Annotated in this window: 53 protein-coding genes, 1 other RNA gene and 1 pseudogene (2 of these 55 cut by a window edge); 18 read left to right on the top strand and 37 right to left on the bottom strand. The window is 59.1% G+C overall.

Going from position 1 to position 57,119, the window contains the following annotated elements; genetic code table 11:
• Both KGB23_RS00265 and KGB23_RS00270 read left to right on the top strand, forming a co-directional pair.
• Nucleotides 1-145, top strand: partial view of a DUF6436 domain-containing protein gene (locus tag KGB23_RS00265; protein ID WP_223429480.1) — the 3' end only. The gene continues 437 nt to the left of window position 1, outside the view; 145 of the gene's 582 nt are visible here — the last part of the coding sequence; the start codon falls outside the window, past its left edge; its stop codon occupies nt 143-145.
• 108 nt (nt 146-253) lie between these two features.
• A complete protein-coding gene (locus KGB23_RS00270) occupies nt 254-2,665 on the top strand; it encodes a penicillin acylase family protein (RefSeq protein WP_223429481.1) in 2,412 nt (803 codons plus the stop codon).
• A gap of 136 nt (nt 2,666-2,801) precedes the next feature.
• On the opposite strand, the gene KGB23_RS00275 is transcribed toward KGB23_RS00270, so the two are convergent.
• Nucleotides 2,802-3,767, bottom strand: a complete 966-nt coding sequence (locus KGB23_RS00275) for a GlxA family transcriptional regulator (RefSeq protein WP_223429482.1) — start codon at nt 3,765-3,767, stop codon at nt 2,802-2,804.
• Between the two features lie 337 nt (nt 3,768-4,104).
• On the opposite strand from KGB23_RS00275, the gene KGB23_RS00280 reads away from it, so the two are divergent.
• Nucleotides 4,105-4,746: an HD domain-containing protein gene (locus KGB23_RS00280; RefSeq protein WP_046045159.1), complete on the top strand. Its 642-nt coding sequence runs from the start codon at nt 4,105-4,107 to the stop codon at nt 4,744-4,746.
• A gap of 140 nt (nt 4,747-4,886) precedes the next feature.
• Here the strand turns inward: KGB23_RS00280 and KGB23_RS00285 are convergent, their stop codons facing one another.
• From KGB23_RS00285 to KGB23_RS00320, 8 genes are all read right to left on the bottom strand, one after another.
• Entirely contained in the window at nt 4,887-5,780 is an 894-nt protein-coding gene (locus KGB23_RS00285; RefSeq protein WP_150659053.1) for an ABC transporter permease subunit, read from the bottom strand.
• Complete coding sequence (locus tag KGB23_RS00290; RefSeq protein ID WP_223429611.1) at nt 5,777-6,658, bottom strand: ABC transporter permease subunit; 882 nt, start codon at nt 6,656-6,658, stop codon at nt 5,777-5,779. The genes KGB23_RS00285 and KGB23_RS00290 overlap by 4 nt, the downstream gene beginning before the upstream one ends.
• 35 nt (nt 6,659-6,693) lie before the next feature.
• Complete coding sequence (locus KGB23_RS00295) at nt 6,694-7,836, bottom strand: ABC transporter ATP-binding protein (protein ID WP_008150457.1); 1,143 nt, start codon at nt 7,834-7,836, stop codon at nt 6,694-6,696.
• A gap of 73 nt (nt 7,837-7,909) precedes the next feature.
• Entirely contained in the window at nt 7,910-9,007 is a 1,098-nt protein-coding gene (locus KGB23_RS00300) for a polyamine ABC transporter substrate-binding protein (RefSeq protein WP_150659055.1), read from the bottom strand.
• 166 nt (nt 9,008-9,173) lie between these two features.
• Nucleotides 9,174-10,271 (bottom strand): polyamine ABC transporter substrate-binding protein, encoded by a 1,098-nt coding sequence (locus tag KGB23_RS00305; RefSeq protein ID WP_223429612.1) that lies wholly within the window; start codon nt 10,269-10,271, stop codon nt 9,174-9,176.
• Nucleotides 10,272-10,452: 181 nt separating this feature from the next.
• The gene (locus KGB23_RS00310) at nt 10,453-11,817 is read right to left on the bottom strand and encodes an aspartate aminotransferase family protein (RefSeq protein WP_223429483.1); all 1,365 of its coding nucleotides are present in this window, start codon (nt 11,815-11,817) and stop codon (nt 10,453-10,455) included.
• A 60-nt stretch (nt 11,818-11,877) separates the two neighbouring features.
• On the bottom strand, nt 11,878-13,236 hold the full coding sequence (locus tag KGB23_RS00315) for a glutamine synthetase family protein (protein WP_111448383.1): 1,359 nt from the start codon (nt 13,234-13,236) through the stop codon (nt 11,878-11,880).
• 37 nt (nt 13,237-13,273) lie between these two features.
• A complete protein-coding gene (locus KGB23_RS00320) occupies nt 13,274-14,050 on the bottom strand; it encodes a gamma-glutamyl-gamma-aminobutyrate hydrolase family protein (RefSeq protein WP_223429484.1) in 777 nt (258 codons plus the stop codon).
• 278 nt (nt 14,051-14,328) lie between these two features.
• Here KGB23_RS00320 and KGB23_RS00325 point away from each other — a divergent pair, with 278 nt between their 5' ends.
• Nucleotides 14,329-15,705, top strand: a complete 1,377-nt coding sequence (locus tag KGB23_RS00325; protein WP_008150449.1) for a glutamine synthetase family protein — start codon at nt 14,329-14,331, stop codon at nt 15,703-15,705.
• Between the two features lie 260 nt (nt 15,706-15,965).
• Nucleotides 15,966-16,598 (top strand): TetR/AcrR family transcriptional regulator, encoded by a 633-nt coding sequence (locus KGB23_RS00330; RefSeq protein WP_223429485.1) that lies wholly within the window; start codon nt 15,966-15,968, stop codon nt 16,596-16,598.
• Nucleotides 16,599-16,714: 116 nt separating this feature from the next.
• Here KGB23_RS00330 and KGB23_RS00335 read toward each other — a convergent pair whose 3' ends face one another.
• From KGB23_RS00335 to KGB23_RS00375, 9 genes are all read right to left on the bottom strand, one after another.
• Entirely contained in the window at nt 16,715-16,930 is a 216-nt protein-coding gene (locus KGB23_RS00335) for a molybdopterin-binding protein (RefSeq protein ID WP_003229256.1), read from the bottom strand.
• 33 nt (nt 16,931-16,963) lie between these two features.
• Nucleotides 16,964-17,770 (bottom strand): aliphatic sulfonates ABC transporter ATP-binding protein, encoded by an 807-nt coding sequence (gene ssuB, locus KGB23_RS00340; protein ID WP_223429486.1) that lies wholly within the window; start codon nt 17,768-17,770, stop codon nt 16,964-16,966.
• A complete protein-coding gene (gene ssuC, locus KGB23_RS00345) occupies nt 17,767-18,549 on the bottom strand; it encodes an aliphatic sulfonate ABC transporter permease SsuC (protein WP_046045148.1) in 783 nt (260 codons plus the stop codon). The genes ssuB and ssuC overlap by 4 nt, the downstream gene beginning before the upstream one ends.
• An 8-nt stretch (nt 18,550-18,557) precedes the next feature.
• Nucleotides 18,558-19,706: an FMNH2-dependent alkanesulfonate monooxygenase gene (ssuD, locus tag KGB23_RS00350; RefSeq protein WP_008026018.1), complete on the bottom strand. Its 1,149-nt coding sequence runs from the start codon at nt 19,704-19,706 to the stop codon at nt 18,558-18,560.
• 25 nt (nt 19,707-19,731) lie between these two features.
• Nucleotides 19,732-20,697 carry a sulfonate ABC transporter substrate-binding protein gene (locus KGB23_RS00355; RefSeq protein ID WP_223429487.1) on the bottom strand — a complete coding sequence of 322 codons (966 nt, stop codon included), beginning with the start codon at nt 20,695-20,697 and terminating at the stop codon, nt 19,732-19,734.
• A gap of 89 nt (nt 20,698-20,786) precedes the next feature.
• On the bottom strand, nt 20,787-21,380 hold the full coding sequence (ssuE, locus tag KGB23_RS00360; protein ID WP_223429488.1) for an NADPH-dependent FMN reductase: 594 nt from the start codon (nt 21,378-21,380) through the stop codon (nt 20,787-20,789).
• 316 nt (nt 21,381-21,696) lie between these two features.
• Nucleotides 21,697-22,335 (bottom strand): peroxiredoxin, encoded by a 639-nt coding sequence (locus KGB23_RS00365; protein ID WP_129440176.1) that lies wholly within the window; start codon nt 22,333-22,335, stop codon nt 21,697-21,699.
• Between the two features lie 294 nt (nt 22,336-22,629).
• Complete coding sequence (locus KGB23_RS00370) at nt 22,630-23,991, bottom strand: OprD family porin (RefSeq protein ID WP_223429489.1); 1,362 nt, start codon at nt 23,989-23,991, stop codon at nt 22,630-22,632.
• Between the two features lie 354 nt (nt 23,992-24,345).
• The gene (locus tag KGB23_RS00375) at nt 24,346-25,680 is read right to left on the bottom strand and encodes an OprD family porin (protein ID WP_223429490.1); all 1,335 of its coding nucleotides are present in this window, start codon (nt 25,678-25,680) and stop codon (nt 24,346-24,348) included.
• Between the two features lie 334 nt (nt 25,681-26,014).
• Between KGB23_RS00375 and KGB23_RS30295 the strand changes: the two are divergent.
• Nucleotides 26,015-26,565, top strand: a pseudogene (locus tag KGB23_RS30295) (hypothetical protein).
• Nucleotides 26,566-26,720: 155 nt separating this feature from the next.
• Here the strand turns inward: KGB23_RS30295 and argA are convergent.
• Both argA and argE read right to left on the bottom strand, forming a co-directional pair.
• The gene (gene argA, locus KGB23_RS00390) at nt 26,721-28,019 is read right to left on the bottom strand and encodes an amino-acid N-acetyltransferase (protein ID WP_008026003.1); all 1,299 of its coding nucleotides are present in this window, start codon (nt 28,017-28,019) and stop codon (nt 26,721-26,723) included.
• A gap of 135 nt (nt 28,020-28,154) precedes the next feature.
• Nucleotides 28,155-29,312, bottom strand: a complete 1,158-nt coding sequence (gene argE / locus KGB23_RS00395; RefSeq protein ID WP_223429492.1) for an acetylornithine deacetylase — start codon at nt 29,310-29,312, stop codon at nt 28,155-28,157.
• A 157-nt stretch (nt 29,313-29,469) separates the two neighbouring features.
• Between argE and KGB23_RS00400 the strand changes: the two genes are divergently transcribed.
• Nucleotides 29,470-30,837, top strand: coding sequence for an inorganic triphosphatase (locus tag KGB23_RS00400; RefSeq protein ID WP_223429493.1), 1,368 nt, complete (start codon nt 29,470-29,472; stop codon nt 30,835-30,837).
• A gap of 115 nt (nt 30,838-30,952) precedes the next feature.
• Here KGB23_RS00400 and KGB23_RS00405 read toward each other — a convergent pair whose 3' ends face one another.
• The gene (locus KGB23_RS00405) at nt 30,953-31,417 is read right to left on the bottom strand and encodes an Lrp/AsnC family transcriptional regulator (RefSeq protein ID WP_046045137.1); all 465 of its coding nucleotides are present in this window, start codon (nt 31,415-31,417) and stop codon (nt 30,953-30,955) included.
• A gap of 126 nt (nt 31,418-31,543) precedes the next feature.
• Here KGB23_RS00405 and KGB23_RS00410 point away from each other — a divergent pair, with 126 nt between their 5' ends.
• The 4 genes from KGB23_RS00410 to KGB23_RS00425 all read left to right on the top strand — a co-directional run bounded on the left by KGB23_RS00410 (nt 31,544) and on the right by KGB23_RS00425 (nt 35,026).
• On the top strand, nt 31,544-31,882 hold the full coding sequence (locus KGB23_RS00410) for a hypothetical protein (protein WP_223429494.1): 339 nt from the start codon (nt 31,544-31,546) through the stop codon (nt 31,880-31,882).
• A 90-nt stretch (nt 31,883-31,972) separates the two neighbouring features.
• Nucleotides 31,973-33,757, top strand: a complete 1,785-nt coding sequence (locus KGB23_RS00415) for a GspE/PulE family protein (RefSeq protein ID WP_223429495.1) — start codon at nt 31,973-31,975, stop codon at nt 33,755-33,757.
• A gap of 74 nt (nt 33,758-33,831) precedes the next feature.
• Nucleotides 33,832-34,149: a DUF2388 domain-containing protein gene (locus KGB23_RS00420; protein WP_223429496.1), complete on the top strand. Its 318-nt coding sequence runs from the start codon at nt 33,832-33,834 to the stop codon at nt 34,147-34,149.
• A gap of 211 nt (nt 34,150-34,360) precedes the next feature.
• A complete protein-coding gene (locus KGB23_RS00425; RefSeq protein WP_223429497.1) occupies nt 34,361-35,026 on the top strand; it encodes an outer membrane protein in 666 nt (221 codons plus the stop codon).
• A gap of 65 nt (nt 35,027-35,091) precedes the next feature.
• Here the strand turns inward: KGB23_RS00425 and gcvP are convergent, their stop codons facing one another.
• From gcvP to KGB23_RS00470, 9 genes are all read right to left on the bottom strand, one after another.
• Nucleotides 35,092-37,965: an aminomethyl-transferring glycine dehydrogenase gene (gene gcvP / locus KGB23_RS00430; RefSeq protein ID WP_223429498.1), complete on the bottom strand. Its 2,874-nt coding sequence runs from the start codon at nt 37,963-37,965 to the stop codon at nt 35,092-35,094.
• Nucleotides 37,966-38,113: 148 nt separating this feature from the next.
• Nucleotides 38,114-38,497: a glycine cleavage system protein GcvH gene (gene gcvH / locus KGB23_RS00435; RefSeq protein ID WP_095126998.1), complete on the bottom strand. Its 384-nt coding sequence runs from the start codon at nt 38,495-38,497 to the stop codon at nt 38,114-38,116.
• Nucleotides 38,498-38,547: 50 nt separating this feature from the next.
• Nucleotides 38,548-39,630: a glycine cleavage system aminomethyltransferase GcvT gene (gene gcvT / locus KGB23_RS00440; RefSeq protein WP_150657614.1), complete on the bottom strand. Its 1,083-nt coding sequence runs from the start codon at nt 39,628-39,630 to the stop codon at nt 38,548-38,550.
• 156 nt (nt 39,631-39,786) lie between these two features.
• The gene (locus tag KGB23_RS00445; protein ID WP_223429499.1) at nt 39,787-41,403 is read right to left on the bottom strand and encodes an ABC transporter permease; all 1,617 of its coding nucleotides are present in this window, start codon (nt 41,401-41,403) and stop codon (nt 39,787-39,789) included.
• 259 nt (nt 41,404-41,662) lie between these two features.
• Complete coding sequence (locus tag KGB23_RS00450) at nt 41,663-42,667, bottom strand: extracellular solute-binding protein (protein ID WP_223429500.1); 1,005 nt, start codon at nt 42,665-42,667, stop codon at nt 41,663-41,665.
• A 235-nt stretch (nt 42,668-42,902) separates the two neighbouring features.
• Complete coding sequence (locus KGB23_RS00455) at nt 42,903-44,120, bottom strand: 2-octaprenyl-3-methyl-6-methoxy-1,4-benzoquinol hydroxylase (RefSeq protein WP_223429613.1); 1,218 nt, start codon at nt 44,118-44,120, stop codon at nt 42,903-42,905.
• A 66-nt stretch (nt 44,121-44,186) separates the two neighbouring features.
• Nucleotides 44,187-45,374: a 2-octaprenyl-6-methoxyphenyl hydroxylase gene (gene ubiH, locus KGB23_RS00460; protein ID WP_046045127.1), complete on the bottom strand. Its 1,188-nt coding sequence runs from the start codon at nt 45,372-45,374 to the stop codon at nt 44,187-44,189.
• Entirely contained in the window at nt 45,371-46,705 is a 1,335-nt protein-coding gene (gene pepP, locus KGB23_RS00465) for a Xaa-Pro aminopeptidase (protein WP_223429501.1), read from the bottom strand. Before pepP ends, ubiH begins: the two co-directional genes overlap by 4 nt.
• 27 nt (nt 46,706-46,732) lie before the next feature.
• On the bottom strand, nt 46,733-47,293 hold the full coding sequence (locus KGB23_RS00470; RefSeq protein ID WP_008150369.1) for a YecA family protein: 561 nt from the start codon (nt 47,291-47,293) through the stop codon (nt 46,733-46,735).
• A 128-nt stretch (nt 47,294-47,421) separates the two neighbouring features.
• Between KGB23_RS00470 and KGB23_RS00475 the strand changes: the two genes are divergently transcribed.
• The 4 genes from KGB23_RS00475 (at nt 47,422) to KGB23_RS00490 (ending at nt 48,846) form a co-directional block, all read left to right on the top strand.
• Entirely contained in the window at nt 47,422-47,631 is a 210-nt protein-coding gene (locus KGB23_RS00475) for a TIGR02449 family protein (protein ID WP_007942437.1), read from the top strand.
• A complete protein-coding gene (locus KGB23_RS00480) occupies nt 47,628-47,945 on the top strand; it encodes a cell division protein ZapA (RefSeq protein WP_007942435.1) in 318 nt (105 codons plus the stop codon). Before KGB23_RS00475 ends, KGB23_RS00480 begins: the two co-directional genes overlap by 4 nt.
• Nucleotides 47,946-47,975: 30 nt before the next feature.
• Nucleotides 47,976-48,154: non-coding RNA, 6S RNA (ssrS, locus tag KGB23_RS00485), on the top strand.
• An 86-nt stretch (nt 48,155-48,240) separates the two neighbouring features.
• Entirely contained in the window at nt 48,241-48,846 is a 606-nt protein-coding gene (locus tag KGB23_RS00490; protein WP_140675317.1) for a 5-formyltetrahydrofolate cyclo-ligase, read from the top strand.
• Nucleotides 48,847-48,880: 34 nt separating this feature from the next.
• Here the strand turns inward: KGB23_RS00490 and KGB23_RS00495 are convergent, their stop codons facing one another.
• On the bottom strand, nt 48,881-49,033 hold the full coding sequence (locus tag KGB23_RS00495) for a hypothetical protein (RefSeq protein ID WP_008024268.1): 153 nt from the start codon (nt 49,031-49,033) through the stop codon (nt 48,881-48,883).
• Nucleotides 49,034-49,234: 201 nt separating this feature from the next.
• Here KGB23_RS00495 and KGB23_RS00500 point away from each other — a divergent pair, with 201 nt between their 5' ends.
• Entirely contained in the window at nt 49,235-49,684 is a 450-nt protein-coding gene (locus tag KGB23_RS00500; protein WP_223429502.1) for an EVE domain-containing protein, read from the top strand.
• A 106-nt stretch (nt 49,685-49,790) separates the two neighbouring features.
• On the opposite strand, the gene KGB23_RS00505 is transcribed toward KGB23_RS00500, so the two are convergent.
• Nucleotides 49,791-50,198, bottom strand: coding sequence for a flagellar basal body-associated protein FliL (locus tag KGB23_RS00505; RefSeq protein ID WP_223429503.1), 408 nt, complete (start codon nt 50,196-50,198; stop codon nt 49,791-49,793).
• A gap of 150 nt (nt 50,199-50,348) precedes the next feature.
• Here KGB23_RS00505 and KGB23_RS00510 point away from each other — a divergent pair, with 150 nt between their 5' ends.
• Nucleotides 50,349-51,326 carry an NADPH:quinone oxidoreductase family protein gene (locus KGB23_RS00510; protein WP_223429504.1) on the top strand — a complete coding sequence of 326 codons (978 nt, stop codon included), beginning with the start codon at nt 50,349-50,351 and terminating at the stop codon, nt 51,324-51,326.
• A 56-nt stretch (nt 51,327-51,382) separates the two neighbouring features.
• Here KGB23_RS00510 and KGB23_RS00515 read toward each other — a convergent pair whose 3' ends face one another.
• Nucleotides 51,383-52,072, bottom strand: a complete 690-nt coding sequence (locus KGB23_RS00515) for an energy transducer TonB (RefSeq protein WP_317851602.1) — start codon at nt 52,070-52,072, stop codon at nt 51,383-51,385.
• A gap of 246 nt (nt 52,073-52,318) precedes the next feature.
• Between KGB23_RS00515 and glpT the strand changes: the two genes are divergently transcribed.
• Complete coding sequence (gene glpT / locus KGB23_RS00520; RefSeq protein WP_223429505.1) at nt 52,319-53,668, top strand: glycerol-3-phosphate transporter; 1,350 nt, start codon at nt 52,319-52,321, stop codon at nt 53,666-53,668.
• Here the strand turns inward: glpT and KGB23_RS00525 are convergent.
• The 4 genes from KGB23_RS00525 to rho form a co-directional block, all read right to left on the bottom strand.
• On the bottom strand, nt 53,644-54,312 hold the full coding sequence (locus tag KGB23_RS00525; RefSeq protein WP_129440131.1) for a gamma-glutamylcyclotransferase: 669 nt from the start codon (nt 54,310-54,312) through the stop codon (nt 53,644-53,646). The two genes, glpT and KGB23_RS00525, sit on opposite strands and share 25 nt — an antisense overlap.
• A gap of 221 nt (nt 54,313-54,533) precedes the next feature.
• A complete protein-coding gene (locus KGB23_RS00530) occupies nt 54,534-55,502 on the bottom strand; it encodes a CDP-6-deoxy-delta-3,4-glucoseen reductase (RefSeq protein ID WP_223429506.1) in 969 nt (322 codons plus the stop codon).
• The gene (gene ubiD / locus KGB23_RS00535; protein ID WP_056738783.1) at nt 55,502-56,968 is read right to left on the bottom strand and encodes a 4-hydroxy-3-polyprenylbenzoate decarboxylase; all 1,467 of its coding nucleotides are present in this window, start codon (nt 56,966-56,968) and stop codon (nt 55,502-55,504) included. Before ubiD ends, KGB23_RS00530 begins: the two co-directional genes overlap by 1 nt.
• Before the next feature lie 142 nt (nt 56,969-57,110).
• Nucleotides 57,111-57,119, bottom strand: the 3' portion of a protein-coding gene (rho, locus tag KGB23_RS00540; protein ID WP_007942421.1) for a transcription termination factor Rho. The gene runs 1,251 nt beyond the window's last position; only the last 9 of its 1,260 coding nucleotides appear in the window; its start codon lies beyond the right edge, outside the window; the stop codon is at nt 57,111-57,113.

A 57,119-nucleotide genomic window follows, 5' to 3' on the forward strand; every position in this document is an offset into this window, starting at 1 on the left:
GTACAGCGAAGGCCTGACCTGCAATTCGAGTAACAGCTTTATCGAGCCGATTCTGCAAGCGTTGAGCGAAGGCCGCGCGGTGAATGCCACGCACACACTGGCCGTGGGTTGTTACTGCCCGTGGCCCATCGACGCAGTGAAGTAAGGCGGACAGGAGACGCGAATCCCTCCTAAGTGCGATGGCCATGTCGCCAAGCCGTGTTAAACAGTGGCGCCAGGGAACTGCAGCCACTGATAACAACAAGGAATCACCATGAAACGTAGCCTGACCGTTCTCGCCCTGCTGATTGTTGCGCTTGCCGCAGCTGCAGGCTGGTACGTTTTCAGCAAGCAGCCGTCACGCCAGGGCATGGTGGAACTGCAACACCTGCAAGGTTCGGTCACCGTGCGCTACGACGAGCGCGGCATCCCGCACATCCGCGCCGAGAACGAAACCGACCTGTACCGTGCCCTCGGGTACGTGCACGCCCAGGACCGGCTGTTTCAGATGGAAACCCTGCGCCGCCTCGCCCGCGGCGAGCTGGCCGAGGTCCTGGGCCCGAAACTGCTCGACACCGACAAGCTGATGCGCAGCTTGCGCATTCGCGAACGCGCCGACACCTACCTGGCGAACATGGACAAACAGTCGCCGGCCTTTATCGCCATGCAAGCCTATCTGGATGGCATCAACCAGTATCAGGACAGCCACCCAAAACCTGCGGAGTTTGATGTACTGGGCATACCCAAACGCCCGTTCACCGCTCTGGACACCATCAGCATCACCGGTTACATGGCCTACAGTTTTGCCGCAGCGTTTCGCACCGAACCGTTGCTGACCTACGTGCGCGATCAACTGGGCGCCAACTACCTGAACGTCTTCGATCTCGACTGGCAGCCCAAGGGCGTGCTGGCGAAAAACCGCAGCGGTGCCATGCCACCCCTCGCCAGTACCGACTGGAAAGACCTCAACGCCCTCGCCCGTCTCAGCGAACAGGCACTTGCCGACAATGGTTTGCCGCAGTTCGAGGGCAGCAACGCCTGGGCCGTCTCCGGTAGTCGGACCAAAAGCGGCAAACCGCTGTTGGCCGGCGACCCGCATATCCGTTTTTCCGCGCCGTCGGTATGGTATGAAGCGCAGCTCTCGGCGCCGGGTTTTGAGCTCTACGGTCACTATCAGGCATTGATGCCGTTCGCCTCTCTCGGGATGAACCGCGACTTCGGCTGGAGCATCACCATGTTCCAGAACGACGACCTGGACCTGATCGCCGAGAAGGTCAATCCAGACAACCCCAATCAGGTCTGGTATCGCGGCAAGTGGGTGGACATGGTGACCAGCGAACAGCAGATCGCGGTCAAGGGCCAGGCACCGGTAACACTGGTGCTGCGCCAGTCGCCCCACGGGCCGATCGTCAACGATGCGCTGGGTAGTGGCGTCGGCAAAACACCGATCGCCATGTGGTGGGGTTTTCTCGAAAGCCAGAATCCGATCCTTGAGGGCTTCTACCAGCTCAACCGCGCCGACACCCTGGCCAAGGCGCGCAGTGCCTCCGCAAAGGTTCAGGCGCCGGGTCTGAACATCGTCTGGGCCAACGCCAAGGGCGACATCGGCTGGTGGGCAGCGGCGCAATTGCCGAAACGTCCGGCGGGTGTGCGTCCGGGGTTCATTCTCGACGGCAGCACCGCCGACGCGGACAAGGAAGGTTTTTACCCGTTCAGCGCCAACCCACAGGAAGAGAATCCGGCACGCGGTTACATCGTCTCGGCCAACTTCCAGCCAGTGTCGCCGACCGGCATGGAGATTCCCGGTTACTACAACCTGGCCGATCGAGGTCAGCAGCTCAATCGCCAACTCAGCGACAAAACCATCAAGTGGGATCTGGACGCCAGCCAGAAGCTGCAACTGGGCACCACCACCGCCTACGGCCCGCGCCTGTTGGCGCCGTTGTTGCCGGTATTGCGTGAAGTCGTGAGCGATCCCGCCGAGCTCAAACTGGTTGAGCAACTGGCCGAGTGGAAAGGTGACTACCCGCTCGACTCCACCAGCGCCACGCTGTTCAACCAGCTCCTGTTCAACCTGGCTGACGCGACGATGCACGATGAACTGGGCAATGACTTCTTCGAGACTCTGCTGTCGACCCGGGTGATTGATTCCGCACTGCCTCGCCTGGCCGCAACGGCCGATTCACCGTGGTGGGACAACCGCAACACCCTCGGCAAGGAAACCCGCGCCGATACGGTCAAGGTTGCCTGGCAGGCGAGCATTGCTCACCTCAAGACCACCCTCGGCGCCGATTTCGCGCAATGGCAGTGGGGCAAGGCGCACACGCTAACGCATGGCCATCCGCTGGGGCAGCAAAAGCTGCTGGACCGTATCTTCAATGTCGGCCCGTTCGCGGCACCTGGCACTCACGAAGTACCGAACAACCTTTCGGCCAAAATCGGCCCGGCGCCGTGGCCAGTAACTTATGGTCCTTCGACCCGCCGTCTGATCGACTTCGCCGACCCGACCCACAGCCTGACCGTCAACCCCGTTGGCCAGAGCGGCGTACCGTTCGACAGCCACTATGACGACCAGGCTGAGGCGTACATCGAAGGGATCTACTACCAGGCGCATCTCAATGATGAAGAAGTCACGGCCAACACCCGCAGCACGTTGAAGCTATTGCCAGCGCGTGCGGCTCAATAGATTTCCGTTGGCCGGGGCTGACGCCTTCGCGAGCAAGCCCGCTCCCACATTGAACCGTGTCTGCCTGGGCAACTCGGTCAACTGTGGGAGCGGGCTTGCTCGCGAAGAGGCCCTGACAGGCAACAAAAGTAATGGCTCAAACCATCGCAGCAAAGTTCAGCCTGAACTGCTGTGGCGTCACGCCCAGCCTGCGGCTGAACACACTGCGCATGTGCTGGGCATCGCGAAATCCGCACTGATAAGCCACGGTCTTCAGCGGCGAGTGGGTGCTTTCAAGCAGCACCCGCGCCGCGTCCACTCTGGCCCGCTCGACGAATTCCGCCGGGGTGATTTTCGCCTCTTTGGTAAACACCCTGGAAAAGTTGCGGGCGCTCATGTTGGCGGCGTTGGCCAGGTCGGCAATCGTCAGATCGCCCGTCAGGTTGGCCAACACGTAGAGCTGCGCCAACGCCACCGCCGAAGTGGGTTCGGCGTGTGGCGTGAGGAATGGGCTGAACTGTGACTGCCCGCCCGAGCGCTGAGTGAACACCACCAGTCGCTTTGCCACACTCAGCGCTACTTCCGGCCCGTGATCCCTGGCCAGCAGGTACAGCGACAGATCAATCCCGGCCGTGACACCCGCCGAGGTGTAGAGCTCGCCGTCCTCCACGTAAAGGCGATCCGCCTCGACCTGAGTCGACGGGCACAACTGCGCCAGCGCCGCGGCGTCGCCCCAGTGGGTGGTGACCGTTCGCCCTTCCAGCAATCCGGCCCTGGCGAGCATGAACGCGCCGTTGCAGATCGAACCAAAGCGTTGCGCCTGCGCGCAGGCATCGCGCAGCCAGGCATCGAATGCCGCACCGAAATCCATGAACGGCAACTGCGGCCCACCGGCCACCAGCAGCAAGTCATAGGCCTCCAGTGCTTCACTGAAATGCCGATGGGCATTGAGCGACAAACCGTTGGAACACGCCATCATCCCGCGCTCGACGCCGATCACCTCCAGTCGATAGTGATCGGCCGGCTCAAGGAAACGATTGGCTTCGCAAAACACATCCATGGGACCGGTGACGTCCAGAGACTGAACGCCGGCGAAGACCACGATGGCAACGGTTTTACTCATGGCTCAATTGCCTCTATGGATCACGCTTACCTGTGGCGAGGGAGCTTGCTCCCGCTCGGTTGCGCAGCAATCGCAAAACCGCCAGACACTGTGCGCCTGACAAAACTCGGTTGTAAATCTTGGGGCCGCTTCGCAGCCCAGCGGGAGCAAGCTCCCTCGCCACAAAAGCGTGCTCATCGACAGCAACCCTAGCCAATCCGTGACCAACAAGCGAGGTTGGCACGATATGCATGCTCATTGGCCGGGATCGCAGCCATGGATCGATTGTCCGGTTTCGGGTGCTCGAACAGACTGAACCCATCAGCGCCGCCACGGCGTTCCCCACAAGGACAGCACCATGAGCAGCACCATCGCCGGTATCAAAATTCCTGACAGCGCGTTGGCCAAGGCCACCACGGAATACATTCGCGACGTCGAATCAGACCTGTTGTATCACCATTCGCGTCGGGTGTTTCTGTTCGGTGCCTTGAGCGGTGAACGCAAGCAACTGGCCTACAACCCCGAACTGTTGTACGTCGGCGCGATGTTCCATGACTTGGGTTTGGTGGAGGGTCATCGCACTGACGACGAGCGTTTCGAAGTCGATAGCGCCAACGCTGCCAAAGCGTTCCTCAAACCTTACGGTTTGTCCGACGACGATATCGAGCAAGTGTGGCTATCGATTGCCCTGCACACCACACCGGGCGTGCCGCAACACCTGCGACCTAACGTGGCACTGGTCACCGCTGGCGTCGAAATGGATGTGCTGGGCATCGATTACGCGGCGTTCCCCAGCGCGCAACGCGAAGAAGTGGTGCATGCCCACCCGCGTGGCGAAGGGTTCAAGGAGTGCATCCTGTGTGCGTTCGCCAATGGCTTCAAACACAAGCCGGACACCACTTTCGGCACCGTAAACGCGGATGTGCTGGTCGACAGTGAGCCGGGGTTCAAGCCGATGAACTTCGTCGAGATTATCCGCAAATCCCCTTGGGTGGCATAAACCAATGTGGGAGCGGGCTTGCTCGCGAAAGCGGTGTGTCAGTCAACATGGATGTTGAATGTCAGTCCGCCTTCGCGAGCAAGCCCGCTCCCACATTGGATCTGGGTTGACCACACTGTTGTGGTCAACCCGGCATTACTTCAAGCAGCTTCCGGCGCCTGCTGGGCGCGACGCACGTCCGGTTGTTTCCAGGAGTCGGCAGCGCCTTCTTCGATCGCCTGCTGAATCGCGCGTTTGCGACTTTCTTCGGCACGACGGCTGAAGAACCAGACCAGGAAGGTCATCAGCGATACCGCCAGCAAAATCAGACTGGCCACGGCGTTGATCTCGGGTTTCACGCCCAGACGCACCGCCGAGAACACTTCCATCGGCAGGGTCGTGGAACCCGGACCGGACACGAAGCTCGCCAACACCAGGTCATCCAGCGACAGCGCGAACGACATCATGCCGCCGGCTCCCAGGGAGGGCGCGATCATCGGGATGGTGATCAGGAAGAACACCTTCCACGGCCGCGCACCGAGGTCCATGGCCGCCTCTTCGATGGACAGGTCCAGCTCACGCAAACGCGCCGACACCACCACCGCCACATACGCCGCACAGAACGTGGTGTGGGCGATCCAGATGGTGATGATGCCGCGCTCCTGTGGCCAACCGATCATCTGCGCCATGGCAACGAACAGCAGCAACAGCGACAGACCGGTGATCACTTCAGGCATCACCAGCGGCGCGGTGACCAGGCCACCGAACAGCGTGCGACCCTTGAAGCGGGTGATACGGGTCAGGACGAACGCGGCCAATGTACCCAGCGCCACCGCCGCCACCGCCGTGTAGCAGGCGATTTCCAGCGAGCGCACCACCGAGCCCATCAGTTGAGTGTTGTCCATCAAGCCGACGTACCACTTGATCGACCAGCCGCCCCACACCGTTACCAGTTTCGAGGCGTTGAACGAGTAGATCACCAGGATCAGCATCGGCGCATAGATGAACAGCAAACCCAGCACCAGCATCAAGCTTGAGAAACGGAAGCGCTTCATTCTTTACCCTCCATTTCTTTGGCCTGACTGCGGTTGAACAGGATGATCGGCACAATCAGGATCGCCAGCATCACCACCGCCAGGGCAGACGCCACCGGCCAGTCACGGTTGTTGAAGAACTCTTGCCAGAGCACTTTACCGATCATCAGGGTTTCCGGGCCGCCGAGCAGTTCCGGGATCACGAACTCGCCCACCACCGGAATGAACACCAGCATGCAGCCCGCGACGATGCCGTTCTTGGACAGCGGAATGGTGATTTTCCAGAAGCTGTTGAAGGTGCTCGAGCCCAGGTCAGATGCGGCTTCCAGCAAGCTGGCGTCGTGTTTCACCAGGTTGGCGTAGAGCGGCAGAATCATGAACGGCAGGTACGAATAAACGACACCGATGTACACCGCGAGGTTGGTGTTGAGGATCTGCAGAGGTTCGTCGATCCAGCCCATGCTCATCAGGAAACCATTGAGCAGACCGTTGTTGCTGAGGATGCCCATCCACGCATAAACGCGGATCAGGATCGCGGTCCAGGTCGGCATCATGATCAGCAGCACGAGTACCGTTTGCAGCTCTTTGCGGGCACTGGCAATGGCGTAGGCCATCGGGTAGCCGATCAGCAAACAGAGGATGGTGCTGATCAGCGCCATCTTCAACGAGCCGAGGTAGGCGGCGATGTACAACTCGTCGCCGGCCAGCATCGCGTAGTTGCTCAGGTTAAGCAGCAACTGCACCTTTTGGTCGAGGTAGCTGTAGATCTCGGTGTACGGCGGAATGGCCACGTCGGCTTCGGCGAAGCTGATCTTCAGGACGATGAAGAACGGCAACATGAAGAACATGAACAGCCAGATGAACGGAACCCCGATGACCAACTGGCGGCCACCGGGAATTATTCGATTGAGACGGCGTTTGAGTTTGCGCATGTTCATGAGCGAAGTACCACGCCGCTGTCGTCTTCCCAATACACGTAGACCTGGTCACCCCAGGTTGGGCGCTGACCGCGGCGCTCGGCGTTGGCGACGAAAGACTGGACGATCTTGCCGCTCGGCAGTTCGACGTAGAACACCGAGTGGCCACCGAGGTAGGCGATGTCGTGCACCTTGCCGCTGGACCAGTTGTATTCGCAGGTTGGCATGGTCGGCGTCACCAGCAGTTTTTCCGGACGGATCGCGTAGGTCACGGATTTGTCCTGCACCGACGTGCTGATGCCGTGGCCCACGTAAATCTGACGGTCCAGGTCCTTGCAGGTGATGGTCGCGTGACCTTCGGCGTCGTCGATCACTTCACCGTCGAAGATGTTGACGTTGCCGATGAACTCGCAGACCAGACGGCTGGTCGGGGTTTCGTAGATGTCGATCGGGCTGCCGATCTGGGCGATCCAGCCCAGGTGCATGATCGCGATGCGCTCGGCCATGGTCATGGCCTCTTCCTGGTCGTGGGTCACCATGACGCAGGTTACGCCGACCCGCTCGATGATCTCGACAAGCTCAAGCTGCATTTGCGAACGCAGCTTCTTGTCCAGAGCACCCATCGGTTCGTCGAGCAGCAACAGCTTCGGTCGCTTGGCCAGGGAACGCGCCAGGGCCACACGCTGACGCTGGCCACCGGACAACTGATGCGGCTTACGCTTGGCGTATTGCGTCATCTGAACCAGCTTGAGCATGTCCGCGACACGGGCATCGACTTCAGCTGCGGGGATTTTGTCCTGCTTGAGGCCGAACGCGATGTTCTGCGCCACGGTCATGTGCGGGAACAAGGCGTAGGACTGGAACATCATGTTGATCGGCCGCTCGTACGGCGGCATGTCGGTGATGTCTACGCCATCGAGGAAAATGCGCCCCTCCGTGGGCCGTTCGAAGCCTGCGAGCATACGCAGCAACGTGGATTTGCCCGATCCCGAACCGCCGAGCAGGGCGAAAATCTCGCCTTTCTTGATTTCCAGGGACACGTCGTCCACGGCAATCGTCTCGTCGAACTTCTTCGTGACCCGGTCGATTTTGACCAACACCTGTTTAGGTGATTGGTCGCCCTCGAGGGCTTTCTTATAGGCGCCGGAGGCAACTGCCATTTACGAAACTCCCAGAAAAAAAGAGTGCAGTTCGCTCAAGGTGAGCCAACCTTGGATAGTTTGAGCCTTGTAGCTATTTACCCGACTTGACCTTGGTCCAGCTGCGGGTCATCAAACGTTGAATGTTTGGTGGTAACTCGATAGACACGTAAGTCTTGTCGAGAACGGCTTGCGGTGGATAAACCGATTCGTCGGTGCGAATGGACTGTTCCATCAGTGTGTCCGACCCTGGGTTAGGGTTGGCGTAACCCACGGAATCACTGACCTGGGCGATCACCTCGGGTTTCAGCAAATAGTTGATGAAGGCGTGCGCTTCTTTCACGTTGGCCGAGTCTTTTGGAATCGCCAGCATGTCGAACCACAGCGCACCGCCTTCCTTCGGAATCGAGTAGGCGATGTTCACGCCTTTCTTCGCTTCAGCCGCACGATTGCGGGCCTGGAACATGTCGCCGGAGAAACCGATGGCGATACAAATGTCGCCGTTGGCCAGGTCCGCGATGTATTTGGAGGAGTGGAAGTAGGTCACGTAAGGCCGCACTGCCAGCAACTTGGCTTCAGCCTTCTTGTAATCTTCGGGGTTGGTGCTGTTGGCATCGAGGCCCATGTAATTGAGGACGGTGGGCATCATTTCATCAGCGGAGTCGAGGAACGCTACGCCGCAGCTGTGCAGTTTCTTGATGTTCTCCGGTTCGAATACCGCAGCCCAGGAATCGATCTTGTCGACGCCCAGCACAGCCTTGATTTTGTCGACGTTGTAACCGATGCCGTTGGTGCCCCACAGGTACGGCACGGCGTACAGGTTGCCCGGATCGTTCTGCTCCAGACGCTTGAGCAATACGGGGTCGAGGTTCGAGTAGTTCGGCAACTTCGACTTGTCGAGTTTCTGGAACGCACCGGCCTTGATCTGCTTGCCAAGGAAGTGGTTGGACGGCACGACCACGTCATAACCGGTACGCCCGGCCAGCAACTTGCCTTCCAGGGTTTCGTTGGAATCGAAGACGTCATACACCGGTTTGATGCCGGTTTCTTTCTGGAAGTCGGCCAGGGTGGTCTCGCCGATGTAATCCGACCAGTTATAAATATGCACAGTGCCAGCGGCCTGGACACTAACGGCAAGCGTCAGTCCGGCGCCGACCAGCAGTGCATTGCGCAACAAAGAAAAAATAGGCACGTCGAGGTCCTCTAAAATTAGTTGGGCCCAAGTTGCCCCGCGTTACATGACAGCCATGGCTGCCTGGCAACAAAACCGGCGCGCAACTTACCCTCGAAAAACCGTTCCAGCAAAACTTTTATGCAGATACCTGTAGCAGCCTGCGGCAGCTGCTACAGGGTTTTACTTACTTACCGGATTTGATCTTGGTCCAGCTGCGAGTCATGATCCGCTGGGTCGCGGCCGGCAAGTCGGCAATCGCGTACAGCTTGGCCAGCACGTCCGCTGGCGGGTAGATGCCTGGGTCGGCGGTGATTTCTTTATCGACCAATGCGGTGGCGGCCGCGTTACCGTTCGGGAAGCGTACGGCGTTGGTGATCTCAGCCATGATTTCCGGCTTCTGCAGGAAGGTCATGAACTTGTAGGCGCCTTCGACGTTTTCGGCATCTTTAGGGATGGCGACCATGTCGTAGAAGCTACCTGCACCTTCTTTCGGAATGTTGTAGCTGACCTTCACCTTGTCACCGGCTTCAGCCGCGCGGGACTTGGCCTGGTAGATGTCACCCGAGTAACCCACGGCCACGCAGATGTTGCCGTTGGCCAGGTCGGAGATGTACTTGGACGAGTGGAAGTAGCCCACCGAAGGACGAATCTTCAGGAACAGTGCTTCGGCTTCGGCCAGTTGTTTTTTGTCCTGGCTGTCGGTTGGATAGCCCAGGTAGTGCAACGCCACCGGAATCATCTCGGTTGGCGAATCGAGGAAGCTGATACCGCACGACTTCAACTTGGCGGCGTTTTCAGGTTTGAACAGCAGGTCCCAGGAATTGGTTGGCGCATCGGCCCCCAGTGCAGCTTTGACCTTCTCGGCGTTGAAGCCGATACCGATCGAACCCCACATGTACGGGAAAGCGTGTTCGTTGCCCGGGTCGCTCACCGATACTGCTTTAAGCAGGTCAGTGTTCAGGTTCTTCCAGTTAGGCAGCTTGGACTTGTCGAGCTTCTGGTAAACGCCGGCCTTGATCTGCTTGGCCAGGAAGTTGTTCGACGGTACGACGATGTCGTAGCCGGACTTGCCTGCCAGCAACTTGGCTTCCAGGGTTTCGTTACTGTCGAATACGTCGTAAACAACCTTGATCCCCGACTCGGCTTCGAACTTCTTGACGGTATCCGGTGCGATGTAATCGGACCAGTTGTACACGTGAAGAACTTTGTCGTCCGCCTGAACTGCGCCCGCCATCACGCCCATCAGGGACATGGCGAGGAGGGTCTTGCCAGCTATCTTCATACCTAATGCCTTCATGGGTAATGCTCCAATTTTTCTTTTTAACCACGTGTTCAGCGGCCTTTCCCGGGCACCCGAACAACCGGTAGTCTGGCAAGATCCAAGGCAGGCTTTCAAGGAAAGACCCATCCTTTGTTTGCGCTGAGCGAAATGCGAACTTCGCACCCCGCTCAGAGCCTAGCACTTAGCCCTGCAATGCACTCAGGGTCAGGTCCAGACACTTGCGTGCCTTGGTCACCAACTCATCGATTTCAGCCGGTGTAATCACCAGTGGCGGAGCAATGATCATGGTGTCGCCCACGGCGCGCATGATCAGGCCGTTCTCGAAGCAGAACGTGCGGCAAATCATGCCAGCGCCCTTGCCTTCGTAACGCTTGCGAGTGGCCTTGTCCTGCACCAGCTCGATCGCCCCCAGCAGACCCACCCCACGCACTTCACCCACCAGGGGATGATCGTTCAGTTCCCGTAGACGCTTTTGCAAATAGGGTGCCGTTTCTGCATGAACGCGCTCGATAATTTTTTCTTCGCGCAGGATGCGGATGTTCTCCAGTGCCACCGCAGCGGCCACCGGGTGCCCGGAATAGGTGAAGCCGTGGTTGAAATCGCCACCTTCGTTGAGCACCGCCACCACTTCGTCACGCACGATCAGGCCACCCATCGGGATGTAGCCGGACGTCAGGCCTTTGGCGATGGTCATCATGTCGGGCTTGAGGTCGTAGAAATCGCTACCGAACCACTCACCGGTACGGCCGAAACCACAGATCACTTCGTCCGCCACGAACAGGATGTCGTACTTGGCGAGGATTTCCTTGATGCGCGGCCAGTAGGTGTCTGGCGGAATGATCACGCCGCCGGCACCCTGGATCGGCTCGGCAATAAAGGCACCGACGTTGTCCACGCCGACTTCCAGAATCTTCTCTTCCAGCTGATTGGCCGCCCAGATACCGAACTCTTCCGGTGTCATCTCGCCGCCTTCAGCGAACCAGTACGGCTGCGCGATGTGGACGATGCCCGGGATCGGCAAGTCGCCTTGTTCGTGCATGTACGTCATGCCGCCCAGGCTCGCGCCGGCCACGGTGGAACCGTGATAACCGTTTTTGCGGCTGATGATGACTTTCTTCTTCGGCTGGCCCTTGATCGCCCAGTAGTGGCGAACCATACGCAGCATGGTGTCGTTGCCTTCAGAGCCGGAACCGGTGAAGAACACGTGGTTCATGCCTTGTGGCGCGATGTCGGAGATGGCCTTGGCCAGTTCCAGCACCGGCGGGTGAGCGGTCTGGAAGAACAGGTTGTAATAAGGCAATTCGCGCATTTGTTTACTGGCGGCATCGGCCAGTTCATCGCGACCGTAACCGATCGCCACGCACCACAGGCCGGCCATGCCGTCGAGGATCTTGTTGCCTTCGCTGTCCCAGAGGTAAACGCCCTTGGCGTTGGTGATGATCCGCGGGCCTTTCTCTTTCAGCTGCTTGAAGTCGCTGAACGGGGCCAGGTGGTGATCGTTGCTCAGGGTTTGCCATTCACGGGTTTTCGGGTTGTTGCTGGTCATGCGAATCTCCTTAAAAAAATCAGGTGAAAGCGCCGCCCAATAACGGCGGCGCCCGGCGCATCAGACGGCGAAGAGCAGGAATTCCCGCTCCCACGAACTGATCACGCGCTTGAAGTTTTCATGCTCGGCCCGCTTGACCGCGACGTAGCCAGTGATGAATTTCTTGCCCAGGTATTTCTCGATGGTCGCGCTGTGTTCCATGCGTTCCAGCGCGTCTTCGATGGTCAGTGGCAGGCGCAGGTTGCGGCGTTCATAGCCACGACCCACCACCGGCGCACTCGGGTTCAAGCCTTCGACCATGCCGATGTAACCGCAGAGCAGGCTCGCGGCAATCGCCAGGTACGGGTTGGCGTCGGCGCCCGGCAGGCGGTTTTCCACCCGACGGTTTTGCGGCCCGGCATCCGGAACCCGCAGGCCCACGGTGCGGTTCTCTTCGCCCCACTCCACGTTCACCGGTGCCGAAGTGTCCGGCAGGAAGCGGCGGAACGAGTTGACGTTAGGCGCGAACAGCGGCAACAGCTCGGGGATCAGTTTCTGCAAACCACCGATGTGATTCAGGAACAACTGGCTCATGGTCCCGTCTTCGTTGGAGAAGACGTTCTTGCCGGTCTCGATGTCGATGATGCTCTGGTGCAAGTGCATCGCACTGCCCGGCTCGCCGGTCATGGGCTTGGCCATGAACGTCGCCGCCACGTCGTGCTTGAGCGCGGCTTCGCGCATGGTCCGTTTGAACACCAGGATCTGGTCGGCCAGGGACAGGGCATCGCCGTGACGGAAGTTGATTTCCATCTGCGCCGTGCCGTCCTCGTGGATCAGCGTGTCGAGGTCCAGCTCCTGCAATTCGCACCAGTCGTAGACGTCTTCGAACAGCGGATCGAATTCGTTCGCCGCTTCAATAGAAAACGACTGGCGACCGGTTTCCGGGCGACCGGAACGGCCAACCGGCGGTTGCAGCGGGAAGTCCGGGTCTTCGCAGCGTTTGGTCAGGTAGAACTCCATTTCTGGCGCCACAATCGGCTGCCAGCCCTTGTCGGAATAGAGTTTCAGCACCTTTTTGAGCACGTTGCGCGGCGACAGCTCGATCGGGTTGCCTTGCTTGTCGTAGGTGTCGTGGATCACCTGAGCGGTGGGCTCGATGGCCCAAGGCACCAGGAATACCGCGTTCTGGTCGGGGCGGCAGATCATGTCGATGTCGGCCGGGTCGAGCAGTTCGTAATAGATGTCGTCTTCGACATAGTCGCCGGTCACGGTCTGCAACAGAACGCTCTCGGGCAGGCGCATGCCTTTTTCGGCAATGAACTTGTTGGTCGGCGAGATCTTGCCCCGGGTGATCCCGGTCAAGTCGGCGATCATGCATTCGACTTCTGTGATCTTGTGGTCTTTCAACCAATCGGTGAGCTGGTCGAGGTTGTTACTCATAAATGCCTCTTAGGCTGAGTTTCCTGACTCTTATAAGTCAGGCGTTGTTTGACGCATCGGCGTCGCGTTGTAATGCGTGCTTACGGCAGGCATCGCCAAATGCCTGGAAGATCGCAAGGTAATCCGGGTTTGAGCTTACCTGCCATTCGGGATGCCATTGCACTCCTAAAGCAAAACCCTTGCCCTGCGGGACCGAGACAGCCTCGATCAACCCGTCGGGAGCCAAGGCCTCGACGCAAAGGCCCGGCGCCAGACGTTCAATGCCCTGACCATGAATCGAATTGACCTGTATCTCACTCGCCAGGCCCAGACCTGCAAGCACACCACCCGGTTGAATGTGCACCGGGTGACTTGGCGCATACTGTCCTTCAAGCGGTAGGCTATCGTCTTCACGGTGATCCATGAATGGACCGGCTTCGTGGACTTTTTGATGCAGGCTGCCGCCGAACGCCACATTCATTTCCTGGAAGCCGCGGCAAATACCGAGCACGGGAATGCCGGCCTCGACTGCGGCGCGGATCAACGGGAGGGTGGTGGCATCGCGTGCAGAATCATGAGCAGTGCCCGGCGCGCTGGCTGGGCCGCTATAGTGAAACGGTTCTATATTGGAAGGAGAGCCTGTAAAGAGGATGCCATCCAGACCGTCCAGAATATCGGACGGTGCCAGCAAATCGGCCAGGGACGGAAGAATCACCGGCAGGCCCTTGGCCGCTGAGGCCACGGCGCGGACGTACTTGTCGCCACTGATGTGATAAGCATGCAGACCGATCTGCTTAGAGCAGGCGGTGACGCCGATTAACGGCAGGCGAGACATGAAGCACCCCGGTATTATTGGTGTTATGGGTTTGAATCGAGCTTAGCCTTGTTCATTTTTTTACACAACACCCCCGTAAAAAATACAACACGGCCCGCTCAAGCCCGCAGACGCTAAAGCGCTCAAAGGCATAAAAACGCCCCAAAGTGCCTCAAAAAAGCCCAATGGGTGCTTTTTTAGGGCAAAAAAGGCCTCGCTTGACTTCGGCATGCCGTTCGGGTTGACTGGAATCCGAAGAGATCAATGATTGATATTTTTAACAACAAAGGTGTTGCATCATGTCGGTACCCCCGCGTGCCGTTCAGCTTAACGAAGCGAACGCGTTCCTTAAGGAACATCCTGAGGTTCTGTACGTTGACCTTCTGATTGCGGATATGAATGGTGTGGTGCGCGGCAAGCGCATTGAACGCACCAGCCTCCACAAGGTTTACGAGAAAGGCATCAACCTGCCGGCCTCTCTATTTGCTCTGGATATCAATGGCTCGACGGTGGAAAGCACCGGCCTGGGCCTGGACATCGGCGATGCTGACCGAATCTGCTATCCAATCCCTGACACCCTGTGCAATGAGCCTTGGCAGAAGCGCCCTACCGCGCAACTGTTAATGACCATGCACGAACTTGAAGGTGAACCTTTCTTCGCGGATCCCCGTGAAGTTCTGCGTCAAGTTGTTGCCAAGTTCGACGAGATGGGTCTGACCATCTGCGCCGCGTTCGAACTGGAGTTCTACCTGATCGACCAGGAGAACGTAAACGGTCGCCCACAACCGCCTCGCTCGCCGATCTCCGGCAAACGCCCGCATTCGACACAGGTTTACCTGATCGACGACCTCGACGAATACGTCGACTGCCTCCAGGACATTCTGGAAGGTGCGAAAGAGCAAGGCATCCCTGCCGACGCGATCGTCAAGGAAAGTGCCCCGGCGCAGTTCGAAGTGAACCTGCACCACGTTGCCGACCCGATCAAGGCCTGCGACTACGCGGTCCTGCTCAAGCGCCTGATCAAAAACATCGCCTACGACCATGAAATGGACACCACCTTCATGGCCAAGCCTTACCCGGGCCAGGCGGGCAACGGTCTGCACGTCCACATCTCGATTCTTGATAAAGACGGCAAAAACATTTTTGCCAGTGAGGATCCCGAGCAGAACGCCGCACTGCGTCACGCGATCGGCGGTGTGCTCGAGACCCTACCGGCGCAGATGGCTTTCCTCTGCCCGAACGTCAACTCCTACCGTCGTTTCGGCGCACAGTTCTACGTGCCGAATGCACCGTGCTGGGGTCTGGACAACCGTACTGTTGCGGTACGTGTGCCAACCGGTTCCGCCGACGCGGTCCGTCTGGAACACCGTGTTGCCGGTGCCGATGCCAACCCGTACCTGCTGATGGCTTCGGTCCTGGCAGGCGTGCACCACGGCCTGACCAACAAGATCGAGCCGGGCGCACCCGTGGAAGGCAACTCCTACGAGCAGAACGAGCAAAGCCTGCCGAACAACCTGCGCGATGCATTGCGCGAGCTGGACGACAGCGAAGTCATGGCCAAGTACATCGATCCGAAATACATCGATATCTTCGTCGCGTGTAAAGAGAGCGAGCTGGAGGAGTTCGAACACTCCATCTCCGACCTCGAGTACAACTGGTACCTGCATACCGTGTAAGCGGTTGCAGTAAAAACAACGCCGCAGGCCTCACAGCATGCGGCGTTTTTATGTCCGAACACTAACTTTGTGGCGAGGGGATTTATCCCCGTTGGGTCGCGAAGCGGCCCCAAAGTCTGCAGCTGCGGTGTGTCAGGAGTATCGCGTACAGAGGTTTTGCGACTGCTTCGCAGCCGAACGGGGATAAATCCCCTCGCCACAGGGGTAATCGTCGCTATATGGATCTGCGTACAATGCCCGCTGCCCCGCAGGAGACTTCAATGACCCGACTCGCCACCCCACGCAAACCCCGCGCTCGCAGCCAGGCCCGGATCGATTCAATACTCGATGCCGCCCGCACGCTGCTGGCTGCCGAGGGCGTGGCCAGTCTGTCGATCTATAGCGTCGCCGAACGCGCAGAGATCCCGCCCTCCTCCGTCTACCACTTCTTTGCCAGCGTCCCGGCGCTGCTCGAAGCCCTGACAGCCGATGTCCATGCTGCGTTCCGTGCCTGCCTGCAAGCGCCCATCGACCACGAAGCCCTCAACGGCTGGCGCGATCTGTCGCGACTGGTGGAACAACGCATGCTCGCGATCTACAGCGAAGACGCCGCCGCCCGCCAGCTCATTCTTGCCCAGCACGGGTTGACCGAAGTCACCCAGGCCGACCGTCAGCACGACATCGAACTCGGCGACCTGATGCACAAACTCTTCGATCATCACTTCGAGTTGCCGACGCTGCCGAACGATGTCGATGTGTTTGCCCTGGCCATGGAGCTCGGCGACCGCGTCTATGCGCGCTCGGTGCAACAACACGGACAGATCACCCCACGCATGGCTGAAGAAGGGATGCGGGTGTTTGATGCTTATCTTGGGCTGTATTTGCCGCCGTACCTGCCCAAGCGCACCGTTTGATTATTCGCTGACCATCCCGGCCTGCTCGCGATAGCCGCACCGCTGATTTACCGGAAAACACGCATAAAAAACCCCGAAGGGCTTACACCCTTCGGGGTCGTTGTTTGCGCACGCGCTTACAACTTGGCGATCGACACCTCGGTGGATTTCACAAACGCGATCACTTCGCTGCCGACCACCAGCTCCAGCTCTTTCACCGAACGAGTGGTGATCACCGAGGTGACGATGCCGGAAGCGGTCTGCACGTCGATTTCGGACAGCACGTCGCCGAGTACGATTTCCTTGATGGAGCCTTTGAACTGGTTACGAACGTTGATGGCTTTGATCGTCATGATGTTGATTCCTGTCGTTGGATAAGGCTTGAGTTATTGAGCCCAACGCAATTGCGTAGGCAATGGTGAAACAGGTTCTGGTGCCGGCGGTTCGCCGGGCAACGCCAGCACGCGATTGAGGACTTCGGTTTCCAGCGCCGCCAGCCGATGGGAGCCACGAACCCGAGGGCGCGGCAGCTCAACGTGCAGGTCGAGGCCGACTTCGCCCTCTTCGATCAGGATCACCCGATCGGCAATCGACACCGCTTCACTGACGTCGTGGGTGACCAGCAACACGGTGAAACCGTGCTTCTGCCAGAGCCGTTCGATCAGCTGCTGCATTTCAATTCGGGTCAGTGCATCCAGCGCGCCCAGCGGTTCATCCAGCAACAGCAAACGCGGTTGATGGATCAGCGCGCGGGCCAGGGCCACACGTTGCTTTTGCCCGCCGGACAAGGCGGCCGGCCATTCATTGGCGCGGTCGGCCAGACCGACCGACTCCAGGGCTTCCAGCGCTTGTGGCCGCCAATTGCCCTTCAGCCCGAGGCCGACGTTGTCGATGACCTTTTTCCATGGCAGCAGGCGTGCTTCCTGGAACATCAATCGGGTGTCTTGCCGCGCCTCACTCAGCGGCGCGGAACCGGCCAGCAATTCACCGCCCGTGGGTTTGTCGAGACCGGCGAGCAAGCGCAGCAAGGTACTTTTGCCGCAACCGCTACGACCGACCACGGCGACAAACTGACCGGCCGGGATGTGCAGGTCGATATCACGCAGCACCTGCCGCGCACCGAAGGTTTTTTGCAGTTTGCGTACCGCCAGCGGAATCCCGCGCAGCAGGCGTGGAGGTTGTTGAGCCGTCATGCCGCACCTCCTTTAACAACCTGATAGGCCGGGTGCCAGCGCAACCACACGCGTTCAAGTCCACGGGCCGCGAGGTCGGCGAGTTTGCCGAGCACGGCGTACAAGAGAATCGCCAGCACCACCACGTCGGTCTGCAAGAACTCCCGGGCATTCATTGCCAGGTAGCCAATGCCGGAGCTGGCGGAAATGGTTTCCGCGACGATCAACGTCAGCCACATGAAGCCCAGCGCGAACCGCACGCCGACCAAAATCGAAGGCAGCGCTCCCGGCAGAATCACCTGACGGAACAGGCTGAAACCGGACAAGCCATAACTGCGGGACATTTCCACCAGCGCCGGATCGACGTTGCGGATGCCGTGATAGGTGTTGAGGTAGATCGGGAACAACGTGCCCAACGCCACCAGGAAAATCTTCGCCGACTCATCGATGCCAAACCACAGGATCACCAGTGGAATCAGCGCCAGGTGCGGCACGTTACGGATCATCTGCACCGAACTGTCGAGCAGGCGTTCGCCCCATTTCGACAAGCCGGTGATGAAACCCAGGGTCAGACCGATGCTGCCGCCGATGGCGAAGCCCAGCGCTGCACGCCAGCCGCTGATCGCCAGGTGCGTCCAGATTTCGCCGCTGCGAACCAGGCTGACGCCGGCTTCGATGACCGCGATCGGCGCCGGCAGAATCCGTGTCGACAACCAGCCCGCCGACACCGACAACTGCCACACCGCCAGCAGCAAAACAGGTAACGCCCAGGGCGCGAGGCTGTGGATAATTTTCTTCATGGCGCGCCTCAGCTCTGCGACGCGGCTTTGGGAAGGATGTCGTTGGCGACCATCTCACCAAACGGGCTGACGTAACCGGCGCTTTTCGGCAGTTCCGGACGTTCGATATCGAGGTGCGGGAACAGCAATTCGGCGACGCGGTAAGACTCTTCCAGGTGTGGATAACCGGAGAAGATGAACGTGTCGATGCCCAGGTCCGCGTATTCCTTCACGCGAGCGGCCACGGTCGGACCGTCGCCCACTAATGCTGTACCGGCACCGCCACGCACCAGGCCGACGCCGGCCCACAGATTGGGGCTGACTTCCAGGTTGTCGCGGCTGCCGCCATGCAGCGCGGCCATGCGTTGCTGACCGACCGAGTCGAAGCGCGCCAGAGAAGCCTGGGCGCGAGCGATGGTGTCGTCGTCCAGATGAGAGATCAGCCGATCCGCCGCTTGCCAGGCTTCGGCATTGGTTTCACGAACGATCACATGCAAGCGAATGCCGAAGCGCACGGTGCGACCGAGCTTTGCCGCTTTGGCTCGAACCTGTTCGATTTTTTCCGCAACCGCGGCCGGTGGTTCGCCCCAGGTCAGGACCATTTCGACCTGCTCTGCCGCGAGGTCTTGCGCCGCTTCCGAAGAACCGCCGAAGTACAGGGGCGGACGCGGTTGCTGAATCGGCGGGTAGAGCAACTTCGCGCCCTTCACGCTGATGTGCTGACCGTCGTAATCGACGGTTTCGCCTTCCAGCACGCGGCGCCAGATGCGGGTGAATTCCACCGAGGCTTGATAGCGCTCTTCGTGGGTCAGGAACAAACCGTCGCCGGCCAATTCTTCCGGATCACCGCCGGTTACCAGGTTGAACAACGCACGGCCGCCGGACAGGCGATCCAGCGTCGCGGCCTGACGCGCTGCCACCGTCGGGGAAATGATCCCGGGGCGCAGGGCGACGAGGAATTTCAAACGCTGGGTCACCGGGATCAGCGACGCGGCCACCAGCCACGAGTCTTCGCAAGAGCGACCCGTAGGAATCAGCACCCCGCCGAAGCCCAGACGATCCGCCGCTTGCGCGACTTGTTGCAGATAACCGTGGTCGACGGCGCGAGCGCCTTCGGCGGTGCCAAGGTAATGGCCGTCGCCGTGGGTAGGCAGGAACCAGAAGATATTGAGGCTCATGGAGTGGACTCCTTAGGAAATCAAATTACTGCGCTTGGGCAACGGCCGCCGGTGGCGTCCAGATCACGTCTTTGATGCTCAGCGGCTTTGGAATCAGCTTGAGCTGATAGAAGGTGTCAGCAATTTTCTGTTGCGCGGCGACCACTTCAGGCGTGAGGAACAGCGCACCGTAGCCCTGGCGTTTCATCGAGGTCAGGGTGATGTCCGCTGGCAGGCCAATCAGTGGCGAGACTTGTTTGGTCACGTCTTCAGGATTGGCCTTGGACCATTCGCCCACGGCGCGCACTTCTTCCACCAGAGTCTTGATCACCTCCGGATTTTTCTGCGCATAAGGCTTGGTAGCGAGGTAGAACTGATGGTTGTCGACGATGCCTTGGCCATCGCGCAGGGTGCGTGCCTGCAGCTGTTGTTCGGCGGCGGCCTGGTACGGGTCCCAGATCACCCAGGCATCGACGCTGCCACGTTCGAACGCAGCGCGGGCATCGGCCGGCGGCAGGAATACGGTCTGGATGTCGGTGTATTTGAGGCCGGCATCTTCCAGTGCGCGGACCAACAGGTAGTGCACGTTGGAGCCTTTGTTCAGGACGACTTTCTTGCCCTTGAGGTCCTGCACCGATTTGATCGCCGAGTCCTTCGGCACCAGGATCGCTTCGCTGTGTGGCGCTGGTGGTTCGTAGGCGACGTAGAGCAGATCGGCGCCGGCTGCTTGAGCGAATACCGGTGGCGTTTCACCCGTAACGCCGAAGTCGATGGAGCCGACGTTCAGGCCTTCGAGCAGTTGCGGGCCGCCGGGGAATTCAGTCCATTGCACGTCCACGCCTTGGGCGGCGAGGCGTTTTTCGAGTGTGCCTTTGGCTTTGAGCAGCACCAGGGTGCCGTATTTTTGATAGCCGATTCGCAACGTCTCGGCTTGTACTTGAGAAATAACGCCGAAGGACACAGCCGCAGCAAACAGAGCGACCAGACCACGACGCAAAATGACAGTGCGCATGGCGCTCTCCTTTTTGCAGTTGGGTTTTGGCTGCACCTGCTTGGCCGTTGGCGGCTGAGTAAGGTGAGTACTTCAAATTGGGGTAAGGCTTAAATGCTCCAGCGAGCACTCAACAAACGTTCATTCAACAGGTTCGGATCGATCGGCTTGGACCGTCGGGCCATGGCGCTGAAAAACAGCTCCAGTGATTCATTTAGCCTTTCTTCCAGCTCCGGTGCCAACTGCGCCTGGACGCTGCCTTCGCCGTAAGCAATCTGGCTGTCTACGGCGAAAATCCCGTGGAGCATTTCCTGGGCTTTCAACGCCGACAACACTGGCTTGAGCGCGTAATCCACCGCCAGCATGTGGGCGATGCTGCCGCCGGTGGCCATTGGCAAAACCACCTTGTGGGCCAGGGCACGCTCGGGCAGCAGGTCCAGCACGGTTTTCAATGCGCCGGAGAACGACGCTTTGTAGACCGGCGTTGCGATCAGCAGGCCATCGGCGTTTTCAATCTGTTGCAGCAGGTCGATCACCTTCGGGCTGTCGAAGCGTGCATGCAGCAAGTCTTCGGCCGGGAAGTCCCGCACCTGGTAACTCACCACTTCTACACCTTGCTCCTGCAACCAGCGTTGGGAGCGCTCCAGCAGCACCCCGGAACGGGAGCGTTGGCTGGGACTGCCACCGAGTGAGACGACCAGCATTCAGACGATTCCTTGAACGGTGTTGGCGATTCGCAGTTTGCGATCTCGCCTTGATGGAAGTGACCTTAACAGGTGATTGTTATATCTATAAATCATATTTATTCATTTGTTTATGCGTTTTAGAGATATGCAATTGCCTTTTCCGGGCGAAAAAAAAGGCCGTCGAAACGGCCTGAAATCCCCTGCATCGTGGTTCTGTAGTGGTCGGACTTACGCCATCGCGAGCAGGCTCACTCCTACATTTGAGATGCACTCCCCCTGTAGGAGTGAGCCTGCTCGCGATGGCGGCATCAGCCACACCGTAAATGTTGATGACTTAGCGATTCGGTTGCGGCGTCAGGCGCAGGTACGGTTTCACCGCGCGATAGCCCTTGGGAAAGCGCTTCTTGATTTCGTCTTCGTCCTTGAGCGACGGCACGATCACTACTTCATCACCGTCCTGCCAGTTGGCCGGGGTGGCCACCTTGTAGTTGTCGGTAAGTTGCAGCGAATCGATCACGCGCAGAATTTCATGGAAGTTACGGCCGGTGCTCGCCGGGTAGGTGATGGTCAGCCGAACCTTTTTGTTCGGGTCGATCACGAACAGCGAACGCACGGTCAGGGTGTCGTTGGCATTGGGATGGATCAGGTCGTAGAGGTCCGAGACCTTGCGGTCGGCGTCGGCGAGGATGGGGAAGTTGACGAGGGTGTTCTGGGTTTCGTTGATGTCTTCGATCCACTTGTGGTGCGAGTCCACCGGATCAACCGACAAGGCGATGGCTTTCACGCCGCGCTGCGCAAACTCGTCCTTGAGCTTGGCAGTGAAGCCCAACTCGGTGGTGCACACCGGGGTGAAGTCCGCCGGGTGGGAAAACAGCACGCCCCAGCTATCGCCCAGCCATTCGTGGAAACGGAGGGTGCCGGCGCTGGAATCCTGTTCAAAGTCGGGGGCGATATCGCCCAGTCTGAGGCTCATGGTGCTGCTCCTGGTGAGTGCTTGTTGAGGTCAACTGTGCCTGCATTTCTTATTCATTAAAAAGAATAGATATCGATTTACTTAGATCGTAATTGAATATTAAAAATGTGTTCATTGGACCTCGGCGATGATCGGGAGGACTATCGCTCACAAGGTTCGAGAAGGCCTTGAGTTGCTGCACAAAGAGGGAAATTTCGAGGAGGGTTTACGGGGGTGAGCCTGACTTGAAAACGCAAAAGCCCCGCCCGGCGAGATGCCGGGCGGGGCTTTTTTTCAGCGGTTACGCGAGCGCTATTACAGCAGCGGGATCGAGTAGCTGACGATCAGGCGGTTTTCGTCCTGCGAACGAGTGCTCGGCAGGTCGGTACGCCACATAGCGTTTTTCCACATGACACCAAGGTTTTTCAGCGGGCCTTCTGGTACGACGTAACCCAGAGTCAGGTCGCGTTCCCACTCGGAAGCACCGTTAGCCAACTCGCCACCGCGAGCGTTGACGGTATCAATGTCATCACCTTTCAGGTAGATCAGACCGGCCGTCAGACCTGGTACACCGACCTTGGCAAAGTCATACGAGTAGCGTGCTTGCCAAGTGCGCTCGCCGGCACGGGCGAACTTCTGGATCTGCATGTCGGTAGTCAGGTAAGCCGAAGCGCCGTCACCCTGGTTCAAGTAAGGGAAGTCGCTGCTACCGTTGCTGACCTGATAGCCGCCGCCGAAGGTGTGGCCGGCAACGGTATACAGGAACAGGCCGCTATACAGGTTGTTGTCGACCTTGCCTTTACCGTTTGGCGCATTGTAGTTGCCAGAGGTGAAGTAGTTGGCGTCGTGACCGTTGGCACCGTCATCCCGGCTGTTGAAGTAGCGCAGGTCGGATTTCAGAACGCCCGGGCCGATTGCCCAGTTGTGAACCAGACCCAGGAAGTGCTGCTTGTAGAAATCTTCCAGGTTGCCGTAGTAGTACTGGGCAGTCAGGTCTTTGGTGATTTTGTAGTCACCGCCACCGTAGATGAACTTGTTGCTGTCACGGAAGCTAGTACCGCGCGTGTTCGCACCAGCAATCGACAACTCTTCGTTGTTGCTGGAGTTACGGCCCTTGGCGTGCTCGATCTGACCACCGACCAGTGTAAGGTCCTTGATCTCGCCCGAAGTGATCTGGCCACCCTGGAAGGTTTGTGGCAGCAGACGACCGTCGTTGGTCACGATTACCGGGTTCTTCGGCTGCAGGGTACCCAGCTTCAGTTCAGTCTGGGAGATCTTGGCTTTGGCAGTCAGGCCCAGGCTGGAGAAGTTATCCACCGCTTGGCCGTTGGACTCGCTTGGGAAAACAGTGCCGCCATAAGCGGGACCAGGGGAGCCATTGGCGGTAACGTTGCCATTAGTGCCGCCGCCCGAATCCAGACGTACACCCAGCAGGCCGATGGCGTCGATACCGAAGCCGACAGTGCCTTGGGTATAACCGGAAGTGAAGCGCAGATCGAAGCCTTGGCCCCACTCTTCGTTTCTGCTTGGATCGGCAGTGCCGTCACGGTAATCCGTGTTGATGTAGAAGTTACGCAGCCCCAAAGTAGCTTTGCTGTCTTCGATGAAACCGGCGGCGCCTGCCTGCTGCGCCAAAACCCCTACGGCCACAGCCAGGGCCAAGGTGGACTTGTTCATTTGTTTCGCTCCTATCGTTTCTAATTTTTGAGGTCCTGGGTCGAATGCCCTGGATCCTGAAATGCGCGGTGAGTGCCAGACCGTGTAACGACGGCAATGGCCTGACCCCTGTGATTTTGGCCCGCATGATAAACACAAAAAGAATTATTTCATCATTTTTCATGCCATTCAGGAATATAGCTTCGCGTTATTACTCTGAGTCGGGACACAAGGTATCGGCTCTTAAGCCACCCACTTTAGGCGTTTGTCTTAAAAGCTAAAAAGAATAAAAAATTACTATATAAGCTCTTTTTGGAATATTAAGAAAAACACAAAAAAAACCTCGCCGGCAGGCGAGGCTTTTTCTGACAGCTATTACAAGAAGCTGTAGGTGTAGTTGAAGATCAGACGGGTCTGGTCCTGGCTGGCGATACCGGTATCGCTACCACGGTAAGTGCCATGACGCAGTGTTGTGCCGAAGCCTTTGAGTACGCCTTGCTGGATGGTGTAGTCCACACGCAGGTCGCGTTCCCACTCGGACTGATCAGGGCTCGTACCGTTTTTGGCCTTGATGTTATCGCCATACAGGTAGGCGGCCGAGGCTTTCAGACCTGGCACACCCAACGCAGCGAAGTCGTAGGAGTACTGACCGAACGTGGTGTTTTCACCGGCCCGGACAAAGCCGTTGATCATGGAATCGGTGAACAGGTAGAAGCTCGCACCACCCGCTTCTTCGCTGCGACGGTTGTCATTCACAACGCTACCCTGGTTCAGGTAGACGAAACCGCCGTCATCATTGACGCGTTGATGACCCAGCAGGAACGCGTTGCCACCCAGGGTGTAGGTGAACATTGCGCTCCAGGTCTTGTTGTCGACCTCACCCGGGGTCTTGGCGTAACCACCGTTGTTGTTGAACTGATAGCCCGCATCGCCGTTCTTGCCATCGGAACCGCTATCGAAGTAGCGCAGGTCCGTCTTGAAGGACTGATTGGTACCAATCGGCCAGACATGTACCAGACCCAGGAAGTCCTGTTTGTAGTAGTCCTTCAGATTCGCATGGTAGTACTGCAGAGTCAGGTCTTTGGTGACCTTCCAGTCGGCACCGGCGTAACGGAACTGGTTGCTCTCCTCGGTACCACCAGCCACGGCCAGACCGGTGCTGTTGGAAGAGGCGCGACCTGCCGCGTGCTCCAACTGACCAACGTTGAAGGTAACGTTGTCGATTTCCTTCGAGGAGATCGTGCCACCCTCAAAGGTCTGTGGCAGCACACGGCTGTCGTTCGCGACCAGAATCGGCATGTTCGGTTGCAACGCGCCGCCCAAGTGGGCCTCGGTCTTGGAGAAGCGTGCCTTTACGTTAGCTGCCGCGCGGCTCCACTCACTCGCCGCCGAACCATCGGAGTCGCTTGGGAAGAATGAGCTCGGGTACGGGTGATGCCCCTTGCCGCCGTCCAGATGGATACCGACCAGTGCTTGAGCGTCGATACCGAAGCCGACAGTACCTTGGGTGAAACCGGACAGATAATCAAATTTGAGGCCTTCAGCGGTCTCTTTCTGATCGGCACCGCCGTCACGGTTATCGTTGTTGAAATACATAGTGCGGGAACTGACGGAAGCTTTGCTGTCTTCCAGGAAACCCGCGGCGCCTGCCTGCTGCGCCAAAACCCCGACGGCCACGGCTACACCCAGAGCCAAGGTGGACTTGTTCATTGTTTCACTCCTCTCGTTTCTAATTCTTGTGTTCCTGGCCCTGGGTCGTATGCCCGGGATCCTAAGATGCGCGATTAGCGCCAGACCGTGACTCACAAGTCAATCGTAACTTTGTGTGTCTACGACCATAGTCTAATCCCCAGTAAATTCGCTCCTTGCCGGGCCATAAACCCAAAAAGAATCACCCAATTCTTTTTCATACCCTTTAGGAATTAAGCTCCGCACTACTCCTTGAGCCGGAACACGGGCGCCGGCTCATAAGCTAATTCCTAAAGGGTATTTGTTAGCCTTTTTTTAGATCGATTGGCGTTGACGCAATTCACGATCAATCCCTATCGAAAGGCAGCGCCATGACGACCAACGCGCACTATCCGGTTCAATTGTTACAGTTTGTGTATCGCTAATACTATCTTTTGGCGCTCACGCGGCGAACCTCACGATCGGTTATCAAACCGGCATCGACCCCAGCAAAGTCCCCAAGCAGACGGACTGTACGAGAAAACCATAGGCCAGAAAATTGACTGGCGTCGTTTCAATAGCGGCCAGGAAGTGGTTACTGCCATTGCTTCCGGCGATGTGCAGATTGGCAACCTCGGTTCAAGTCCGCTGGCAGCCGCTGCTGGTGCGTTTGTGCATAAGGACCGCTGACTCGGTACCAGTGCAAAAATCGCCAAACTGACCGGAGCCAATGTCGTCGATGTGCCGGAGTTGCTAGCCGGCTCCACGTTCCCGGATGCTAAAGCCCAACAGACCACCGCGCTGCTGGACGGCGGCACGGCCAAGGCGATTGGCGAGACGGCGAAGTTCTTGAAGGAACAAGGGAAGGTTGAAACGGTGCTGCCGGATTATTCGCCGTATGTCAGCACAAAGTACGTCACGGAATAAGACGCGAAACCTGTGGCGAGGGAGCTTGCTCCCGCTGGAGGCCGAAGGACTCCCTGTATCAGCGATACGGTTCTGTCAGGCACACCGCATCGACCGGTTTTGGGGCCGCTTCGCAACCCAGCGGGAGCAAGCTCCCTCGCCACAAAAACTTGCGGTTACAGGGTTTTTTCGAAGATCTTCGAATTACGCTGATAGTTGTACAGCGACGCCCGCGCCGACGGCAGGCGCTCTACGCTGCTCGGCACGAACCCACGCTCGCGAAACCAGTGAGCGGTCCGGGTCGTCAGGACGAACAAGGTTTTCAGCCCCTGCGCCCGGGCGCGGGTTTCGATGCGCTCCAGCAACTCATCACCACGACCGCCATGGCGATACTCCGGGTTCACCGCCAGACACGCCAACTCGCCCGCATCCGAATCAGCAATCTGATACAGCGCCGCACACGCGATGATCATGCCTTCGCGTTCGACCACACTGAACTGCTCGATCTCACGCTCCAGCACCTCACGGGAACGGCGCACCAGAATGCCCTGCTCTTCCAGCGGGCTGATCAAGTCCAGCAAACCACCGACGTCTTCGATTGCCGCTTCGCGCACAACCTCAAATTGCTCCTGGGCCACCAGCGTACCGCCACCGTCACGGGTGAACAGTTCGGTCAGCAGCGCGCCGTCTTCGGCGTAGCTGACGATATGACTGCGAGCCACGCCACCACGGCAGGCCTCAGCGGCCGCATCCAACAGCTCAGCCTGATAGTTGCTGCCCAGGCGCTGCAGATGCGCCGGCACTTGTTGCGGGCGCAACTCACGAACCAGACGACCATTTTCATCGATCAGCCCCAGGTCGGCGCCGAACAACAGCAGCTTGTCCGCCCCCAGATCGATGGCGGCGCGGGTGGCGACGTCTTCGCAGGCGAGGTTGAAAATCTCACCGGTCGGCGAGTAACCCAGTGGCGACAACAGCACGATGGAGCGTTCATCCAGCAGACGATTGATGCCCTTGCGGTCGACCCGACGCACTTCGCCGGTGTGGTGATAGTCGACACCTTCGAGCACGCCGATCGGCCGCGCCGTGACCAGATTGCCGCTGGCCACTCGCAGGCGCGAGCCCTGCATTGGCGATGAAGCCATGTCCATGGACAGCCGCGCTTCGATGGCGATACGCAGCTGACCCACCGCATCGATCACACACTCCAGCGTCGCGGCATCGGTGATGCGCATCCCGTGGTGGTAATGCGGGGTCAGGCCGCGCGCAGCCAGGCGGGTTTCAATTTGCGGACGGGAACCGTGAACCAGCACCAGTCGCACACCCAAGCTGTGCAACAGCACCAGGTCGTGGACGATATTGCCGAAGTTCGGGTGCTCCACGCCGTCGCCGGGCAGCATGACGACGAAGGTGCAATCGCGGTGGGCATTGATGTAAGGCGAAGCGTGACGAAGCCAATTAACGTATTCGGGCATGAACCTGGGCCTGTAATAAATAGCAGCCAAAAAATGGGCGAAACAGAAAACGCACAGCGGGCTGATGGTTATCGTCGGAACAGGCTTGGCGACACGCGCGCTCTCCTCATGAATACGGGTTGGGACACGGGCGATTTATACTAGAGGCGCCGGTGTCAGGCAGTAATGTTCAATCAGTTGACGTAATAGATGCACCGTAGGCTGCAAACGTGACATTTCGAGGTATTCCCCCGGTTGGTGCGCACAAGCGATGTCGCCAGGGCCGAGCACCAGGGTTTCGCAGCCAAGACGCTGAAGATAAGGCGCTTCGGTGCCGAACGCCACTGCTTCGGCACGATGGCCGGTGAGCTTTTCCGCGACCCGGACCAATTCGGCGTCCTCAGCCTGCTCGAACGGCGGCACTTCGGGGAACAGCGGCGCGTAATCGATCTTCACCTGATGCCACTCGGCAATGGGCTTGAGCTTCTGCAGAATCTCCGCGCGCAGGGCATTGGGGTCCATGCCCGGCAACGGGCGCAGATCAAACTCCAGCGAACACTGACCGCAAATACGGTTGGGGTTATCGCCGCCATGGATGCAGCCGAAATTCAGGGTCGGCATCGGCACACTGAACTGTGGATTACGGAACTCACGCTGCCACGCCAACCGCAAACCGCGCAGCTCACCGATGGCATCGTGCATGGCTTCGAGGGCGCTGTGGCCGAGGCGCGGATCCGAGGAGTGGCCGCTCTGACCAAGGATGTCGATGCGCTCCATCATGATGCCTTTGTGCATGCGGATCGGCTTGAGCCCGGTCGGCTCGCCGATCACCGCCGCACGACCCAGCGGACGCCCGGCTTCGGCCAGGGCGCGGGCGCCGGACATCGAGCTTTCTTCATCACAGGTAGCGAGGATCAACAGCGGTTGTTTGAACGGCTGATCGAGCAGAGGAATGACGGCTTCGATGGCCAGCGCGAAAAAGCCCTTCATGTCGCAACTGCCCAGCCCCACCCAGCGGCCATCGACTTCGGTCAGCTTCAGCGGATCGGTCTGCCACAGCGCACCATCGAACGGCACCGTGTCGCTGTGACCGGCCAGCACCAAGCCACCGGGACCGGAACCAAAACTGGCCAGCAGATTGAATTTGCCGGAGCTGACCTGCTGGATGTCGCAGGTAAAACCCAGATCGCCGAGCCACGTCGCCAGTAAATCAATCACCGGACGGTTGCTTTGATCGAGGCTGGCCTGCGTACAGCTGACGGACGGCGCAGCGATCAGCGCAGCGAACTGATCTTTCATGGACGGCAAAAGCATCGCTGACTCCCAACTCCCGATTTGAACTCCATCATAGAACCATCCGGCGACAGGAATAAACCGCCGCGGCGCGTAGGACGGATGAGTCCTGTACACTGCACGACCTTGGCAGCCACACATTCCCCCGGCTGCGCTCCCGATCCTGGATTTTCCGGCCATGCAGAAAGAAACCGAAATCAAACTCCGCGTCAGCCGAGAAACTCTCGCTGCCCTGCGCGAGCACCCGCTCCTGAAAAAACGCAACAAAAGTGGCTGGGAACGCCGTGAGTTGATGAACCAGTACTTCGACACGCCCGAGCGCGACCTGGCCCGCGCCAAGGTTGCCCTGCGCCTGCGCCGCGATGGCGAAGAAGTGATTCAGACCCTCAAGACCCGTGGCCATAGCGTCGCCGGTTTGTCCGAGCGTAACGAATACGACTGGAACCTGCCCAAAGCCAAGCTCGACGTGAAGAAACTCGACGGCGAATGCTGGCCCGAAGAGCTGGCCGAGCTGGACAAGAAAACCCTGAAGGCGATTTTCACCACCGATTTCGTTCGCGAACGCGCTGAAATCGCCTGGGGCCGTGGCAAGACCAAAGTGGTCATCGAAGCTGCGCTGGACCTCGGCCACGTGGTGGTCGGCAAGCAGAAAGAAGAAATCTGCGAACTGGAACTGGAACTGCGCGAAGGCGAACCGGCTGCTCTGCTGGAACTGGCCGCCGAACTGGCCGCGACCCTGGCCCTGATGCCGTGTGACATCAGCAAAGCCGAGCGCGGTTATCGCTTGTACGACGCCAACAGCTACTCGCTGAGCCTGCCGGCGCCACAGATCACCGCTGAAACCCCGCTGGACGATGCTTTCGCCGCGCTGAGCTGGCACTTGCTGAGCAGCAGCCAGCGCCTGGCCGAGCAGTATCGTTTCAACGGCCACTGGCGCCTGTTGCAGGACTGGGTCGAAAACCTGGCTGAATTGCGCGCGTTGCTGAGCAGCCTGGGCCAAGCCGCGCCACGTCAGTCGACGCACGATCTGCGCGTCGCGCTGGATGCCTTGCTCGAAGACTGGCGTCCGCTGGTACAAGCCGGTGTCGACGACGAAGACGTACGCAAAGCCGCGCCGGAGCAGTTCCTCGAAGAACTGGAAGATCCGCGCTGGGGCTTGTTCTCGCTGAACACTTCGCGCTGGTTGCTGGCCCGCACTTGGGCGGCTGATCGCAACGTCCGTGGCAATCGCCAGGGCGCTGCGCAATTGGGCAGTTGGTTGCCGCGTTTGTTGGGCGAGGAAGCGACTTCCCTGCAACTGCAGCGTTATCAGCAACAGCCGGAAGACCTGGCCGAGCAACTGCCGCGCATCGAGCGCATCCAGGCCTGGCTGCACCATGCCCGCAACGTGCTGGATATCCCGGAAATGGATCGACTGTACGGTGAGCTGAAACTATTGGCGCAACTGGCTAATGAGCCGATCACCGATGAATCGCTGGATGCGCGCAAGCAGCAGGCGATCGCGGTGTATCAGAATCGTGCGTGGAAAATGCTGCTGCGCATGTAAATCCCTGTGGCGAGGGAGCTTGCTCCCGCTGGACTGCGCAGCAGGCCCATATTTTGGGGCTGCTTCGCTGCCCAGCGGGAGCAAGCTCCCTCGCCACAAAAGCACTCTGCCAGCGCTACACCGGCAAACTCGTCGTGGATTTGATTTCCGACAACGCCACGATCGAGTTCACCTCCTGAATCCCCGGCACCATCGACAGCTTCTCGAAGAAGAACCGCTCATACGCCTCAATGTCCGCCGTCACAATCCGCAGCAAGAAATCCACCGACCCCATCAGCACATAACATTCCAGCACTTCGGGAAAGCCGCGAATCGCCTCGGTGAATTCGGTGAAGTTCGACCGCCCGTGAGCGTTGAGTTTGATCTCGGCAAAAATCTGCGTGTTCAGACCGATTTTCTTCCGGTCGAGCAAGGTCACCTGCCCCCGAATGATCCCCTCCTCCTTCATCCGCTGTATCCGCCGCCAGCACGGCGACTGCGACAACCCCACCTGTTCTGCAATCTGCGCGCTGGAGAGCGAAGCGTCCTCTTGCAGCAACGCGAGTATCTTGCGGTCGTAGCCATCCAGCTCGCTGTGCATAAAAAAACCTTTGATTGATAACTTACCGAATCAAGCAATTCAAACAATCGCCAATAAGCCCAATCATAGATAAGAAATGCCCGGCACCGAATGTAAAAATTCCTCCAGTGATTTTGGAGACCGACCATGCCGCATCTAGAAGCCGTCAACACCCAGCACACCCGCGCCGATGTCTGGAACGTCAGCAACGCCCACTGCCGCGTTCACTATCAAATGCTGGCCGAGGCCGAACCGGATCTGCTGTGCCGAGTGCTCAACCTGTTCGCCTTGCAGTTTCTGACGCCGCAACAGGTCAACGTGCAGCGGATGGACGATCTGCTGTCGATCGACATCGTGATGGACGGCCTGAGCTGGCATCGCGCCCAGGTAATCGCGGAAAAATTACGTAACCTGATCAGCGTCTGTTCGGTTGAGCTGCAAGCGGCTGATTGCGCGTGGGATGAACCGGCTCAGGCGGCAGGCTGAAAAAACTCGACACGGCTTCGTCGCGTAGTGGCCCAACGGTCTGCGGCTCCGCGACTATCCTTTGCGAACTGTTGTTCATGAGGAGCCCGCATGTCCGTTCAACTTGCCATTCAGGACCGCTGGCTGGATCTCAATGATTTGCTGCGTGAACTGGTCGCCCAAGGTTTCATCAGTCAGGACTCGGCCGAACACGCGCTCAATGCTCGACGCCGTCACGCCGCGAATGGCCAGATGCACCCGCTGGAATTCATCGCCAGCCAACTTCTGGACGATCTCAGCCGTCCCGGCAAACACCTCGACCTGGAAAGCCTGACGCTTTGGCTGTCACAGCAGGCCGGCCAGCCTTATCTGCGTATCGACCCGCTGAAAATCAACGTGGCGGCGATTACGCCGCTGATGTCCTACGCCTTCGCCCAGCGTCACAAGATTCTTGCGGTGTCCATCGACCGCGACGCAGTCACCGTGGCCAGCGCCCAGCCCTACGTCACCGGCTGGGAAGCCGACCTGACCCACGTGCTGAAACTGCCGATCAAGCGTGTGGTGGCCAACCCGGTCGACATCCAGCGCTTCAGCGTGGAGTTCTTCCGCCTGGCCAAATCGGTCAGCGGCGCGACCAATGCCGATCAGCAGATGAACACGCTGGGCAATTTCGAACAGTTGCTCAACCTCGGCGCCAGCGACCAGGAACCGGACGCCAACGACGCGCACATCGTTAACATCGTCGACTGGTTGTTCCAGTACGCGTTCCAGCAACGCGCCAGCGATATCCACATCGAGCCGCGGCGCGAACAAGGCACGGTGCGCTTTCGCATCGACGGCGTGCTGCACAATGTCTATCAATTCCCGCCGCAAGTGACCATGGCCATCGTCAGCCGCCTGAAAAGCCTCGGGCGGATGAACGTCGCGGAAAAACGCAAACCCCAGGACGGCCGGGTCAAGACCAAAACCCCGGACGGTGGTGAAGTCGAGCTGCGGCTGTCGACATTGCCTACCGCATTCGGCGAAAAAATGGTCATGCGGATATTCGATCCGGAAGTACTGCTCAAGGACTTTGATCAGTTGGGCTTCTCCGCCGACGACCTGCGCCGCTGGCAAGACATGACGAGCCAGCCCAACGGCATCATCCTGGTCACCGGCCCGACCGGTTCCGGCAAGACCACCACGCTGTACACCACCCTGAAAAAACTGGCGACGCCGGAGGTCAACCTCTGCACCATCGAAGACCCGATCGAAATGGTCGAGCCGGCGTTCAACCAGATGCAGGTCCAACACAACATCGATCTGACCTTCGCCGCCGGTGTGCGCGCGCTGATGCGACAAGACCCGGACATCATCATGATCGGTGAGATCCGAGATCTGGAAACCGCTGAAATGGCGATCCAGGCTGCGCTCACGGGCCACTTGGTGCTGTCGACGCTGCACACCAACGATGCGCCGAGCGCGATCAGCCGCTTGCTGGAACTGGGCGTGCCGCATTACCTGATCAAAGCCACGGTACTTGGCGTCATGGCCCAGCGCCTGGTCCGCACCTTGTGCCCGCATTGCAAGGCGCCGCTGACCCTGGGTGAAGAAGACTGGCAAACCTTGACCCGGCCCTGGCAGGCACCGTTGCCGAACAATGCGCATCGCGCCATCGGTTGCCTGGAATGCCGCGATACCGGTTACCGCGGCCGCGCCGGGGTCTACGAAATCATGCAACTGACGGACGGCGTCAAAGCGCTGATCAACCCCGACACCGATTTGCTGGCGGTGCGGCGTCAGGCGTTCAAGGAAGGCATGCGCAGTTTGCGGCTGTCAGGGGCGCAAAAAGTCGCAGCGGGTTTCACGACGGTTGAGGAGGTGCTGCGAGTAACGCCGCAGAGCGAACAAAAGTAGGCGCGGCCTGTCATGGAACTCGATTGGGGAATTGGCAATCCAACGCCGTAGTTAACCCAGTGGAGTCACCCAATATGCGTTTCAAACTTGCTATCGCTACCATCGCCTTGTTGTCCCTTCCTGTCGGTTCGGCGATGGCCGATAGCTTTTGGCGTAACGTCATCTCATCCGGTGCGACCACCGGTTCGACCTACCTGACCTTCAAGGATAACAAGCTGATCGTCGCCGCCCAGGACGATGCCGGCAGCTTTGTCGCCAGTGACGGCGGCATTCGCGGTCCATACCTGGAGGCCGCGATGCAGAAAGTCCGCGCCGACAACCCTGGCCTGCAAGCCACGGACATGGAACTGGCGAACGCGATCCTGGCGAAGAATGCCGTTGCTTCGAATTAAGATTTACTGCTGAACAAAAATGCCGCTCTCAATGAGCGGCATTTTTTTGAACCAGAGAAATTGCACGGCTATTTCCTACGCACGCTAACGCCAAAACCCTGACATACAGACGAGTTTTCACCGACCTTCTGATGAAAGCTCCGATATGAGCGCCAGACGTGCGAACTCAAACTTTGTCGATTCGGATTACCCCACGAGCGAATCGACTCACATGAAAAAACCAGTCTTATCTTTACTTCTGCTGGCCGCCTACAGTCACGTTTCCCACGCGGAAGGCCTGTACGGCTCGATAAAAATCCAGAGTGTCCAGCAAGACCTTGCCGACGCCCTGCTCACAAGTCCCAGGGTGAACAACCGTATCGTCAGTCCGGAGCGCAACAAAGATGTCGGCGGCTCCGTTGCGCTCGGCTATGAGTTCACAGGTGGATGGCGCCTGGAAAGCGAGTACACCATCAAGCAGGACTCGGAGTTCAAGAGTTACTGGGCGCCATTCAACGCCAACGTCAACAACATGCAGGTCTCATCCAAACGCCTGATGTTCAATGCCTATAAGGACTTCCCCTTGACCCAAAGCCTATCGCTGTACGCCATGGCCGGCGCAGGCGTGGCCCATATCAATTCCGAAGGCTATCAGTCCAACCCTTCACGTCGATTTGCCAACAATACCCAAAACAATTTCGCTTACTCCCTGGGCGTCGGTGCAGACCTCAAACTGACCCGGCAAATTACCGTCGGCACCGGCTACCGCTATGTCGACATGGGTAAGGTTGAAACCGGCTATAACACCTTCGCCAACCGCATCAATGCGCAGGACGAACAACTAAAGGGCAAGCTTCGAGAGCAGAATCTTTACGTTGAAGCGCGGATGTCGTTCTGATTCATGACTCAAAAAAATGCCGCTCTCCATGAGCGGCATTTTTTGCCCGAATACAAAACGGTGTGTCAGCGGTAATCATCCACCGGGACGCAAGCGCAAAACAGATTGCGGTCACCGTAGACGTTGTCCACCCGGTTCACCACCGGCCAGTATTTGTGCGCCTTGGTGTGAGCATCCGGCGTCACCGCCTGCCCGATGCTGTAGGACCGTTCCCAAACCCCGGTGATATCCGCCAGGGTATGCGGCGAACGTTTCAGCGGGTTGTCATCGGCCGGCCAGTTGCCGTTCTGCACCTCGGTGATTTCCGCACGGATACTCAGCATCGCCCCGATAAACCGGTCCAGCTCCGCCTTCGATTCACTTTCGGTGGGCTCAACCATCAACGTCCCCGGCACCGGAAACGACATGGTCGGCGCATGGAAGCCATAGTCCATCAGCCGCTTGGCGACGTCCTCCTCGCTGATCCCGGTCAGCGTCTTGAGTGGCCGCAGGTCAAGAATGCATTCGTGCGCCACCCGCTCGTTGCGCCCGGTGTAAAGCACCGGGAACGCCCCGGACAAGTGCTGCGCCAGGTAATTCGCGGCGAGAATCGCTACTTCACTGGCATCCGCCAATTGCGGCCCCATCATCGCGATGTACATCCAGCTGATCGGCAGGATGCTCGCACTGCCCCAGGGCGCTGCGCTGACTGCGCCGTTTTGCGCTAGCGGCCCTTCGATCGGCACCACCGGGTGATTGGCCACAAACGGCGCCAGATGCGCCCGCACACCAATCGGCCCCATGCCCGGCCCGCCGCCACCATGGGGAATACAGAAAGTCTTGTGCAGATTCATGTGGGACACGTCGGCGCCAATGTCCGCCGGGCGCGCCAGTCCGACCTGAGCGTTGAGGTTGGCGCCATCCATGTACACCTGGCCGCCGTGGCTGTGGATAACTTCGCAGATTTCGCTGATGCCTTCCTCGTACACGCCGTGGGTCGAAGGATACGTCGCCATCAGGCAGGCGAGTTTGTCTCCGGCCTCCGCTGCCTTGCCTTTGAGATCATCCAGATCAACGTTGCCCGCCTCGTCGCATTCGACGATCACCACCCGCATACCGGCCATCTGCGCCGACGCCGGGTTGGTGCCGTGGGCCGAGGACGGGATCAGGCAGATATCCCGCGCGCCCTCATGACGACTCTCGTGATATTTGCGGATCGCCAGCAACCCGGCGTACTCGCCTTGGGCGCCGGAGTTGGGTTGCATGCAGATCGCGTCGAAACCGGTAATCGCGCAGAGCCAGCGCTCCAGCTCTTCGATCATCAACGAGTAACCCACCGCCTGCTCTTTCGGCACAAACGGGTGCAGGTTGGCGAACTGCGGCCACGTGATCGGGATCATCTCGCTGGTGGCATTGAGTTTCATGGTGCAAGAGCCCAGCGGGATCATCGATTGATTGAGCGCCAGGTCCTTGTTCTCCAGTTGCTTGAGGTAGCGCAGCATCTCGGTTTCGCTGTGATGGGCGCTGAACACCGGGTGACGCAGATAAGACGAGGTGCGCAGCAGACCTGCGGGAATGCCGGAAGCAAGGGTTTCAGCGTCCAGTTCATCGACGTTAAGCCCATGATCGGAACCGAGGAACACATCAAACAACTTCGCGACGGTGGACTCGTCAGAGGTTTCGTCGAGGCTCAGCCCCAACTGCCCGCGCCCGAGGATGCGCAAATTGATCTGTGCGGCCTGGGCGCTTTCGATGATTGCCGTCTGAGTACCACCGACCTCCAGCGTCAGCGTGTCGAAAAAGTGTGTGTTGAGGCGGGTGATGCCGTGGCGCTCCAGGCCAGCGGCGAGGATGCTGGTCAGCCGATGGACGCGTTGGGCAATGCGTTTAAGCCCTTCCGGACCGTGGTAGACCGCATAGAAACTGGCAATGTTGGCCAGCAGCACCTGAGCGGTGCAAATGTTCGAGTTAGCCTTCTCCCGACGGATATGTTGCTCGCGGGTTTGCAGGGCCATGCGCAAAGCGACGTTGCCGCGAGCGTCCTTCGACACGCCGATGATCCGCCCGGGAATCGCCCGCTTGTACTCATCGCGACTGGCAAAAAACGCCGCGTGAGGGCCGCCGTAACCCATGGGCACGCCGAAACGCTGGGATGAACCGAACACCACGTCGGCGCCCAACTCCCCCGGCGGCGTCAGTAACAGCAGACTCAGCAGATCGGTAGCGACACACGCCAAGGCTTGCTGCGCATGCAGATGATCGATCAACGGACGAAGATCGCGGATCTCGCCGTGGGTGTCGGGATATTGCAGGAGCGCGCCGAACACCTGGTGCTGTTTCAAGTTATCCACAGTGTCGATGATCAGCTCGAAGCCGAACCCTTCTGCTCGGGTCTGCACCACGGAAATGGTCTGCGGATGACAGTTTTCGTCGACGAAGAACAGATTGCTTCTGGACTTGGCGACACGCTTGGCCAGTGCCATGGCTTCCGCCGCCGCCGTGGCTTCGTCCAGCAGCGAGGCGTTGGCCAGTTCCAGGCCCGTGAGGTCGATGGTCAATTGCTGGAAGTTCAGCAGCGCTTCGAGCCGGCCCTGGGCAATCTCTGGTTGATACGGCGTGTACGCGGTGTACCAACCAGGATTTTCCAGCACGTTGCGCACAATGACGGTCGGCGTGAGGGTGCCGTGGTAGCCCATGCCGATCACGCTGGTCCAGACCTGGTTTTGCTCGGCGTAACCGCGCAGTTTGGCCAGCGCGGCTTCTTCGTCGAGCGCGGGTGGCAGGTCGAGCGGCCTGTTCAGGCGGATTCCCGGCGGCACCGTCTGCTCGATCAACTCGACCCGGCTGCCGAGGCCGAGGCTGTCGAGCATCGCCTGTTGCTCGGCGGCATCGGGCCCGAGGTGGCGGCGAAGGAAGGCATTGGGGTCGCGTAACTGGCTCAAGGACGGCAACTGGGACATGACGGGCTCTCTCTTGACTGGCGCTCAACGTCGATGCAACACGGTCAAACCAGCATAGCAGTCGATGCCACAGAGCCCTTGAAGATCAAAAGATCGTGATAATGAAAAAGCCCCGACAAGTCGGGGCTTTGGGGATGACGCTTAAGGCTTACTCGCCGATGGCGGCCTTGTAGGCCATCGCGTCGAGCAGGTTGTTCAGCTCAGAGGTATCGCTTGGCTCAAGTTTGAATATCCAGCTGTCATAAGGCGCGCTGTTGAGCAGTTCCGGGTTGCTGGCCAATTCTTCGTTAACGGCAATGACTGTACCGGAAACTGGCGAGTAGATATCCGACGCGGCCTTGACCGACTCGACGACACCCGCAGCCTCACCGGCAGCGAACACTTTGCCGATTTCCGGCAGCTCAACGAACACTACGTCACCCAAGGCTTCCTGAGCATGGTCTGAAATACCCACTTTCACGCCGCCATCATGGTCTAGACGGGCCCATTCGTGACTTTCGGCAAAACGCAGGTCGACAGGGATTTCGCTCATGTTCTGTGTCCTCAAGAAAAATGTCAGCGGTCATTGCCCGCCAAAAAAAGTTAGATCAAGGTTTTACCGTGGCGTACGAAGGTCGGTTTGACCACTCGGACCGGGTACCACTTGCCACGGATTTCCACTTCAGCGCGGTCGGCGGTAGCCACCGGCACGCGCGCCAGTGCAATCGACTTGCTAAGCGTAGGAGAGAAACTACCACTGGTGATCTCCCCTTCGCCAACATTGGCGATGCGGACCACTTGGTGAGCGCGCAAAACCCCACGCTCCTCAAGGACCAGACCGACCAGTTTGTGCTGCACGCCACCCGCCCGCTCGGCTTCAAGAGCGCTGCGACCGATGAACTGGCGAGTGGCCGGTTCCCAGGCAATGCTCCAGGCCATGTTGGAGGCCAGCGGTGAAACGTCTTGGTGAATGTCCTGACCGTAGAGGTTCATGCCGGCTTCGACCCGCAGAGTATCGCGCGCCCCGAGGCCGATCGGCGAGATGCCCGCGCCCACCAGATCGTTGAAGAATCCTGGCGCTTGATTGGCCGGCAGAACGATTTCCAGGCCATCTTCGCCGGTGTAACCGGTGCGCGCGATGAACCAATCACCATCGGCCTGGCCTTCGAAGGGCTTGAGCATCTGAATCAGGTTGCCGCGGGACTGGGTCACCAGTTCGGAGATTTTGTGCCGGGCCTGAGGACCTTGAATGGCCAGCATCGCCAACTCGGAGCGTTCGTTGAGCTGCACCTTGAAACCATCAAGGTGAGCCTGCATCCAGGCCAGATCCTGATTACGGGTGGAGGCGTTGACCACCAGCCGATAACCATCGTCGAGACGATAGACGATCATGTCGTCGACGATGCCGCCGCGCTCGTTGAGCATGGTGCTGTACAAGGCACGGCCAGGGCTGTGCAGACGTTCGACGTCATTGGCCAGCAAATGCTGGAGCCAGGCCTTGGCCTGAGGGCCGCTGACATCGATCACGGTCATGTGGGATACATCGAAAACCCCGCAATCGCGACGCACCTGATGGTGTTCCTCGACCTGCGAGCCGTAATGCAAAGGCATATCCCAACCGCCAAAATCGACCATCTTCGCGCCGAGGGCGAGATGAAGGTCATACAGAGGCGTGCGCTGTCCCATGGGTTTCTCCTTCCGGGCGTGGCGAAGGTGCGGGCCGGTGCTGCACGGGGTGAAAGCCTTGAAATAAAAGGCTTTCAGCCGATTTCAGCTACCTGGTCCGTAGGACGGACCGCACCGAATGCGGCGCATTGTAGCCTCAAGGTGTAGGACTGGCACCTAGGCGTTTCGATGCGCCGAACGTCGAATCAATCCGATGACCGGTATCAGCCCGACCAAAACCAGGGTCAGTGCCGGCAACGAGGCCCTCGCCCACTCGCCTTCGCTGGTCATTTCGAAGATCCGCACCGCCAGCGTATCCCAGCCAAACGGGCGCATCAGAAGGGTCGCGGGCATTTCCTTGAGCACATCGACGAACACCAGCAACGCGGCGCTCAACGTTCCTGGCAGCAACAACGGCAGATACACTTTGAAAAACAGTCGTGGCCCACTGACGCCAAGGCTACGTGCCGCTTCGGGCAAAGATGGCCGTATTCGCGCCAGACTGCTTTCCAGCGGCCCATAAGCCACCGCGATGAAACGCACCAGATAGGCCAGCAACAACGCCGAGAGGCTGCCCAGCAACAATGGCTTGCCGGCGCCGCCCAACCAACCCGATAACGGGATCACCAGTTCGCGGTCCAGGTAACTGAACGCCAGCATGATCGACACCGCCAGCACCGAACCCGGCAAGGCGTAACCGAGGTTGGCCAGGCTGATGCCGGAGCGGATCGCTCGGGTCGGGGCCTGGCGCCGGGCAAATGCCAGCACTAAAGCAACACTGACGGTGATCAGCGCCGCCATGCCGCCCAGGTACAACGTATGGACGATCAACCCTGCGTAACGCTCATCCAGGTCGAAGCGCCCGCGCTGCCAGAACCACACCACCAGTTGAAGCACTGGAATGACGAAAGCGCAGGCGAACACCAGACCGCACCAACTCATGGCTGCCAGCGCCTTGAAACCGCGCAGGTGATACAGCGCCTTGACCCGAGGTCGTTCGTTGCTCGCACGGTTGGCCCCGCGAGCACGGCGCTCGCCGTACAGCACGACCATCACCACCAGCAGCAACAGGCTGGCCAATTGCGCGGCGGTGGAGAGACTGAAAAATCCGTACCAGGTCTTGTAGATGGCGGTCGTGAACGTGTCGAAGTTGAACACCGACACCGCACCGAAATCCGCCAGGGTTTCCATCAGCGCCAGCGCCACGCCAGCGCCGATGGCCGGGCGTGCCATGGGCAGCGCAACTCGCCAGAACGCTTGCCACGGGGATTGCCCCAGGACGCGCGCCGCTTCCATCAGGCCTTTGCCCTGAGCCAGGAACGCGGTTCGCGCCAACAGATAAACGTAGGGATAGAAGACCAGCACCAGGACCAGAATCACACCACCGGTGGAGCGCACGCGCGGCAACCTCAAGCCCGTGCCGAACCATTCGCGCAACAGGGTTTGCACGGGGCCGGCAAAATCCAGCAGGCCGACGAAGACGAATGCCAGCACGTAGGCGGGAATGGCAAATGGCAGCATCAGCGCCCAGTCCAGCCAACGCCGACCGGGGAATTCGCAGAGGCTGGTGAGCCAGGCGAGGCTCACGCCCAAGAGCGTTACGCCGATACCGACACCGAGTACCAGGGTCAGGGTATTGCCCAGCAGGCGTGGCATCTGGGTATCCCAGAGATGGGACCAGATTTGATGATCGATGGTTTGCCATGACAACAGCAAAACGCTAATTGGCAGCAGGACCAGCGCAGCGATAGCGAAGACCAGGGGATACCAGCGGCGTTGGGCGGGGTGGGCCACGTTAAGGTCTCTGAGACGGTGAGTTTGGTGTCTGGGCTCAAGATCGCCCCCTCACCCTAACCCTCTCCCCAAAGGGGCGAGGGGACTGACCGCGGCGTTTGGTTGAAATCCTGCGACCTGAAATTTCAAAGTCGAACTCAGGAATTGAAAAGCATAAAGATCTGCTCCCTTTCCCCCTCTCCCCCGTGGGGAGAGGGATGGGCGGGCGGCGTTCCGATGAGGGGTGGATCTTGATGCTAACGAAAGAATACCGCCAGACTCAGTTCCAACCCGCCCGATCCATCATCCGAATCGCTTCAGCCTGACGCTTGCCGGCAATTTCCACAGGCAGCGTATCAGCCACAAACTTGCCCCAGCTCGCCACTTCTGCGGAAGGCTGAACCGCAGGGTTGGCCGGGAACTCCTGGTTCACGTCAGCAAAGATCTTCTGTGCTTCAGGCGTGGTCATCCATTCCACCAGGGCCTTGGCCGCTTCCGGGTGCGGGGCGTGCTTGGTCAGGCCGATGCCCGACAGGTTCACGTGCACGCCACGGTCGCCCTGGTTCGGCCAGAACAGCTTCACCGCCAGATCAGGCTTCTGCTTGTGCAGACGACCGTAGTAGTACGTGTTAACGATACCGACGTCGCATTGACCCGCGTTGATGGCTTCCAGCACCGCGATGTCATCCGAGAACACATCGGTGGACAGGTTACTCACCCAGCCCTTGAGTATCTTCTCGGTTTTGTCGGCGCCATGGACTTCAATCATGGTGGCAGTGAGGGACTGGTTGTAGACCTTCTTCGCCGTGCGCAGGCACAGGCGGCCTTCCCAGTTCTTGTCGGCCAGACCTTCGTAGGTGGTCAACTCACCGGGTTTCACCCGATCGGTGGAGTAGGCGATGGTCCGCGCCCGCAGGCTCAGGCCAGTCCAGGCATGGGCGGATGAGCGGTATTGCAGCGGGATGTTGGCGTCGATCACCTTGGAAGTGAACGGTTGCAGGATGCCCATTTGCTCGGCCTGCCAGAGGTTGCCGGCGTCGACAGTCAGCAGAAGGTCAGCGGTGGCATTCTCGCCCTCGGCCTTGATCCGCTGCATCAGCGGCGCTTCCTTGTCGGTGATGAACTTCACCTGCACGCCGGTTTTCGCGGTGTAGGCATCGAAGACCGGCTTGATCAGCTCGTCGATACGCGAGGAGTAAACCACCACCTCGTCAACGGCCTGGGCAGCAGTGCTGCCAATCAGGGTCAGGGCGAGTGCGGTCAGTAGACGCTTCGGTACCAGCATGGGAGCGATCTCTCGATTAAAAAATTGAAGCCAAATGATATGGACTCACATTTACCTTCTCAATCGAACAGTTCGCGGAGGAGTTACCAGATGTTGCACAGGTTGGGATGTGTGGTGGATGTACCGACGTCTTCGCGAGCAAGCCCGCTCCCACATGGGAATGTATTTCAACTGTGGGAGCGGCGGTGCGACGATTCGACTTGCTCGCGAAGGGGCCATCAGACGCAGGGAAGATTCAGGCCTTGGCGAGAGCCGGCAAATCCCCGATCAATCCCAGCGCCTCACGCACGAACAGCGCCTTGGCTTCGGGCATCCGGTCGACCATCTTCAACCCGGCATTGCGCAACCAGCGCACCGGCAACGGATCAGCCTGGAACAAGCGTTCGAAGCCTTCCATCGCCGCCATCAACGCCAGGTTGTGGGGCATGCGCCGACGTTCGTAACGGCTGAGCACTTTCACATCCGCCAGACGCTCGCCACGCGTGGCCGCTTGCAACAGCACTTCGGCCAGCACGGCGGCATCGAGGAAACCGAGATTCACGCCCTGCCCGGCCAGCGGGTGAATGGTGTGCGCTGCGTCGCCGATCAGCGCCAGGCCTTCGGCCACGTAGCGCTTGGCGTGGCGCTGCCGCAGCGGTACGCACAGACGCGGGTCGGCGCTGAGCACCGTGCCGAGTCGGCCTTCGAAGGCCCGTTCCAGCTCTTTGCAGAAACCGTCGTCATCCAGCGCCATCAGGCGTTCGGCTTCGCTCGGCGTGGTCGACCAGACGATCGAACACCAATCCTGCTGACCGTCACGCTCCAGCGGCAGAAACGCCAGCGGCCCGTTGTCGGTGAAACGCTGCCACGCGGTCAGTTGATGAGGTTTGGCGCTGCGCACGCTGGTGACAATCGCGTGGTGCATATAGTCCCACTCGCGCGTCGCCATGCCGGTCAGACGCCGAACGGCGGAATTAGCGCCATCCGCCGCGATCACCAAAGGTGCGCGCAAGGTGCGGCCATCGGCCAGAGTCAGCAGCCAGTCGTCGCCGGAACGACGCATTTGCTCCAGGCGCGCGTTGGCCAACATTCCGAGATCGCAGTCGTGCAAGCGGTCGAGCAAGGCGTCCTGAACCACGCGGTTCTCGACGATATGCCCCAGCACATCGGCATGCACACTCGCTGCCGAAAAATGGATTTGCCCGGTGCCGCTGCCGTCCCAAACCTGCATGTCGGTGTAGGGACTGCTGCGCCGATTGGCGATGCCGTCCCAGACGCCCAGACGTTCAAGAATCCGCTGGCTGGCAGTCGATAAGGCGCTCACTCGCGGCTCGAACGAAGCCTGGGCATCGAAGGGTTTGACGCTCATGGGGCTGCCGTCCAGCAGCAGGACTTCCAGCCCGCTGTCCTGCAACGCCAGCGCCAGGGCGCTGCCGACCATTCCGGCCCCGACAATCAGCAGATCTGCGCGCATTTCCATGCTTTAAGCCTGTCTCGCTTGCGGCTTGAGCCGCGTATAAAGGGATTTTCCGACCGCCACTTAAGCATCGGGACGCGTACCCAAACCCATGGCCTGCCGCGCGAACCAGCGCTTGGCCGGCGGCAACAGATCCAGCCCAAGCAGACCGATATTACGGCCCAGGGAAACCAATGGTTGAGTGCTGCCGAACAAACGGGTGACCTGATCGGAGAAGCCCACGGTCAGGTTCTGATCCAGACGCTGACGCTCGCGGTAGGCCTGCAAGGTCGCAAAGTCTCCGGGAGATGTTTCGCTGGTCAACAACGCATCGGCCAACGCTTGAGCATCACGCAAGGACAGGTTGAAACCTTGCCCTGCAATCGGGTGCAGGCTGTGGGCAGCATTGCCGAGAATCGCCAGATGCGGACGCACCTGCTCTTCGGCCTCGATCAATGTCAGCGGGTACAAATGCCGCGCGCCAACCTGCTTCAAAGTGCCGAGGCGATAACCGAACACGCCTTGCAACTCGCTGAGGAAGCTCTTTTCATCGAGGGCCGCCAGCCGTTGCGCGTCCATGCCCAATCGAGTCCAGACCAGTGCGCAGCGGTTTTCCGGCAATGGCAACAAGGCCATCGGCCCGTCATCGGTGAAACGCTCGAAGGCCATGCCGTTGTGCGCTTCACTCGGTGTGATGTTGGCAATCAACGCGCTCTGGTTGTACGGGCGCTTTTTGATGCCGATCCCCAGTTGCTCGCGCAGGCCGGAACGGCCGCCATCAGCCAGCACCGCGAGATCGCATTCCAGAGTGGTTTCGTCGTTGAGGGTCAGGCGATAGCCATCGATCAGCGGCTCCATGCGCGTGACTTCCGCCGGGCAACGCCAGCTGATCACGTCCTTGTCCAGACCCTGCCAGAGGCATTGGCCGAGCCAGGCGTTTTCCACCACATAACCCAGCGCCGGAACGCCCTCTTCCATTGCCGACAATCGCGCGGTGGAGAAGCGCCCACGGTCGGACACATGAATTTGCTTGATCGGCTCGGCGCGGCGGGAGATTTCCTGCCACACGCCCAACCGTTGATAAATCTGCTTGGCGCCGTAAGACAACGCCGAAGAGCGGGCGTCGTAGCTCGGTTGATAAGTGTCGCCGGGGGCGAACGGTTCGATCAGCACGATCTTCCAGCCACGAGCCTTGGCTCCGGCCTGCAGTGCCAACGCCAGGCTGGCGCCGACCAGACCACCACCGATGATTGCCAAATTGACTCGACTCATGCCGCTTGTGTCCGCGCGGCGGCCATCAAGGCCTCGATCTCGGCGACCGTTTTCGGCACACCTTTGGTCAGGATTTCACAGCCGGTTTTGGTGACCACTACGTCGTCCTCGATGCGCACGCCAATGCCGCGCCATTTCTTCGCCACGTTCTGGTTGCCCGGGGCAATGTAGATGCCCGGTTCCACGGTCAGCGCCATGCCGACTTCCAGCACGCGCCATTCGCCGCCGACCTTGTATTCGCCGACATCATGCACATCCATGCCCAGCCAGTGACCGGCGCGGTGCATGTAAAACGCTTTATAGGCTTCGCTGGCGATCAACTCGTCGACGTCGCCCTGCAACAGCCCCAATTTCACCAACCCGGCAGTAATCACCCGGACCGTGGCTTCGTGAGCCTGATTCCAGTGTTTGTCCGGGGCGATTTCCGCAAATGCAGCTTCCTGCGACGCCAGCACCAACTCGTAGATTGCCTTCTGTTCCGCTGAATACTTGCCGTTGACCGGCCAGGTGCGGGTGATGTCGCTGGCGTAGCAGTCGATCTCGCAACCGGCATCGATCAATACCAGATCGCCGTCCTTGAGCACCGAGTCATTCTGCTGGTAATGCAGGATGCAGCTGTTGCGCCCAGCGGCGACGATCGAGCCGTAGGCCGGCATTTTCGCCCCGCCCTTGCGGAACTCGTAGTCGAGCTCGGCTTCGAGACTGAACTCATGCAACCCGGCCCGGCAGGCCTGCATCGCGCGGATGTGTGCCTGGGCGGAAATCCGTGCGGCTTCGCGCATCACTTTCACTTCTGCCGCCGATTTATACAGGCGCATGTCGTGAAGCAGATGATCCAGGGCAACGAATTCGTTCGGCGGCTGGGCGCCGAGGTGCGCTTTAGAGCGGATCACGTTGATCCAGTCCATCAGGTGCCGGTCGAATTCCGGGTTGCTGCCCATGGCCGAATACACCCGGTCGCGACCTTCGATCAGGCCCGGCAGGATGTCGTCGATGTCGGTGATGGGGAAGGCGTCGTCGGCGCCAAAGTCGCGAATCGCGCCTTCCTGCCCGGCGCGCAGGCCGTCCCACAGCTCCCGTTCGGCATTGCGTTCACGGCAGAACAGGATGTATTCGCCATGTAAACGCCCAGGCATCAAAACGATGACCGCCTGAGGCTCGGGAAAACCGCTGAGGTACTGGAAGTCGCTGTCTTGACGGTAGACGTGCTCGACGTCGCGGTTGCGGATCGCAACGGCGGCGGCGGGCAGGATGGCAATGCTGTTGGGTTCCATCTGCGCCATCAGGGCCTTGCGGCGACGGCTGTATTCCGATTTCGGGATATGAATCATGGGCAGATGGCTTTCCCTGGCACGCGATTAATGCAACGACGGTTTGGCGGCAGCCGGCGCGTCCGGCTTTTTGTTCTCGGTGAACAGCAGCAGCGGCGCGACGCGCAGGTACTCCATCACTTCCATGTAATCGCTTTCGCCGTCGTCGGACTCTTCCAGGGCGTCTTGCACCTGTGAAATAGCCGCCAGGTCCTGAAGTACTTCCGTGGCCTCGGTGCTCAGCATGCTGCTGTCACGGCAGTTCAGGCCGAAACCGCTGAGGAAACCCTGGCACCATTGGCCCAGTGCGGCGGCGCGGTCGGCCAGTGGCTCGTCATCGGTCGGCAGCAGCAGAACGACAGTCACGTCGTCGCCGGTGAGCTCGCCCTTGACCATCTCCTGCAAGCCGATCAAGGCGTTGCGGACATTATCCTGCGGCTCGCTTTCGAGCAGCTCGGCGGCATCAATCAGCCAGCCTTCGGCATCGAAACCGGCACCGGCGCAACTGCGGCCGAGCAACAGGCCATGCAGTTCGGCAGGCGAGACATTATGACCGCTGGAAGTCAGCAGTTTGGCGAAGGCTTGGTACGGGGAATTCTGAATGGGCATGGGCAGCTAGGCGCCAGACGGCGCTATGTCTAGAATGAAGGCCTTGTATCCTACATCGACAGACTCGCCAAGACTATTAAAGGCTGTCCGCCAGCTACCACCCATCAAGCACAATTTCAGTGGACACAATGGAAGACACCGACCTGCAAGCTCTGATGGCCAGACTCGAACTGCTAATTAGTCGGGTCGAGCAACTAAAGAGTCAAAACGGACTCTTACTAGCTCAGGAAAAGACCTGGCGCGAGGAACGCGCTCACCTCATTGAAAAGAACGAAATCGCCCGGCGTAAGGTCGAATCAATGATTTCGCGCCTCAAGGCCCTGGAGCAAGACTCATGAGTTCAAGCAATAGCGTTACCGTGCAGATCCTCGATAAAGAATATTCGATCATCTGCCCGCAGGAAGAGCGCAGCAACCTGGTGAGCGCCGCTCGTTACCTGGACGGCAAGATGCGCGAAATCCGCAGCAGCGGCAAAGTCATCGGCGCCGATCGCATCGCCGTGATGGCCGCCCTGAACATCACGCACGATCTCCTGCACAAGGAAGAACGCCCGGATGTACAGGCCAGCGGCTCGACCCGTGAGCAGGTTCGCGACCTGCTGGATCGCGTCGATCTGGTGCTCGCCACCGATCCGGACGTCACCAAGGGCTGAAACGCGAAACCGCTTGGGGTATACTCGCAAAACTCCCTGGGGTGCTTGCCAGTTGGCGATGTCCCTGAGCCGATTTGCTATACCCTGGAGGTTGCACGTTGGGCTGGTGTGCATGTCCGCTAGACGGAAAGCCTTAAAGCCTACTGCATCTTCCACCTTGAACTTTCGGGTTCAAGGGCTAAGTCGACAGCGGTACATCCGGGGAGCCTGATTCCAGTCCGATGCCGGTTTAAATACCGGCATCGGCTTTTTTACGGGTACGCTTTGTGTACTTGCCCTTCTGAAGCCCGAATCCATGACCGAACCTGCGCTGCTGCCCCGCCCGCAACTTCGACGCATGCTGCGCAAGGCCCGCCGCGCACTGACACCCAGTCAGCAACGCCAGGCCGCTCGCGGGCTGTACAAGCAATTGGCCCAGCAACCGCTGTTTCGCCGCGCAAAACATATCTCTCTGTATCTGCCCACTGACGGTGAAATCGACCCGCGTGTTTTGCTGCGTGCCGCTCAACGTCGGGGCAAGGCGACTTATCTGCCGGTGCTCAGCGCCTGGCCACGAACCAAAATGGTGTTCCAGCGGATTCGTCCCGGCGAAAAACTCAAACCCAACCGCTTTCGTATTCTCGAACCCCGGCACAACCTCGCCCGGCAACGCAAAGTCTGGGCGCTTGATCTGGTGTTGTTGCCATTGGTGGGATTTGACGATGTCGGTGGACGCCTGGGCATGGGCGGTGGTTTCTATGATCGAAGCCTGGCGTACCTGGCACGACGTAAAAACTGGCGCAAGCCGACGCTATTGGGGCTGGCCCATGAATGTCAGAAGGTCGAACGATTGGCTCAAGCGAGCTGGGATGTGCCGTTGCAGGGAACGGTGACAGACAAGGCGCGGTATTTTGCCGGCTAGACGCCACTGGAATCAGCGGCGTCCGAAGACAGTTTCAGCGTTTGAAGGCCGACGGCTGTTGTTGCTGCGCGATTTCGATCGGAGCGTCGGTCTTGTTGCTCCACAGGCTTTGGGCATAGCCAGTGGTCACGACGCCGAGGCCGAACAAAATAACCAATATCCATAGTAAATCCGGTTTGCGTTTCATCGATTGCCCCCCAAAGGCACATCAACACGATGACAGCAGCGGTTTCCGTTGTAGGTGTAGGCCGTGCAGCAGCGTCAAGCTTAGAAGGCCGGCATTTTGCGACAACGTGAACCGACACGCAAACGCTGGCGTCAACCGACCGTCGGTTTGTCATAAAATTCCCCGACAACTTGCCCACCCACTTCGCAAGGAGCAAAAACCATGGCTTATTGGCTGATGAAATCCGAGCCCGACGAACTCTCGATCAAGGGTCTGGAGACGCTTGGCAAAGCGCGCTGGGACGGGGTTCGCAACTACCAGGCGCGTAATTTTCTGCGGGCCATGGCCGTGGGCGACGAGTTTTTCTTCTATCACTCAAGCTGCCCCGAACCGGGGATCGCCGGGATCGGAAAGATCGTCGAAGCCGCGTATCCGGACCCGACGGCGCTGGAGCCGGAGAGTCATTACTACGATCCGAAGGCCACGGCAGAGAAAAACGCCTGGAGCGCGATCGATGTCGCGCATGTCGAGACGTTTCCCAAAGTGCTTAAGCTGGATTATCTGAAGCAGCAGACCGCGCTAGCCGAGATGCCGCTGGTGCAGAAAGGCTCGCGACTGTCGGTGATGCCAGTGACGGCCGAGCAGTGGGCAGCAGTTATCGCGTTGCGCTGACGGGCGCCAAAAGATCGCAGCCTTCGGCAGCTCCTACGCCGAGCGCGGTTCCCTGTAGGCGCTGCTGAAGGCTGCGATCTTGGCAATCAATCAGACAAACCAAGGCTCACTGAATAATCAGGTTGTTGAACAACAGATCCTCAACCACCGGCTTGCCGGTTTCGTCATTCATGATTTGCTGGGTCTGCTTAAGGGCTTCCTGACGCAGCTTTTCCTTGGCCTCGACGTTGTTCATCGCTTCAGTCGTCTGCTGGGCGAACAACGCCACCAGTTGATTACGAATCAACGGCTCATTGGCTTTCACCAGTTTGGTCGCCTCCTCACCGGTCACTCGCAATGCCACATCGGCCTTGTAGACCTTGAGCTTCGGCGTGCCGTCCAGCCCGTAGTTGCCCACGAACGGCGGGCTCAGGGTGATGTAATTGACCTTCGGAGCTGCACCTTCTTTGGCTTCTTCGGCCATCGCTGCCAAAGGCAGAGACAGGGCCAGCAACAACATGATCCACGCTTTCACAATTCGCTCCTTATCCGGTTTGCGGCCTAGCATAACGACCCGCCGCTCAAGCACAAGCTTATGGCTGACTATCAGGGCCGGGCATGCTCGTTGACCCATCGACTCACACACCTACACTTATCGGCCATCACTCCCAAAGGAATAGCCCTGATGAAAGCCGTGCTGTGCAAAGCCTTCGGCCCTGCCGAATCGCTGGTGCTGGAAGACGTCGCCAGTCCTGTCGCGAAGAAGAATGAAATCCTGCTGGATGTGCACGCCGCCGGGGTGAATTTCCCGGACACGTTGATCATCGAGGGCAAATATCAGTTCAAGCCGCCCTTCCCGTTTTCCCCGGGCGGCGAAGCGGCTGGCGTGGTCAGCGAAGTAGGCGAAAAGCTCAGCCACCTCAAGGTCGGCGATCGGGTCATGGCGCTGACCGGCTGGGGCAGTTTCGCCGAACAGGTCGCGGTACCGGGCTACAACGTGCTGCCCATTCCGCCATCGATGGACTTCAACACCGCCGCCGCGTTCAGCATGACTTACGGCACTTCGATGCACGCGCTCAAGCAACGGGGCAACCTGCAACCGGGTGAAACCTTGCTGGTACTCGGCGCTTCCGGCGGTGTCGGTCTGGCCGCCGTGGAAATCGGCAAAGCCATGGGCGCCCGCGTGATCGCCGCCGCCAGCAGCGCCGAAAAACTCGCCGTGGCCAAGGCTGCCGGTGCCGATGAGCTGATCAACTACAGCGAAACCAGCCTCAAGGACGAAATCAAGCGCCTGACCGATGGCCAGGGCGCCGATGTGATCTACGATCCGGTGGGCGGCGATCTGTTCGACCAGGCCATCCGCGCCATTGCGTGGAACGGCCGCCTTCTGGTGGTGGGCTTTGCCAGCGGTCGCATCCCCGAACTCCCCGTGAACCTCGCGTTGCTCAAAGGTGCAGCCGTGGTCGGCGTGTTCTGGGGCTCGTTTGCCCAGCGCCAGCCACAAGACAACGCGGCGAACTTCCAGCAATTATTTGGCTGGTTTGCCGAGGGCAAATTGAAGCCGTTGGTGTCGCAGGTGTATCCACTGAGCAATGCGGCGCAGGCGATCAATGATCTTGGCCAGCGCAAAGCGGTTGGGAAGGTGGTGGTTCAGGTTCGTTGAGCCGAAGCGGTCTGGGCTCCGAGAGGTTGTTCAGACCGCTTTTTATTGGTTTTTTGCTAGAGCAAATTGCGGATGTCTTGAGGTAAAAAACTCATGTATCTGCGCATAGGGTTGTTCAGGCAGTTCCTGGCGATGGTCGGCGCACGCTTGTTCAGCTTGGCGATCATTTCTAGACGCTGCTCATTTGAAAGTTGCTTTTGGAAGAATGAGTTTGAAAGATAGGCACGGGTGAAGTGAAACGGCGCTGTATCTGCCAACGCATACTCCGGCGCATGAACAAATTTCTCGTTGACCTCCCGACACTTCACTTCTTTGAGCCATTGATTGACGTCACTTGGCATATCCAGACGAAACACCATCGGCGCCCTGACTTCCTGCTCCGCCGGCTTGTTCTCTTCGACCCTCCAAGGCTTGAATCGCCACTGCTCTACCGCAACCCTGGCTGCTTCGGCCAACTCAGGATGATTGCTTTGTAGAATATTCACCTTGGTAACCGAACCGTCGGCCTTGACGATAAAGCTGACTTGGATGTCCCCGATTATCCCGGCCCGTTGAAGCTGGCTCGGATATATCGGCTTGGGATTGTGCTCAGGTATCAGAAAAACCTCACCAGCCCTGCTAACAATGGACACCACAACCAACAGCAAGCACGCCAACCACCGCATAACCTCTCCCTTCGCGACTGAACCGCCAGACTTGGCATCAGCGCATAGGTTAAAGCTCAAGCAGCCAAAACTGAACGCCATGGCTTCCTGTTCCCACGCAGGACATTTCCCAAGCCCTCGCCCTACGTTGCGCGAAAAAAGCCGCATGAAGGCTCGCAAGTAACGATTCCCACAACGCCCTACATTTATACCTGAGCGACATGTTCATAAAAGAACATGCAATCTCCAGCATTTCCGCTATTTGGCCGATGCGAACCGGTGCTATTTTCGGTAACGAAACTGTAACATTCGCATCCGCAGTCAAAACAAGAAATCTGGAGCTCTTGAATGTTTGCTTTCTTTCGTCCTGCCGCACATCAGGCTCCATTGCCTGAAGAAAAAATTGATGACACGTACAAACGCCTTCGCTGGCAGATCTTCGCCGGGATATTCATTGGGTATGCGGGTTACTACCTGCTGCGCAAGAACTTCACCCTGGCGTTCCCTGACCTGATTGCCCAAGGCTACACAAAGGGTCAACTGGGCGTGGCCATGTCGGCGATTGCAATCGCCTACGGTCTGTCCAAGTTTTTGATGGGCATCGTGTCCGACCGCTCCAACCCGCGTTACTTCCTGCCCTTTGGCCTGGTAGTTTCCGCCGGGGTCATGTTCGTGTTCGGTTTCGCACCTTGGGCAACGTCCAGCGTGACCATGATGTTCATCCTGTTGTTCATCAACGGCTGGGCGCAAGGCATGGGCTGGCCGCCGAGCGGGCGGACCATGGTGCATTGGTGGTCGCAGAAAGAACGCGGCCAGGTGGTGTCGGTGTGGAACACTGCACATAACGTGGGCGGCGGTTTGATCGGCCCACTGGCGATTCTCGGCATGGGCTGGTTCAACGACTGGCACAGCAAGTTCTACGTACCTGCCGCCGTGGCGCTTCTGGTCGCCGTGTTTGCCTTCATTGTGATGCGTGATACACCGCAATCGACCGGCCTACCGCCAATCGAGAAATACAAAAACGATTACCCGGACGGCTACGACGCCAGCCACGAAGAGGAATTCAGCGCCAAGGACATCTTCGTCAAATACGTGCTGCGCAACAAAATGCTCTGGTTCATCGCCCTGGCCAACGTCTTCGTCTACCTGCTGCGCTACGGCATCCTCGACTGGGCGCCGACCTACCTCAAAGAGGTCAAGCACTTCGATTTCGACAAGACGTCGTGGGCTTACTTCCTGTACGAGTGGGCCGGTATTCCGGGCACGCTGTTGTGCGGCTGGATGTCGGACAAAATCTTCCGTGGCAACCGTGGCCTGACCGGCATGGTGTTCATGGCGTTGGTGACCGTTGCGACGATCGTGTACTGGCTGAATCCGCCGGGCAACCCGATGATCGACATGATTTCGCTGTTCGCCATCGGCTTCCTGATCTACGGCCCGGTGATGCTGGTCGGCTTGCAGGCGCTGGAGTTGGTGCCGAAGAAAGCCGCCGGTACTGCCGCAGGCTTTACCGGTCTGTTCGGCTATCTGGGTGGTTCAGTCGCGGCCAGTGCTTTGATGGGTTACACCGTGGACTATTTCGGCTGGGATGGCGGTTTCATTCTGTTGGTCGTTGCCTGCCTGCTGGCGATGGCGTTCCTCGCGCCCACGCTGGGCCACAAAAACGTCGCCAGTCAGAGTCGCGAAGCAATCGCCTGATCGGCCTTTGATTTGCAGCGCTTGAGCCGCGCCTCCAGATTCCGGTCTGGCATGGCGTGGCTACGCAGGGCGTGGGCGGTCTGCTCGACATAATCGCGAGTAGTGCCGTAACGCCCGCAAGCGTTTTCGAACACGTGGCTCAGCACGTGATCCGGCAAGTTGCCCGCATAGCTGGGCAGATGCCGCTCCAATACAAACCCCAACGCCTGAACCTGACTTCCGTCTTCAAGACGGCAGTTGAGCCAGTGTGGGCGATAGGACGGGAATGGCATTTCGCGCTGCCAAAGTGCGTAAAGGGAGGCTTCAAGTTGTTCTTCAGGCAAGCGATAGGCGAAGCCGCTGCAAGAACCACCGCGATCCAGGCCGAACACCAGCCCAGGCACTTCGGGTGTGCCGCGATGTTCGTGGGACCACAAATACAAACCGCGATGGTAGCCATGCACACGACCACGCACTCGCTCCACCGCTGCACATTCGGGACGCCAGATCAGCGAACCGTAAGCGAACAGCCACACCGGCCCGCCCTTGTGGCGCGCCATCGTCGACTGCATTGAGCTGAGCAATTGTTCGTGCGTGAGCTGCGGCCCCAGATCGAGCCGCGGAGGGTAAGCCAGATTCAAAAAAGCAGATTCAATGGCGCTCATGGCGATTAGCGTTCAGCTCCCCGCGGGTGAAGAATTACTTAATAGAACGCACCGCTGTAACAATAAGGCACATATGTTTTAAGGCAATTTAAGTGCCATGGCACAGTTCTTAAATATTTGCCTGGATGACATATAACCTACCGGCATTTATATAATTCTATAAATACCGATCGGCTATATAGGGAGTTATAACGATTAGAAGCGGGGATCAAGATCGCGGATCAAGATCGAGGCGCGTATGCAAATACATCCGCGCGCATTTGATGAGCGTCCATCCCGGCGCCGACCAAAGCATCCAGCGTGCCGTAGACCATGGCCGGAGAGCCGCTGGCGTAGACATGCAAGGGTTTCAGATCCGGGAAGTCTTCACACACCGCCTCATGCAACATCCCGCAGCGCCCCTGCCAGCCGCATTGATCGCTGACGACTTTATGCAGGAATAGATTGGGCAGTTTCAGCCATTCATCCCAATGTTCGATGGCATAAAAATCTTCAGGACGACGCACGCCCCAATACAGATGCACCGGATGTTTGAAGCCCGTTGCACGGCAATGTTCGATCAGGCTATGGATCTGGCCCATGCCGGTGCCCGCAGCGATCAGCACCAGCGGACCCTCCGGCAGTTCCGCCAGATGGGTGTCGCCGAACGGCATTTCGATCCGCACCATCGGGTTGCGTTGCAACTGGTCGATCAGGCTCAGCGCACTGCTTTCGCGCGCCAGCACATGAATTTCCAGATCGCGCCCGCCATGTGGCGCCGAGGCCAGGGAGAACGCGGATTTCTCGCCGTTCTCGCGCTCGATCATCAGGTACTGACCGGCGTGATAGCGCGGCGGCTTGCCGGCCGGCGCTCGCAGACGCACACGCCAGGTATCGCCGCCGACGTCCCTGCATTCAATGACCTGACACGACAAGCTGCGCACCGGCAATTCTCCCAGCGCGAGCACGCCATCCCACAGCACGATGCAGTCTTCCAGCGGCTCTGCAATGCAAGTGTAGAACTCGCCATGGTCGCGCACACCGCCTTCCTGTTCGACCCGCCCTTCCACCAGCAGTGCGGCGCACACGTGGCAATTACCGTTTCGACAGCTTTGCGGGCATTCATAGCCCAAACGCCGCGCGCCATCGAGAATCCGCTCGCCGGGCAGAATCTTTAGCACTGCTCCGGAGGGCTGCAAGGTTACACGCATCAATCTATTCCTAACTGATTCCAGATGGCATCGATCCGCTGGGTAACGGCTTCGTCCTTGACGATCACCCGGCCCCACTCGCGAGTGGTTTCGCCCGGCCATTTATGCGTGGCATCGAGCCCCATCTTCGAACCCAGGCCGGAAACCGGCGAGGCGAAGTCCAGGTAATCGATCGGCGTGTTGTCGATCATCACCGTGTCGCGCTTGGGGTCCATGCGCGTGGTGATGGCCCAGATCACGTCGTTCCAGTCGCGCGCGTTGATATCGTCGTCTGTGACGATAACGAACTTGGTGTACATGAACTGTCGCAAAAACGACCAGACACCGAGCATTACCCGCTTGGCATGGCCGGGATACGACTTCTTCATGGTCACGATGGCCATGCGGTACGAGCAGCCTTCGGGCGGCAGGTAGAAGTCGGTGATCTCGGGGAACTGCTTCTGCAGGATCGGCACGAACACTTCGTTCAGCGCCACGCCGAGAATCGCCGGTTCATCCGGTGGACGGCCGGTGTAGGTGCTGTGATAAATCGGTTTGATCCGGTGGGTGATGCGCTCGACGGTGAACACCGGGAAGCTGTCGACTTCGTTGTAGTAGCCGGTGTGGTCGCCGTATGGACCTTCGTCAGCCATTTCGCCCGGATGGATCACGCCTTCAAGGATGATCTCGGCGGTCGCCGGAACCTGCAAGTCGTTGCCACGGCATTTCACCAGCTCGGTGCGGTTGCCGCGCAACAGGCCGGCGAAAGCGTATTCGGAGAGGCTGTCCGGCACAGGAGTCACCGCGCCGAGAATGGTCGCCGGGTCAGCACCCAGCGCCACGGACACCGGGAACGGCTGGCCAGGATGCTTCTCGCACCACTCGCGGTAATCCAGCGCGCCGCCACGGTGGCTCAGCCAGCGCATGATGACCTTGTTGCGGCCAATCACTTGCTGACGGTAGATACCGAGGTTCTGGCGATCCTTGTTCGGACCTTTGGTGACGGTCAGACCCCAGGTGATCAGCGGGCCGACGTCGCCCGGCCAGCAGGTCTGCACCGGCAGCATCGCGAGGTCGACGTCGTCGCCTTCGATGACCACTTCCTGGCACACCGCGTCTTTGACGACTTTCGGTGCCATGGCGATGATCTTGCGGAAGATCGGCAGCTTGGACCAGGCATCCTTCAGGCCTTTCGGCGGCTCGGGTTCCTTGAGGAACGCCAGCAGCTTGCCGATCTCGCGCAATTCGCTGACCGCTTCTGCGCCCATGCCCAGCGCCACGCGCTCAGGGGTGCCGAACAGGTTGCCGAGTACCGGGATGTCATAACCCGTCGGCTTTTCGAAAAGCAGGGCCGGACCTTTGGCACGCAGGGTGCGGTCGCAGACCTCGGTCATTTCGAGTACTGGGGACACCGGAACCTGGATGCGCTTGAGTTCGCCGCGCTTTTCCAGGCCGCTGATAAAGTCGCGCAAGTCGCGATACTGCATGCGTGAGCCTCGTATTGGCCGTGCCGTTCGGGGGTGGCAGTTTAGCGCCGAACCCCTCTATTCAGAACCACGAACTGCCGGTTCATCAAAAATCAGATAGCAAAAAGCCGGGTTTCCCCGGCTTTTGCTGACTTTCTGCGATTTACTTGCG

This window comes from Pseudomonas sp. GL-B-26 (assembly GCF_019947405.1).
In the GTDB taxonomy this organism is placed as follows: domain Bacteria; phylum Pseudomonadota; class Gammaproteobacteria; order Pseudomonadales; family Pseudomonadaceae; genus Aquipseudomonas.

Coding starts and splice junctions, on each gene's coding strand:
- KGB23_RS00270 (WP_223429481.1), top strand. CDS start 254: ATGAAACGTAGCCTGACCGTTCTCGCCCTGCTGATTGTTGCGCTTGCC.
- KGB23_RS00275 (WP_223429482.1), bottom strand. CDS start 3,767: ATGAGTAAAACCGTTGCCATCGTGGTCTTCGCCGGCGTTCAGTCTCTG.
- KGB23_RS00280 (WP_046045159.1), top strand. CDS start 4,105: ATGAGCAGCACCATCGCCGGTATCAAAATTCCTGACAGCGCGTTGGCC.
- KGB23_RS00285 (WP_150659053.1), bottom strand. CDS start 5,780: ATGAAGCGCTTCCGTTTCTCAAGCTTGATGCTGGTGCTGGGTTTGCTG.
- KGB23_RS00295 (WP_008150457.1), bottom strand. CDS start 7,836: ATGGCAGTTGCCTCCGGCGCCTATAAGAAAGCCCTCGAGGGCGACCAA.
- KGB23_RS00305 (WP_223429612.1), bottom strand. CDS start 10,271: ATGAAGATAGCTGGCAAGACCCTCCTCGCCATGTCCCTGATGGGCGTG.
- KGB23_RS00310 (WP_223429483.1), bottom strand. CDS start 11,817: ATGACCAGCAACAACCCGAAAACCCGTGAATGGCAAACCCTGAGCAAC.
- KGB23_RS00315 (WP_111448383.1), bottom strand. CDS start 13,236: ATGAGTAACAACCTCGACCAGCTCACCGATTGGTTGAAAGACCACAAG.
- KGB23_RS00320 (WP_223429484.1), bottom strand. CDS start 14,050: ATGTCTCGCCTGCCGTTAATCGGCGTCACCGCCTGCTCTAAGCAGATC.
- KGB23_RS00325 (WP_008150449.1), top strand. CDS start 14,329: ATGTCGGTACCCCCGCGTGCCGTTCAGCTTAACGAAGCGAACGCGTTC.
- KGB23_RS00330 (WP_223429485.1), top strand. CDS start 15,966: ATGACCCGACTCGCCACCCCACGCAAACCCCGCGCTCGCAGCCAGGCC.
- KGB23_RS00335 (WP_003229256.1), bottom strand. CDS start 16,930: ATGACGATCAAAGCCATCAACGTTCGTAACCAGTTCAAAGGCTCCATC.
- ssuB (WP_223429486.1), bottom strand. CDS start 17,770: ATGACGGCTCAACAACCTCCACGCCTGCTGCGCGGGATTCCGCTGGCG.
- ssuC (WP_046045148.1), bottom strand. CDS start 18,549: ATGAAGAAAATTATCCACAGCCTCGCGCCCTGGGCGTTACCTGTTTTG.
- ssuD (WP_008026018.1), bottom strand. CDS start 19,706: ATGAGCCTCAATATCTTCTGGTTCCTGCCTACCCACGGCGACGGCCAT.
- KGB23_RS00355 (WP_223429487.1), bottom strand. CDS start 20,697: ATGCGCACTGTCATTTTGCGTCGTGGTCTGGTCGCTCTGTTTGCTGCG.
- ssuE (WP_223429488.1), bottom strand. CDS start 21,380: ATGCTGGTCGTCTCACTCGGTGGCAGTCCCAGCCAACGCTCCCGTTCC.
- KGB23_RS00365 (WP_129440176.1), bottom strand. CDS start 22,335: ATGAGCCTCAGACTGGGCGATATCGCCCCCGACTTTGAACAGGATTCC.
- KGB23_RS00370 (WP_223429489.1), bottom strand. CDS start 23,991: ATGAACAAGTCCACCTTGGCCCTGGCTGTGGCCGTAGGGGTTTTGGCG.
- KGB23_RS00375 (WP_223429490.1), bottom strand. CDS start 25,680: ATGAACAAGTCCACCTTGGCTCTGGGTGTAGCCGTGGCCGTCGGGGTT.
- argA (WP_008026003.1), bottom strand. CDS start 28,019: ATGCCCGAATACGTTAATTGGCTTCGTCACGCTTCGCCTTACATCAAT.
- argE (WP_223429492.1), bottom strand. CDS start 29,312: ATGCTTTTGCCGTCCATGAAAGATCAGTTCGCTGCGCTGATCGCTGCG.
- KGB23_RS00400 (WP_223429493.1), top strand. CDS start 29,470: ATGCAGAAAGAAACCGAAATCAAACTCCGCGTCAGCCGAGAAACTCTC.
- KGB23_RS00405 (WP_046045137.1), bottom strand. CDS start 31,417: ATGCACAGCGAGCTGGATGGCTACGACCGCAAGATACTCGCGTTGCTG.
- KGB23_RS00410 (WP_223429494.1), top strand. CDS start 31,544: ATGCCGCATCTAGAAGCCGTCAACACCCAGCACACCCGCGCCGATGTC.
- KGB23_RS00415 (WP_223429495.1), top strand. CDS start 31,973: ATGTCCGTTCAACTTGCCATTCAGGACCGCTGGCTGGATCTCAATGAT.
- KGB23_RS00420 (WP_223429496.1), top strand. CDS start 33,832: ATGCGTTTCAAACTTGCTATCGCTACCATCGCCTTGTTGTCCCTTCCT.
- KGB23_RS00425 (WP_223429497.1), top strand. CDS start 34,361: ATGAAAAAACCAGTCTTATCTTTACTTCTGCTGGCCGCCTACAGTCAC.
- gcvP (WP_223429498.1), bottom strand. CDS start 37,965: ATGTCCCAGTTGCCGTCCTTGAGCCAGTTACGCGACCCCAATGCCTTC.
- gcvH (WP_095126998.1), bottom strand. CDS start 38,497: ATGAGCGAAATCCCTGTCGACCTGCGTTTTGCCGAAAGTCACGAATGG.
- gcvT (WP_150657614.1), bottom strand. CDS start 39,630: ATGGGACAGCGCACGCCTCTGTATGACCTTCATCTCGCCCTCGGCGCG.
- KGB23_RS00450 (WP_223429500.1), bottom strand. CDS start 42,667: ATGCTGGTACCGAAGCGTCTACTGACCGCACTCGCCCTGACCCTGATT.
- KGB23_RS00455 (WP_223429613.1), bottom strand. CDS start 44,120: ATGCGCGCAGATCTGCTGATTGTCGGGGCCGGAATGGTCGGCAGCGCC.
- ubiH (WP_046045127.1), bottom strand. CDS start 45,374: ATGAGTCGAGTCAATTTGGCAATCATCGGTGGTGGTCTGGTCGGCGCC.
- pepP (WP_223429501.1), bottom strand. CDS start 46,705: ATGATTCATATCCCGAAATCGGAATACAGCCGTCGCCGCAAGGCCCTG.
- KGB23_RS00470 (WP_008150369.1), bottom strand. CDS start 47,293: ATGCCCATTCAGAATTCCCCGTACCAAGCCTTCGCCAAACTGCTGACT.
- KGB23_RS00475 (WP_007942437.1), top strand. CDS start 47,422: ATGGAAGACACCGACCTGCAAGCTCTGATGGCCAGACTCGAACTGCTA.
- KGB23_RS00480 (WP_007942435.1), top strand. CDS start 47,628: ATGAGTTCAAGCAATAGCGTTACCGTGCAGATCCTCGATAAAGAATAT.
- KGB23_RS00490 (WP_140675317.1), top strand. CDS start 48,241: ATGACCGAACCTGCGCTGCTGCCCCGCCCGCAACTTCGACGCATGCTG.
- KGB23_RS00495 (WP_008024268.1), bottom strand. CDS start 49,033: ATGAAACGCAAACCGGATTTACTATGGATATTGGTTATTTTGTTCGGC.
- KGB23_RS00500 (WP_223429502.1), top strand. CDS start 49,235: ATGGCTTATTGGCTGATGAAATCCGAGCCCGACGAACTCTCGATCAAG.
- KGB23_RS00510 (WP_223429504.1), top strand. CDS start 50,349: ATGAAAGCCGTGCTGTGCAAAGCCTTCGGCCCTGCCGAATCGCTGGTG.
- KGB23_RS00515 (WP_317851602.1), bottom strand. CDS start 52,072: ATGGCGTTCAGTTTTGGCTGCTTGAGCTTTAACCTATGCGCTGATGCC.
- glpT (WP_223429505.1), top strand. CDS start 52,319: ATGTTTGCTTTCTTTCGTCCTGCCGCACATCAGGCTCCATTGCCTGAA.
- KGB23_RS00525 (WP_129440131.1), bottom strand. CDS start 54,312: ATGAGCGCCATTGAATCTGCTTTTTTGAATCTGGCTTACCCTCCGCGG.
- KGB23_RS00530 (WP_223429506.1), bottom strand. CDS start 55,502: ATGCGTGTAACCTTGCAGCCCTCCGGAGCAGTGCTAAAGATTCTGCCC.
- ubiD (WP_056738783.1), bottom strand. CDS start 56,968: ATGCAGTATCGCGACTTGCGCGACTTTATCAGCGGCCTGGAAAAGCGC.